Annotated in this window: 54 protein-coding genes (2 of these 54 running past the window's edge); 30 read left to right on the top strand and 24 right to left on the bottom strand. The window is 75.0% G+C overall.

Translation table 11 applies throughout. The features are described from left to right. Positions 1 to 743 carry the 5' portion of a CaiB/BaiF CoA transferase family protein gene (locus H6H00_RS21485; protein ID WP_185717528.1) on the bottom strand. 406 nt of this gene lie to the left of the window's left edge, so 743 of the gene's 1,149 nt are visible here — the first part of the coding sequence; its start codon is at positions 741 to 743; its stop codon lies off the left edge, out of view. Positions 744 to 863: 120 nt separating this feature from the next. On the opposite strand from H6H00_RS21485, the gene H6H00_RS21490 reads away from it, so the two are divergent. Further along, positions 864 to 1,691 (top strand): IclR family transcriptional regulator, encoded by an 828-nt coding sequence (locus tag H6H00_RS21490; RefSeq protein ID WP_185717529.1) that lies wholly within the window; start codon positions 864 to 866, stop codon positions 1,689 to 1,691. Between the two features lie 59 nt (positions 1,692 to 1,750). Continuing rightward, the gene (locus tag H6H00_RS21495; RefSeq protein ID WP_185717530.1) at positions 1,751 to 2,674 is read left to right on the top strand and encodes an alpha/beta hydrolase; all 924 of its coding nucleotides are present in this window, start codon (positions 1,751 to 1,753) and stop codon (positions 2,672 to 2,674) included. Between the two features lie 16 nt (positions 2,675 to 2,690). On the opposite strand, the gene H6H00_RS21500 is transcribed toward H6H00_RS21495, so the two are convergent. Beyond that, positions 2,691 to 3,173, bottom strand: coding sequence for a hypothetical protein (locus H6H00_RS21500; protein WP_185717531.1), 483 nt, complete (start codon positions 3,171 to 3,173; stop codon positions 2,691 to 2,693). Between the two features lie 210 nt (positions 3,174 to 3,383). On the opposite strand from H6H00_RS21500, the gene H6H00_RS21505 reads away from it, so the two are divergent. Next, positions 3,384 to 4,958 carry a flavin-containing monooxygenase gene (locus H6H00_RS21505; RefSeq protein ID WP_185717532.1) on the top strand — a complete coding sequence of 525 codons (1,575 nt, stop codon included), beginning with the start codon at positions 3,384 to 3,386 and terminating at the stop codon, positions 4,956 to 4,958. A 37-nt stretch (positions 4,959 to 4,995) separates the two neighbouring features. Here the strand turns inward: H6H00_RS21505 and H6H00_RS21510 are convergent, their stop codons facing one another. Then, the gene (locus tag H6H00_RS21510; protein ID WP_255425856.1) at positions 4,996 to 6,177 is read right to left on the bottom strand and encodes an LLM class flavin-dependent oxidoreductase; all 1,182 of its coding nucleotides are present in this window, start codon (positions 6,175 to 6,177) and stop codon (positions 4,996 to 4,998) included. Positions 6,178 to 6,325: 148 nt separating this feature from the next. On the opposite strand from H6H00_RS21510, the gene H6H00_RS21515 reads away from it, so the two are divergent. The 10 genes from H6H00_RS21515 (at position 6,326) to H6H00_RS21560 (ending at position 17,035) form a co-directional block, all read left to right on the top strand. After that, positions 6,326 to 7,090 carry a nuclear transport factor 2 family protein gene (locus H6H00_RS21515; protein ID WP_185717534.1) on the top strand — a complete coding sequence of 255 codons (765 nt, stop codon included), beginning with the start codon at positions 6,326 to 6,328 and terminating at the stop codon, positions 7,088 to 7,090. Next, on the top strand, positions 7,087 to 7,932 hold the full coding sequence (locus H6H00_RS21520) for a 3-hydroxyacyl-CoA dehydrogenase family protein (RefSeq protein ID WP_185717535.1): 846 nt from the start codon (positions 7,087 to 7,089) through the stop codon (positions 7,930 to 7,932). Before H6H00_RS21515 ends, H6H00_RS21520 begins: the two co-directional genes overlap by 4 nt. Further along, entirely contained in the window at positions 7,932 to 9,113 is a 1,182-nt protein-coding gene (locus H6H00_RS21525; RefSeq protein ID WP_185717536.1) for an acyl-CoA dehydrogenase family protein, read from the top strand. The genes H6H00_RS21520 and H6H00_RS21525 overlap by 1 nt, the downstream gene beginning before the upstream one ends. Before the next feature lies 1 nt (position 9,114). Further along, positions 9,115 to 10,584 (top strand): long-chain-fatty-acid--CoA ligase, encoded by a 1,470-nt coding sequence (locus tag H6H00_RS21530; protein WP_185717537.1) that lies wholly within the window; start codon positions 9,115 to 9,117, stop codon positions 10,582 to 10,584. A gap of 29 nt (positions 10,585 to 10,613) precedes the next feature. Next, complete coding sequence (locus tag H6H00_RS21535; RefSeq protein ID WP_185717538.1) at positions 10,614 to 11,261, top strand: TetR/AcrR family transcriptional regulator; 648 nt, start codon at positions 10,614 to 10,616, stop codon at positions 11,259 to 11,261. 10 nt (positions 11,262 to 11,271) lie between these two features. Further along, positions 11,272 to 11,982: a dienelactone hydrolase family protein gene (locus tag H6H00_RS21540; RefSeq protein WP_185717539.1), complete on the top strand. Its 711-nt coding sequence runs from the start codon at positions 11,272 to 11,274 to the stop codon at positions 11,980 to 11,982. A 59-nt stretch (positions 11,983 to 12,041) separates the two neighbouring features. Next, positions 12,042 to 13,331 (top strand): MFS transporter, encoded by a 1,290-nt coding sequence (locus tag H6H00_RS21545; RefSeq protein ID WP_185717540.1) that lies wholly within the window; start codon positions 12,042 to 12,044, stop codon positions 13,329 to 13,331. A gap of 288 nt (positions 13,332 to 13,619) precedes the next feature. After that, positions 13,620 to 14,951 (top strand): ferric reductase-like transmembrane domain-containing protein, encoded by a 1,332-nt coding sequence (locus H6H00_RS21550; RefSeq protein WP_185717541.1) that lies wholly within the window; start codon positions 13,620 to 13,622, stop codon positions 14,949 to 14,951. Between the two features lie 40 nt (positions 14,952 to 14,991). Continuing rightward, positions 14,992 to 15,966, top strand: coding sequence for a DUF4142 domain-containing protein (locus H6H00_RS21555; RefSeq protein WP_185717542.1), 975 nt, complete (start codon positions 14,992 to 14,994; stop codon positions 15,964 to 15,966). Positions 15,967 to 16,042: 76 nt separating this feature from the next. Next, positions 16,043 to 17,035 (top strand): Pecanex-like protein 1, encoded by a 993-nt coding sequence (locus H6H00_RS21560; protein ID WP_185717543.1) that lies wholly within the window; start codon positions 16,043 to 16,045, stop codon positions 17,033 to 17,035. A gap of 21 nt (positions 17,036 to 17,056) precedes the next feature. Here H6H00_RS21560 and H6H00_RS21565 read toward each other — a convergent pair whose 3' ends face one another. Beyond that, entirely contained in the window at positions 17,057 to 18,262 is a 1,206-nt protein-coding gene (locus tag H6H00_RS21565) for an ROK family protein (protein WP_185717544.1), read from the bottom strand. Between the two features lie 98 nt (positions 18,263 to 18,360). On the opposite strand from H6H00_RS21565, the gene H6H00_RS21570 reads away from it, so the two are divergent. The 8 genes from H6H00_RS21570 to H6H00_RS21605 are packed head-to-tail and all read left to right on the top strand — an operon-like array spanning position 18,361 to position 26,260. Continuing rightward, positions 18,361 to 19,845, top strand: coding sequence for a sugar ABC transporter ATP-binding protein (locus tag H6H00_RS21570; protein ID WP_185722620.1), 1,485 nt, complete (start codon positions 18,361 to 18,363; stop codon positions 19,843 to 19,845). Further along, positions 19,838 to 20,842 carry an ABC transporter permease gene (locus H6H00_RS21575; protein ID WP_255425301.1) on the top strand — a complete coding sequence of 335 codons (1,005 nt, stop codon included), beginning with the start codon at positions 19,838 to 19,840 and terminating at the stop codon, positions 20,840 to 20,842. The genes H6H00_RS21570 and H6H00_RS21575 overlap by 8 nt, the downstream gene beginning before the upstream one ends. Before the next feature lie 29 nt (positions 20,843 to 20,871). After that, the gene (locus H6H00_RS21580) at positions 20,872 to 21,930 is read left to right on the top strand and encodes a substrate-binding domain-containing protein (RefSeq protein ID WP_185717545.1); all 1,059 of its coding nucleotides are present in this window, start codon (positions 20,872 to 20,874) and stop codon (positions 21,928 to 21,930) included. Between the two features lie 29 nt (positions 21,931 to 21,959). Continuing rightward, a complete protein-coding gene (locus H6H00_RS21585) occupies positions 21,960 to 23,078 on the top strand; it encodes a Gfo/Idh/MocA family protein (protein WP_185722623.1) in 1,119 nt (372 codons plus the stop codon). Then, entirely contained in the window at positions 23,075 to 24,076 is a 1,002-nt protein-coding gene (locus tag H6H00_RS21590; protein ID WP_185717546.1) for a sugar phosphate isomerase/epimerase family protein, read from the top strand. The genes H6H00_RS21585 and H6H00_RS21590 overlap by 4 nt, the downstream gene beginning before the upstream one ends. Positions 24,077 to 24,107: 31 nt before the next feature. Continuing rightward, on the top strand, positions 24,108 to 25,052 hold the full coding sequence (locus H6H00_RS21595; protein ID WP_185717547.1) for a ring-cleaving dioxygenase: 945 nt from the start codon (positions 24,108 to 24,110) through the stop codon (positions 25,050 to 25,052). Continuing rightward, positions 25,049 to 25,630: an alpha/beta hydrolase gene (locus H6H00_RS21600; RefSeq protein ID WP_185717548.1), complete on the top strand. Its 582-nt coding sequence runs from the start codon at positions 25,049 to 25,051 to the stop codon at positions 25,628 to 25,630. Before H6H00_RS21595 ends, H6H00_RS21600 begins: the two co-directional genes overlap by 4 nt. 9 nt (positions 25,631 to 25,639) lie before the next feature. Then, entirely contained in the window at positions 25,640 to 26,260 is a 621-nt protein-coding gene (locus H6H00_RS21605; RefSeq protein ID WP_185717549.1) for an L-threonylcarbamoyladenylate synthase, read from the top strand. Positions 26,261 to 26,270: 10 nt separating this feature from the next. Here H6H00_RS21605 and H6H00_RS21610 read toward each other — a convergent pair whose 3' ends face one another. From H6H00_RS21610 to H6H00_RS21630, 5 genes are all read right to left on the bottom strand, one after another. Further along, a complete protein-coding gene (locus H6H00_RS21610; RefSeq protein WP_185717550.1) occupies positions 26,271 to 28,628 on the bottom strand; it encodes a putative bifunctional diguanylate cyclase/phosphodiesterase in 2,358 nt (785 codons plus the stop codon). A gap of 149 nt (positions 28,629 to 28,777) precedes the next feature. Then, entirely contained in the window at positions 28,778 to 29,368 is a 591-nt protein-coding gene (locus tag H6H00_RS21615; protein WP_185717551.1) for an LURP-one-related family protein, read from the bottom strand. Continuing rightward, entirely contained in the window at positions 29,365 to 30,291 is a 927-nt protein-coding gene (locus H6H00_RS21620) for an RluA family pseudouridine synthase (protein ID WP_185717552.1), read from the bottom strand. The genes H6H00_RS21615 and H6H00_RS21620 overlap by 4 nt, the downstream gene beginning before the upstream one ends. A gap of 16 nt (positions 30,292 to 30,307) precedes the next feature. Next, a complete protein-coding gene (locus H6H00_RS21625) occupies positions 30,308 to 30,910 on the bottom strand; it encodes a DUF5753 domain-containing protein (protein WP_185717553.1) in 603 nt (200 codons plus the stop codon). Positions 30,911 to 30,950: 40 nt separating this feature from the next. Continuing rightward, positions 30,951 to 31,190 (bottom strand): DUF397 domain-containing protein, encoded by a 240-nt coding sequence (locus H6H00_RS21630; RefSeq protein ID WP_221776000.1) that lies wholly within the window; start codon positions 31,188 to 31,190, stop codon positions 30,951 to 30,953. 188 nt (positions 31,191 to 31,378) lie between these two features. Between H6H00_RS21630 and H6H00_RS21635 the strand changes: the two genes are divergently transcribed. Next, entirely contained in the window at positions 31,379 to 31,618 is a 240-nt protein-coding gene (locus H6H00_RS21635) for a hypothetical protein (RefSeq protein WP_185717555.1), read from the top strand. Between the two features lie 69 nt (positions 31,619 to 31,687). Beyond that, entirely contained in the window at positions 31,688 to 33,055 is a 1,368-nt protein-coding gene (locus H6H00_RS21640; protein ID WP_185717556.1) for a GPP34 family phosphoprotein, read from the top strand. 9 nt (positions 33,056 to 33,064) lie between these two features. On the opposite strand, the gene H6H00_RS21645 is transcribed toward H6H00_RS21640, so the two are convergent. Next, entirely contained in the window at positions 33,065 to 34,201 is a 1,137-nt protein-coding gene (locus tag H6H00_RS21645; RefSeq protein WP_185717557.1) for an ROK family transcriptional regulator, read from the bottom strand. A gap of 77 nt (positions 34,202 to 34,278) precedes the next feature. On the opposite strand from H6H00_RS21645, the gene H6H00_RS21650 reads away from it, so the two are divergent. Together H6H00_RS21650 and H6H00_RS21655 are read left to right on the top strand one after the other, a co-directional pair. Then, entirely contained in the window at positions 34,279 to 35,922 is a 1,644-nt protein-coding gene (locus H6H00_RS21650) for a glycoside hydrolase family 13 protein (protein ID WP_185717558.1), read from the top strand. 96 nt (positions 35,923 to 36,018) lie between these two features. Further along, complete coding sequence (locus H6H00_RS21655) at positions 36,019 to 36,345, top strand: hypothetical protein (protein WP_221775618.1); 327 nt, start codon at positions 36,019 to 36,021, stop codon at positions 36,343 to 36,345. Position 36,346: 1 nt separating this feature from the next. On the opposite strand, the gene H6H00_RS21660 is transcribed toward H6H00_RS21655, so the two are convergent. Beyond that, on the bottom strand, positions 36,347 to 36,586 hold the full coding sequence (locus H6H00_RS21660; RefSeq protein ID WP_185717559.1) for a hypothetical protein: 240 nt from the start codon (positions 36,584 to 36,586) through the stop codon (positions 36,347 to 36,349). Positions 36,587 to 36,604: 18 nt separating this feature from the next. Here H6H00_RS21660 and H6H00_RS21665 point away from each other — a divergent pair, with 18 nt between their 5' ends. Beyond that, positions 36,605 to 36,808, top strand: a complete 204-nt coding sequence (locus tag H6H00_RS21665; RefSeq protein ID WP_185717560.1) for a hypothetical protein — start codon at positions 36,605 to 36,607, stop codon at positions 36,806 to 36,808. A gap of 8 nt (positions 36,809 to 36,816) precedes the next feature. On the opposite strand, the gene H6H00_RS21670 is transcribed toward H6H00_RS21665, so the two are convergent. Beyond that, positions 36,817 to 37,446, bottom strand: a complete 630-nt coding sequence (locus tag H6H00_RS21670) for a TVP38/TMEM64 family protein (protein ID WP_185717561.1) — start codon at positions 37,444 to 37,446, stop codon at positions 36,817 to 36,819. An 88-nt stretch (positions 37,447 to 37,534) separates the two neighbouring features. On the opposite strand from H6H00_RS21670, the gene H6H00_RS21675 reads away from it, so the two are divergent. After that, positions 37,535 to 38,287, top strand: coding sequence for a DUF3152 domain-containing protein (locus H6H00_RS21675; protein WP_221775619.1), 753 nt, complete (start codon positions 37,535 to 37,537; stop codon positions 38,285 to 38,287). Here H6H00_RS21675 and H6H00_RS21680 read toward each other — a convergent pair. From H6H00_RS21680 to H6H00_RS21725, 10 genes are all read right to left on the bottom strand, one after another. Beyond that, entirely contained in the window at positions 38,278 to 39,042 is a 765-nt protein-coding gene (locus H6H00_RS21680; RefSeq protein ID WP_185717563.1) for a 5-formyltetrahydrofolate cyclo-ligase, read from the bottom strand. The genes H6H00_RS21675 and H6H00_RS21680 overlap by 10 nt on opposite strands. After that, entirely contained in the window at positions 39,039 to 39,842 is an 804-nt protein-coding gene (locus tag H6H00_RS21685; protein WP_185717564.1) for an SDR family NAD(P)-dependent oxidoreductase, read from the bottom strand. The genes H6H00_RS21680 and H6H00_RS21685 overlap by 4 nt, the downstream gene beginning before the upstream one ends. 12 nt (positions 39,843 to 39,854) lie before the next feature. Further along, complete coding sequence (locus tag H6H00_RS21690; protein WP_185717565.1) at positions 39,855 to 41,525, bottom strand: alpha-amylase family protein; 1,671 nt, start codon at positions 41,523 to 41,525, stop codon at positions 39,855 to 39,857. Beyond that, a complete protein-coding gene (locus H6H00_RS21695) occupies positions 41,522 to 42,025 on the bottom strand; it encodes an LLM class oxidoreductase (protein WP_185717566.1) in 504 nt (167 codons plus the stop codon). The genes H6H00_RS21690 and H6H00_RS21695 overlap by 4 nt, the downstream gene beginning before the upstream one ends. Positions 42,026 to 42,077: 52 nt before the next feature. Continuing rightward, the gene (locus tag H6H00_RS21700) at positions 42,078 to 42,599 is read right to left on the bottom strand and encodes a MarR family winged helix-turn-helix transcriptional regulator (RefSeq protein WP_255425303.1); all 522 of its coding nucleotides are present in this window, start codon (positions 42,597 to 42,599) and stop codon (positions 42,078 to 42,080) included. Next, positions 42,596 to 43,819 (bottom strand): kynureninase, encoded by a 1,224-nt coding sequence (locus H6H00_RS21705; RefSeq protein ID WP_185717567.1) that lies wholly within the window; start codon positions 43,817 to 43,819, stop codon positions 42,596 to 42,598. The genes H6H00_RS21700 and H6H00_RS21705 overlap by 4 nt, the downstream gene beginning before the upstream one ends. Continuing rightward, on the bottom strand, positions 43,819 to 44,667 hold the full coding sequence (locus tag H6H00_RS21710) for a tryptophan 2,3-dioxygenase (protein ID WP_185717568.1): 849 nt from the start codon (positions 44,665 to 44,667) through the stop codon (positions 43,819 to 43,821). The genes H6H00_RS21705 and H6H00_RS21710 overlap by 1 nt, the downstream gene beginning before the upstream one ends. Before the next feature lie 17 nt (positions 44,668 to 44,684). Beyond that, a complete protein-coding gene (locus H6H00_RS21715; protein WP_185717569.1) occupies positions 44,685 to 45,950 on the bottom strand; it encodes a GNAT family N-acetyltransferase in 1,266 nt (421 codons plus the stop codon). Continuing rightward, positions 45,947 to 47,053 carry a glycosyltransferase gene (locus H6H00_RS21720; RefSeq protein ID WP_185717570.1) on the bottom strand — a complete coding sequence of 369 codons (1,107 nt, stop codon included), beginning with the start codon at positions 47,051 to 47,053 and terminating at the stop codon, positions 45,947 to 45,949. The genes H6H00_RS21715 and H6H00_RS21720 overlap by 4 nt, the downstream gene beginning before the upstream one ends. Before the next feature lie 233 nt (positions 47,054 to 47,286). Next, positions 47,287 to 48,999 carry a DUF222 domain-containing protein gene (locus H6H00_RS21725; RefSeq protein ID WP_185717571.1) on the bottom strand — a complete coding sequence of 571 codons (1,713 nt, stop codon included), beginning with the start codon at positions 48,997 to 48,999 and terminating at the stop codon, positions 47,287 to 47,289. 182 nt (positions 49,000 to 49,181) lie between these two features. On the opposite strand from H6H00_RS21725, the gene H6H00_RS21730 reads away from it, so the two are divergent. Both H6H00_RS21730 and H6H00_RS21735 read left to right on the top strand, forming a co-directional pair. Further along, complete coding sequence (locus H6H00_RS21730) at positions 49,182 to 51,458, top strand: glycerol-3-phosphate 1-O-acyltransferase (protein ID WP_185717572.1); 2,277 nt, start codon at positions 49,182 to 49,184, stop codon at positions 51,456 to 51,458. Then, positions 51,445 to 54,210, top strand: a complete 2,766-nt coding sequence (locus H6H00_RS21735) for an HAD-IB family hydrolase (protein ID WP_185717573.1) — start codon at positions 51,445 to 51,447, stop codon at positions 54,208 to 54,210. Before H6H00_RS21730 ends, H6H00_RS21735 begins: the two co-directional genes overlap by 14 nt. A 31-nt stretch (positions 54,211 to 54,241) precedes the next feature. Here the strand turns inward: H6H00_RS21735 and H6H00_RS21740 are convergent, their stop codons facing one another. After that, positions 54,242 to 55,033, bottom strand: a complete 792-nt coding sequence (locus tag H6H00_RS21740; protein ID WP_221775620.1) for a siderophore-interacting protein — start codon at positions 55,031 to 55,033, stop codon at positions 54,242 to 54,244. Positions 55,034 to 55,090: 57 nt separating this feature from the next. Then, positions 55,091 to 55,915, bottom strand: coding sequence for a hypothetical protein (locus tag H6H00_RS32420; protein WP_185717574.1), 825 nt, complete (start codon positions 55,913 to 55,915; stop codon positions 55,091 to 55,093). Positions 55,916 to 55,987: 72 nt separating this feature from the next. On the opposite strand from H6H00_RS32420, the gene H6H00_RS32425 reads away from it, so the two are divergent. Then, positions 55,988 to 56,871, top strand: partial view of a CaiB/BaiF CoA transferase family protein gene (locus tag H6H00_RS32425; RefSeq protein ID WP_185717575.1) — the 5' portion only. It continues 253 nt past the right edge of the window; 884 of the gene's 1,137 nt are visible here — the first part of the coding sequence; the start codon lies at positions 55,988 to 55,990; its stop codon lies off the right edge, out of view.

Raw genomic sequence — 56,871 nt, forward strand, 5'->3', positions numbered from 1 at the left:
GCGATCATGAGCTGCTCGCCGCCCGCGGCCGTGACCGCGCCGTAGGGCGCGATGGTCGGGTGGGCGGTGCCCATCGGCACGGGGGCGACGCCGGAGTGGGCGGTGAAGTACAGCGGGTAGGCCATCCACTCGGCCAGCGCCCCGAACAGCGACACCTCGACGGGCAGCGCCTCGCCGGTGCGGTCGCGGTGGCGCAGCGCGGCGAGGATCCCGCTGAACGCGTAGGACCCCGCGGCGATGTCGGCGATCGAGATGCCGACCTTGGCCGGCGCGCCCGCGGCCCCGGTCAGTGACATCAGCCCGCTCTCGGCCTGCACCAGCGCGTCGTAGGCCTTCTTCGCCCCCGACGGCCCGCCCGGGGCGTAGCCCGACACCGTGGCGACGACGAGCTGCGGGTGGCGCGGGGCGAGGGCCGCCGCGGTCAGGCCGAGCCGCTCCAGCGCCATGGGCGCGAGGTTGGCCACCAGCACGTCGGCGCGGTCGAGCAGCCGGTCGAGCGCGGCGCGGCCGTCCGGGTCCTTGACGTCGAGCTGCACCGACTCCTTGCCGCGGTTGAGCCAGACGAAGGCGCTGGACCCGCCCGCGACGACGCCGTCGTAGCCGCGCGCGAAGTCGCCGCCGTCCGGGCGCTCGATCTTGATCACCCGGGCGCCGAGGTCGGCCAGCTGACGGCTCGCGAACGGGGCCGCGACGGCCTGCTCCAGGGCGACGACGGTGATCCCGGCCAGCGGCAGCCCGGTCACGTCCACACCACCGTGTCTGCCTCCTCGGTTGTGCCGTGACACGGCACATGTGCCGTATCGTGGACCGATCGTCCCGCCACCATCGGTGACCGGGCTCACGACTGTCAAGGGAGGGCCGCCGTGTCCGTTCCCCCCGCGCCCCCGCCCGGCCCGCCGTCCGGTGACGCCGGGATGCGGGCCGTCCGGGCCACCCTCGCGGTGCTGGAGGCGGTGTCCGAGCTGCAGCCGGTCGGGGTCTCCGCGCTGGCCCGGGCCACCGGCATCCCGAAGAGCACCGTGCAGCGCAGCCTGGTGACCCTGCGCGAGGCCGGCTGGCTCACCCCGGCCCGGTCCGACCCGCGGCGCTGGGCGATGACCGGCCGGGCCCTCGCCGTCGGGCTGCGGGGCTCCACCGAGACGACGCTGCGCGAGGCGGCACTGGCCGGGATGCAGGAGCTGCGGGACCGGACGCGGGAGACGATCCACCTCAGCGGGTTCGGCCCCGAGCACGCCCCGGCCGGTGGGACGACCCCGGCGATGGTCGTCATCGACCGCCTCGACAGCACCGAGCCGGTGCGGACCTGGGTCCGGCTGGGCACCCGCGTGCCCCTGCACGCCAGCTGCAGCGGCCGCGCCGTGCTCTCCCGGCTGCCCGACGACGAGGCCGACCGCCTGCTGGCCGGCGAGCTGGAGCGGTTCTCCGCGGAGACCCTGGTGGACCCCGACGCGCTGCGGGCGGAGCTGCGGGAGGTGCGCCACCGGGGCTGGGCCACGGCCCTGGCCAGCTGGCGTCCGGGGGTCGGGGCGGTGGCCGCGGCCCTGCTCGGCCCGCACGGGCGCCCGGTCGGCGCACTGGCCGTGTCGGTGCCGATGCAGCGCTTCGACGACGCCCGCGCCCGCGAGCTCGGCCCGCAGGTGGCGGCGGCCGCGGCCCGGATCGGTGACCTCCTGGACGGGGCAGGCCGCTGACCCCAGCGCCGTCCACGTCGGTGTTGACGGTCGTGGTCGCCGACGATGAGACTGCGGCGGTGGCACTGCACCCCCAGGCACGGGCGCTGATCGACCGCTGGGCCGAGCTGGGGGCCCGGCCGCTGCACGAGCTGGGCGTCATCGGCGCCCGGGCGGCCGTCGACGGGGCGCGGGTGCTGGCCGGGGACCGCGAGCGGGTCGCGTCGGTGCGCGAGGTGCTGGTGCCGGGGCCGGCGGGGGTGCTGCCGGTGCGGGTCTACGACCCCGAGCCGGGGGCGGGCCGTCCGCTGGTCGTGTACCTGCACGGCGGCGGGTTCGTCGCGGGGTCGGTCGACGCGTCCGACCGGCCGTGCCGCACGCTGGCGGTCGCGACGCGCTGCGTCGTCGCGTCGGTGGAGTACCGCCGCAGCCCGGAGACCCCGTTCCCCGGCCCGCTGGAGGACGCCTACGCCGCCACCTGTGCGCTCGCCGGGATGCGCCCCGAGCTGGGCGTCGACCCGGACCGGCTCGTGGTGGCCGGTGACAGCGCGGGCGGTGGCCTCGCGGCCGGGGTCACGCTGCTGGCGCGCGACCGTTCCGGGCCCCGGATCACCGGCCAGGTGCTGGTCTACCCGGCGCTCGCGCCCGCGCCGGGCGGGGTGTCCGACGACCCGTCCGACACCGCCGGGGCGGGCGGCGGCCTCTCCCGCGGGGAGATGGACTTCTTCTGGCGCCACTACCTGCCCGATCCCGCCGACCCCGACCCGTACGCCGCACCGCTGCACGCCGCCGACCTGTCCGGGCTCCCGGCCGCGCTGGTGGTCACCGCCGAGCACGACGTGCTGCGCGCGGAGGGCCTCGCCTACGCCTCCCGGCTGCGCTCGGCCGGGGTGCCGGTCACCGCCGTCGACGCCGAGGGGATGATGCACGGCTTCGTCGGCCAGTTCGGCGCCGTGCCGGCCGGGCGCCGCATCCTCGACGACCTCGCCGAGTTCCTGCGCTGACCGCGCTCCTCCGACGTCAGGGGTGGAACGGAGCGGTCGGGAACCGCTGCCGCACGAGGGAGACGACGTCGACGGCCAGGCCGTACACCCCCCAGCAGACGAGTGCGCCCAGCAGCGTGGAACCGAGGACCGTCACCGCCCGCCCGTGCCACCAGCGGTGCAGCACCGGCACCGTCGAGATGGTCAGGGCCACGCCGTACCCTCCGGCGAACACCACCAGGACGACCGGCTGCACCGCCGCGGCGACGGTGGCCGGCGCGACCAGCCACCAGGGCCCGCGACGTACCCAGCCGCGCGGACCGGCCAGCGTCTCCACCAGGACGGGCACCGCCATCCCGAACAGCGACGGCAGGGCGACGAACAGGACGACGGCCAGCCACACCGGCTGCAGGACCGTGAAGTCGAACGAGCCGTGGCCGTGCACGAACAACGCGCCGCCGAGCGTGCCGGTGAGCAGCCCGAACCCGGCGACCCGACCGCGCAGCGTCGCGGGCAGCACGCGTCTGACCCCGAGGTGGAGCAGCCCGCCGATCGCGCCGTGTCACGGAGCTGATCGCGTCCGGTCGCCGGCTCGTCAGCCCTGCCGTCCGCGCGGTCGGAGGGCGGTCCGGACGTCGCCGTCCACGGGCCGGATCGGGCCGCTCCTGAGCCGGTCCGGCCGTCAACGTATGTGTTGAAACCCTGGTCCGAGCCCAGTACGGTCCCTCCTGTGACGCGTGACGTGGACGTTCTGGTCATCGGGGCGGGGTTCGCCGGGCTGCGGACCCTGCACACGATGCGGGGGATGGGCCGCACCGTCGCCGTGCTCGAGGCGGGCGACGGGATCGGCGGGGTCTGGTACTGGAACCGCTATCCCGGCGCCCGGTGCGACGTCGAGAGCTACGACTACTCCTACGCCTTCTCCGAGGAGCTGCAGCAGGAGTGGCGCTGGAGCGAGCGCTACGCCACGCAGCCGGAGATCCTGCGCTACGTCGAGCACGTCGCCGACCGCTTCGACCTGCGCCGCGACGTGCACCTGGGCCGGCGCATGACCCGCGCCGAGCACGACGGGTCGCGCTGGCGGGTCACCACCGAGACGGGCGAGGAGTGGTCGGGCCGCTGGCTGGTGATGGCCGTCGGCAACCTGTCGACGACGAAGGCCCCGGAGCTCCCGGGTCAGGAGTCCTTCGCCGGCGAGATCCTGCACACCGCGCGGTGGCCGCACGAGGGCCGCGACCTGTCCGGGCAGCGCGTCGGGATCATCGGCACCGGCTCGTCGGGCATGCAGATGACGCCCGTCGTGGCACGCGAGGCCGCGCACCTCACGGTCTTCCAGCGCACCCCGAACTTCTCCGTCCCGGCCGCCAACGCCCCGATCGACGACGCCACCGACGCCGAGGTCAAGGCGACCTACGCCCAGCGCCGCGAGGCCGCCCGCAACTCGCCCAGCGGGCTGGGGTTCGTCCCGAGCAGGCTCTCGGCGCTCGACGCCACCCCCGAGGAGCGCCGGGCCACCTACGAGGCGGCGTGGAAGCGGCTGGGCTTCGGCTTCGTGCTGGCCTACTACGACCTGATCCTCGACCAGGAGGCCAACGACACGGCAGCCGACTTCATCCGCGAGAAGATCGGTGCGCAGGTCGCGAACGCGGAGACCCGCGAGAAGCTCATGCCGCGCGGGTTCCCGTTCGGCACCAAGCGCCCGTCGGTCGACAGCGACTACTACCCGACCTTCAACCGCGACGACGTGACCCTCGTCGACGTCCGGACCGACCCGATCGAGCGCGTGACGCCGACCGGCATCGCGACGAAGAACGGCCACCACGACCTGGACGTGATCGTCCTCGCCACCGGCTTCGACGCCATGACCGGCTCCCTGCTCCGTCCGGAGATCGTCGGCAGGGACGGGCGGACGCTGCGCGAGCACTGGTCGGCCGGCCCGCGCACCTACCTGGGCCTGTTCGTCTCCGGCTTCCCGAACCTCGTGATCATCGCCGGTCCGGGCAGCCCGTCGCTGCTGAGCAACGTGCTGCTCTCGATCGAGCAGCACGTCGACTGGCTGGCCGAGCTGATGGAGCACGTCGGTGACGGCACGGTGGAGGCGACCCCGGAGGCCGAGGATCGCTGGGTGGCCCACGTCAACGAGCGGGCCGCCGCCACCCTCTACCCCAAGGCGCGCAGCTACTACATGGGCGACGAGATCGAGGGAAAGCCGCGGGTGTTCATGCCGTACTCCGGTGGGGTGCGCGGCTACCGGCGGATCCTGGAGCAGGTCGTGGCCGACGGGTACGACGGGCTGAAGCTGTAGTCCGGGTGCGCGGGGACCCGGGGGCCCCGCGCACCGGTCACGTCATCGACCCGGCGTTCCTGGCCTCCTGCTCCGCCTTGTGCTGCGCGGTGAACGCGTTGATCGCCTCCCACTGCTTGGCGGCGAGCGGGTCGCGGACGCTGCGGGTCCACGCCTCGTTGGCCAGCAGCCGCTTGGTCGTCCGCTTGAACACGGGCATCACCTCGTTGGCGAACAGGTGGTAGTGGTGCTGGGTCTCCTCCCACGGCGCCCAGTTGTGCGCGAACATCAGGTAGGCCCCGAACCCGCCCTGGCTCTGCTCCTCGAGCCGCTCGATCTGCTGGATCGCGTCGGCGGGGGTGCCGATGATGCCCATGCCCGACTCGATGACGAAGTCGATGCGCTCCCGGGTGTTCTCGCCCAGCACGCCGAGCTGGGGTGCGGCGGCGGTGTGCTGGAGGTAGTCGAACCAGGCGTCGATGCCGTGGGCGACGTCCCTGATCGCCTGGTCCTTGGTGTCGGCGATGTGCATCGGACCGACGAGCCGCCAGCCGTCGCGGCTGACGTCCTGGCCGAACTCCTTCGCCCGCTCCTCGACGACCGACCAGTGCATGCCGAGGGCGTCGAAGCCCTCCTGGCTCATGGTGGCACCGATGGAGATCATCCCGAGGCCGTGCTTGCCGACCAGGCGCGGCCCGGACGGCGAGACGATCGCGGCGGTGGCGATCTCCGGGTGCGGGTCGGAGTAGGCGTCCAACTGCAGCCGGGCCTCGACGAGCTTGTAGCGGCCGGTGTCGATGGAGATCGGCTCGTCGCTGCGCAGCAGGTGCATGAGGACGTCGACGTCGGTCTCCAGCGCCTTGCGGGCCTCCGCGGGGTCGAGGCCGAGCATGATCGCGTCGGTGGCCAGCGCGCCAGGGCCGACGCCCATCATGGCGCGGCCGCGGGTGAGGTGGTCGAGCAGGATCAGGCGGTCGGCCACCAGGAACGGGTTGTGGTACGGCAGCGACAGGACGCCCGCGCCGAGCTTGATGTGCTTCGTGACCTGGGCGACGTGCGCGATGAACATCAGCGGGTCGCCGATCGGCTCGACGCCGCAGGAGTGGTGCTCGCCGAACCAGGCCTCGTCGAAGCCCATGCGGTCGAGCAGTTGCACGAGCTCGACGTCGCGCTGCAGGGAATAGGTCGGGTTCTGGCCGACGGGGACGTGGTGCGGGGGCAGGAAGATGCCGAAGCGCATGCGGGCCACGAGGACTCCTCGAGTGGACTCGACGCCCGGCGGACAGCGGACGCCGCCTGTGATGGTCGCCACTGGCAGGGTCGGTGTCAACAGTGGGGTTGACGAGTCGGGCCTTGCGGGCGGCGAACGTCAACGTTAGCGTTGATTCGTGCATCCCCTGGTCGCACTGATGCGGCGGTTCGCGGTCGACTGGCTCGGCCGGGCCGACCCGTCGGCCTGCGCCGAGATCATGGATCCGGGCTACGCGATCCTCATCGGCGGTCACACCCTCGACGGCCGCGACGACGCCTACATCCCCGGCACCCTGGCCCAGCTGCGGCGCTTCCCCGGGCTGCTGCTCTCGGTGCAGGACCTGTGGACCGACGGGGAGCGCGTCGCGCTGCGCTTCACCGAGCACGGCCCGTCCGAGGCCGACGGCGGGCAGCCCGCGGCCTGGACCGGCATCGGGCTGTTCGACTGGAACGGCACCCGGCTCACGCGCAACGTCACCGAGGAGGACTACCACTCCCGGCGCCGCCAGCTCGCCGAGCGCGCGAGCGACCCGGTCGAGTCGCCGGCCCCCGCACCGTGGGCGGCGCAGCCGGAACCGGCCGACCCGGCGGCGGAGAGGTCGGTCCGCGAGTGGCTGGCCGCGGGCGACCTCGCCCCCGCCGTCCTCGACGACGGCTGGACCGGACGGCCGACCCCGCCGCTGCTCGACGTCACGCGGGTCGAGGTGGGGGAGCTGTTCTCGGCCGGCCCGCGCGTGGCGTTCCAGGCGGTGCAGCACGGCCGGTACCTCGGCGGGCTGCCCGGGACGCAGGGGCGCGAGGGCCGGGAGGCGAGCATGAGCGTCGTGGGCATGGTGGGTCCGGACGGCCGCGGTCGCGTGGTGCGCGACCGGGTCGGCCTGCGCCGGGCGGTGCGCGCGTGAGCGGGGCCGTGGGGGTCGTCGGGGGCGGCACCATGGGCATCGGGATCGCCTACGTGTTCGCCACCGCCGGGTTCGCCACCACCGTCGTCGAGCCCGACGCCGGGCGGCGGGCCGGGCTGCGCGGCGACCTGGTGGAGCGGGCGCGCCGCGGCGTCGAGCGGGGGAAGCTCACGGCCGACCGGGCCGGGGCGCTGGACGGGCTGCTGCACGTCGTCGACGGGGTGGGGGAGCTGGCGAGCGGGCTCGACGTCGTCGTCGAGACGGTGCCGGAGCAGGCCGCGCTCAAGGCCGAGGTGCTGGCGGCGGTCCAGGAGCGCGTGCCGCGGCTGCTCGCGACCAACACCAGCGCCCTGTCCGTCGACGGGCTGGCGGCCGGCCTCGCCCGCCCCGAGGCGTTCCTCGGCATGCACTTCTTCAACCCCGTGTGGTCGCTGCCGCTCGTGGAGATCGTGCGGGGCGCGGCCACGTCCGACGCGGCGGTCGCCACCGCCCGGGAACTGTCGGGCGCGATCGGCAAGGAGTCGATCGTGGTCCGCGACGTGCCCGGCTTCGCGACGAGCCGGCTCGACAACATCGCCGCGTTCGAGGCCATGCGGATGCTCGAGGAGGGCGTCGCCGGCGCGGAGGACATCGACCGCGCCGCCGTGCTGGCCTACGGCCACCCGATCGGACCGCTGCGGCTGTCCGACGTGGTGGGCCTCGACGTCCGCCTGGACATCGCCCGTCACCTCAGCACCACCTACGGCGAGCGCTACGCCCCGCCCGCGATCCTGGAGACACTGGTGGCGCGGGGCGACCTGGGCCGCAAGACCGGGCGCGGGTTCTTCGACTGGGAGGTCTGATGGCTGTGTCGTCAACCGGTGACGGGATCGTGCGCGACGCGCTGCTCACCGAGACCGAGGAACGCCGAGCGCTGCGCGAGGCCGTCGGCAAGCTCGTCGGGAGCTTCGGGCGCGAGTACTTCCAGGAGGTCACGCGCGCCGGTGAGAAGCCCGACGCGCTGTGGTCGGAGATGGGGAGGGCCGGGTTCCTCGGCGTCGCCATCCCCGAGGAGCACGGCGGCGGCGGGGGCGGGCTGGAGGACCTCGCGCTCGTCATCGAGGAGACGGCGGCGCAGGGCTGCCCGATGTTCATGCTGGTGATCTCGCCGGCCATCGCGGGCTCGCTGCTGGTGGCCCACGGGTCCCCGGCGCAGCAGGCGCAGTGGCTGCCCGGCATCGCCGACGGCACGAAGAAGGTCTGCTTCGCGATCACCGAGCCCGACGCGGGCACGAACACCCACAACATCACCACCACCGCGCACCGCGCCGACGACGGTGGCTGGCGGCTGCGGGGCCAGAAGTACTGGACGTCCGGGATCGACGAGGCCGACGCCGTGCTCGTCGTCGCCCGGGACGCCGACAGCGGCAGGCCGTCGCTGTTCCTGATCCCGACCGACGCCCCCGGCCTGACCTGGCAGAAGATCGACTCCGCGCTGCAGATCCCGGAGAACCAGTACACGACGTTCTACGACGACGTGCCCGTCCCCGCCGACGGCATCGTCGGCGCGGAGGGGGCGGGACTCAAGGCGATGTTCGCCGGGCTCAACCCCGAGCGCGTCACGGCGGCGGCGCAGGCCAACGGCATCGCCCGCTACGCGCTCAAGCGCGGGGCGCGCTACGCCAGCGAGCGCACCGTCTGGTCGACGCCGATCGGCGCGCACCAGGGCATCTCCCACCCGCTGGCCAAGGCCTACATCGAGGTGCAGCTCTCCCGCCTGATGACCCAGCACGCCGCGCAGCTCGCCGACGCGGGCGCCGAGGCGGGGGAGGCGGCCAACATCGCCAAGTACTCCGCGGGCGAGGCGGCCGTCGCCGCGCTCGACCACGCCATCCAGATCCACGGCGGCAACGGCCTGTCCCACGAGTACGGGCTGTCCGACCTGTGGTTCACCGCGCGGATGTTCCGCACCGCGCCGGTGAGCAAGGAGATGGTGCTCAACCACGTCGCCCAGCACAGCCTGGGCCTGCCGAAGAGCTACTGACATGACGCTCGGCGCCCTCCTCTCCTCACTGGCCTCGGACCGGCCGGCGATCACCTGCAACGGCCGGACGATCACCTTCGCCGAGCTCGACGCCCGTGCCTCGCAGGTCGCGCACGCCCTGGTCCGCGACGGCGTGCGGCCCGGTGACCGCGTCGCGGTGCTGACCCGCAACCGCACCGAGTGGTTCGAGCTGCTGTTCGGGGCGGCGCGGGCCGGGGCGGTGCTGGTCGGGCTGAACTGGCGGCTGGCCCCGCCCGAGATCGCGGCGATCGCCGCCGACGCGGCGCCCGCGCTGGTGCTGGCGGGTTCCGCGGAACGCGCCCTGCTGCCGTCCGGGTTCCGGGTGGTCGACCTCGACTCCGACCACGAGGCCTGGATCGCCGGGCTGCCCACCACCCCGCCCGCCGTGCCGGTCGCCGCCGACGACGTCGTGCTGCAGCTCTACAGCTCCGGCACCACCGGCCTGCCCAAGGGCGCCCGGCTCACCCACGCCAACCTGCTGTTCACCCCGCGGATGGGGGCGACGGCGTACGGGATGTCGGCGGCGAGCGTGAACCTGCTGGCCTCGCCGCTGTTCCACATCGGCGGCACCGGCTACGGGCTCACCACGCTGGGGCTCGGCGGCCACACGATCCTGATGTCGGAGGTCGTGCCGTCCGCGATCGCCGCCGCGATCGAGGAGCACGGCGTCACGCACGCGTTCTTCGTGCCCGCGGTGGTGCAGATGCTGCTCGATGCGCCTCCCGGGCCCGACCTGTCGTCGCTGCAGGTCATCGCCTACGGCGGCGCGCCGATGACCGAGGCCCTGCTGAAACGGGCGATCGGGGTGCTCGGGTGCGCGTTCCTCGGCGTCTACGGGATGACGGAGACGGCGGGCAGCGTCACCGCGCTGGCGCCCGCCGACCACGACCGCCCCGAGCTGCTGCGGTCCGTCGGCCGGGCCCTGCCGTGGCACGAGGTGGCGGTGTTCGACCCGGTCACCGGGGACCCGTCGCCCGTGGGGGAGGTGGGGGAGATCCGGGTGCGGTCGGGGCAGAACACCGTCGGCTACTGGAACCGCCCGGCCGAGACCGCCGCCACCCTGACCGCCGACGGCTGGCTGTGCACCGGCGACGCCGCCTACGCCGACGCCGACGGCTACCTGTTCCTGCACGACCGGATCAAGGACATGATCATCTCGGGCGGGGAGAACATCTACCCCGCCGAGGTGGAGAACGCGGTCGCCGGCGCGCCCGGCGTGGCCGACGTCGCCGTGATCGGGGTGCCGAGCGAGCGGTGGGGGGAGACGGTGAAGGCGGTGGTCGTCCCCGCCGACGGCGCCACCCCGACGGCGGAGGACGTCATCGCCTACGCCCGCACCCGGCTGGCCCGCTACAAGTGCCCCACCAGCGTCGACTTCGTCGACGCCCTGCCCCGCAACGCCAGCGGCAAGATCCTCAAGAGGACCCTGCGCGCCCCCTACTGGCCCTGAACACCGGCTCCGCACGCCATACTGCGCGGATGACCAGCGGCATCGGCAGGCGGCGCGCGGCGGCCCGGGACGAGGGCGGCGCCGCCTACCGGGAGCGCCGGACGGAGATCGTCGCGGCGGCGGCGGCGATGTTCAAGCGCAACGGGTACCGCGGCACCAAGCTCGCCGACGTGGCCGAGGCGATGGGGCTGGACCGGGCCTCCCTCTACTACTACGTCGGCAGCAAGGAGGAGCTCTTCCAGGACGTCGTGGGCGGCGCGGTGGAGGCCAACGCCGACGCCGCGGAACGCATCCTCGCCGGTCCGGGGACGGCGCCGGAGAAGCTGCGGGCCCTGATCGTCGGCCTGATGGTCAGCTACGCGGAGGCCTATCCCTTCCTCTACGTCTACATCCAGGAGAACCTCGGGCCCGGCACCCGCGACCGGTCGGCGTGGGCGCGGGAGATGGCGCGGCACAACAAGCGCTACGAGAACGCCGTGGTCGCGATGGTGCAGGCGGGCGTCGACGAGGGGAGCCTCGCCGTCGGCACGCAGCCGTGGGTGGTGGCGTTCGGGGTGATCGGGATGGTCGCCTGGTCCAACCGCTGGTTCGACCCCAACGAGAGCACCGTGTCCGCCGCCGAGATCGGCTCCGCCTACGCCGACACGCTGCTCAACGGCCTGATCACGCGCGGGTAGGGTGCCGCTCGTGCCCGCCACGACGATCCCCGGTGCCACCACGGTCAGCTCCCTGGAGGCCCACCTCGCCGTCCCGGCGGGCGAGGGCCCGTGGCCCGGCGTGGTCGTGGTCCACGAGGCGTTCGGCCTCAACGACGACACCCGCCGCCAGGCCGACCGGCTCGCCGCGGCCGGCTACCTCGCCGTGGCGCCGAACCTGTTCGGGGCGGGCGGGGTGCGCTGCCTGCGCGCCACCTTCTCGGCGATGCTCGCGGGCGAGGGCCCGGCGTTCGGCGACATCGAGGCCACCCGCACCTGGCTGGCCGGGCACGTCGACTGCACGGGCCGCGTCGGGATCATCGGGTTCTGCCTCGGCGGCGGGTTCGCGCTGGGCGCGGCCTCGCGCGGGTTCGACGCCGCCGCCCCCAACTACGGGCGCCTGCCCCGCAACGCCCGGGAGATCCTGGTCGGCGCGTGCCCGATCGTCGCCAGCTACGGCGGGTCCGACCCCACGCTCCGCGGGGCGGCCGGGAAGCTGGAGTCGCTGCTCACCGAGCTCGACGTCGTCCACGACGTGCGGGAGTACCCCGGCGCGGGGCACTCGTTCCTCAGCACGGTCGAGGGTCCGGCCGCGTCGCTGATGAAGGTGGTCGGCCTGGGGCCGCACCAGCCGTCGGCCGACGAGGCCTGGGCCCGGATCCTCGCCTGGTTCGACACGCACCTGCGGCGACCCGCGTCCTGATCCGGCGGACGGGCCGTCGAGCACCTACCCTCCCGGGGACGTCGACCTCGGGGGTAGCCGTGTCCGATCGTTCCGCCGCGCCCGTCGAGGCGCCGCACCGCCTTCCCGTCCGGACGCTCGTCGCGGCGTCGGTCGGCAACGCCATCGAGTGGTACGACTGGACGATCTACGCGACGTTCAGCATCTACTTCGCGACGCAGATCTTCGACCCGGCGGACCCGGCGCTGGCCCTGATCGGGGCGCTGGCGACCTACGCTCTGGCGTTCTTCTTCCGCCCGCTCGGCGGCCTGCTGCTGGGTCGCTTCGCCGACCTGCGCGGCCGGCGCACCGCGATGCTCGTGACGATCCTGCTGATGGCGGGCGGCTCGTTCGTCATCGGCGTCCTGCCGACCTACGACGCCGTGGGCTGGCTCGCGCCGATCCTGCTGCTGCTCGCCCGGATCGCGCAGGGCATGTCGCTGGGCGGGGAGGTGTCGAACGCGTCGGCCTACCTCGCCGAGATCGCCCCGCCGGAGCGCCGCGGCCGGTACTCCTCGTTCTTCTACATCTCCACGGGCACCGCGGTGCTGCTCGCGTCGCTGCTCGGGGCCCTGCTGACGTCGGTGCTCACCGAGGACCAGCTCGCCGCCTACGGCTGGCGGATCCCGTTCATCATCGGGGGCGTGCTCGGCCTGATCGGGCTGTGGCTGCGCCGGGCGATGCCCGAGACCGACCAGTTCGAGGAGAACAAGGAGAAGGCGCAGGCGCTGCGCCACCCGCTGCGAACGACGCTGCGCGAGCACCCCCGGGCCGTCGCGCAGCTCGTCGGCTTCACCCTGCTGTCCACGCTCTGCTACTACACCTTCTTCTCCGCGCTCACCCCGTACGCGGTGCAGGAGGGCGCCGACGCCGGCGACGTGTTCGTGGCCCTGTCGATCGCGACGGCGCTGTTCGTGGCGCTGCAGTACCCGATGGGCGTGCTGGCCGACCGGGTCGGGCGCCGCCCGCAGCTGCTGGTCTGGTCGGCGGCCACGGCGCTGCTGATCGTCCCGCTCTCGACGCTGATCGGGCCGGGGCTGGGCAACCTGCTCGTCGTGTTCTGCGTCGGACTCGCCCTCTACACCGCGATGACCTCGATCGCGCCCGCCGTGATGAGCGAGCTGTTCCCCACGGAGCTGCGCGGCCTGGGCATCGGGGCCTGGTACAACCTGACGGTCGCGGTCTTCGGCGGCACCGCGCCGCTGATCATCACCTCGCTGCGGCAGGCCGGGTACGCGGACCTGTTCTTCGTCTACGTCGCCGTGGGCGCGGTGATCTCGTTCGTCACCGTGCTGCGGATGCGGGAGACGCGCGGGGAGGTTCTGCGGTAGGACGGCGCCCGTCGCCGAGCGTGACGGGTCGGTGCCGCCGGTCGCACGCCGGGCAGTCGCCCCGGGCGGCCGGGCGGGCGTGCTGCCGCGGGGGAGCGGCGAGCGGTCGACGGCCGCCGCGGGCGGCGGGAACCGTCAGCGTCCCTGAGGGTGTGACGCGGCAGTCGGCGCAACTCGTGGTCCGAACGGCCCTATCCGTCCCCGCTCGTCGCACCCGGGACGACGCCCGGCCCGGGGGGTTCTCAGGGTCGCAACCCCGACGGGGTACCCCCTTCTAACGTCCGCCCCATGACAGACGGCCCCTATCCCGCGAGCACCGTGCGGGCCGCGTGGATCGCGGCCCTGGGCACGGTTCTCGTGGCCCCGGTGGTGATCCGCCTGCTCACGGCCCCGCCCGCTCCACTGTGGACCCAGCTCTCGACGACGACGGGCCTGCTCGCGCTCTCGGCGATCGTGTGCGCGGCGGTGCTGCCCTCACGCGTCCGCTCGCTCACCCGGGCGTTCGGGATCGAGGGGATCCTCGAGGTCCACCGCACCCTGGGCGGCCTGGCCGCGGGGCTGGTCCTGCTGCACCTGGCCTGCGTCGTCGCCGCCGACCCGGTCAACGTCACCCTGCTGACGCCCACCCGCGCCACGTCGGCGTCGGTCGCCGCGACCGTCGCCACGGTCGCGCTCGCCCTCGTCGTGGTGCTGGCCGTCACGCGCGACCGCACCCGGCACCTGCCCTACGAGCTGTGGCGCTGGACGCACCTCGGGCTCGCCGGGGTCGCGGTCCTCGGCTCGGCGCTGCACGTCTGGTACCTCCAGCAGCTCGTCACCGACGCCGCGATGAGCGCCGTGCTGGCGCTGCTGTGCGTCGCGCTGCTGGCGGTCCTGCTGCACCGCTGGCTGCTGCGTGCGGTGTTCGACCCGTCGTCGGAGTTCGTGGTGCGCGAGGTCCGGCCCGAGGCGCCGACGATCAGCACGCTCGTGCTCGACCGCCGCCGCGCCCGCCACGGCGCGGGGGACGACGCCGACTGGACCTTCGCCCCCGGCCAGTTCGCCTGGCTGCGCCTGGCCCGCTCCCCGCGCGCCGAGGAGCACCCGTTCACCATCGCGTCCTCGGCGCACGACCCCGACTCCGTCGAGTTCACGATCCGGCACGCCGGCTCGTTCACCGCGGCCGTCGCGGACCTGCGGCCCGGCCAGCAGGTCTGGGTCGACGGCCCGCACGGCGCGTTCACCGTCGACGACTCCCGCTCGGCCACCGGCGTCGTCATGATCGCGGGCGGCGTGGGCGTGACGCCGATGATGAGCATGCTGCGCACCGCGGCCGACCGGGGCGACGCCCGGCGGTTCCACCTCGTGCTGGTCGTGGCCAGCCGCGACGACGTGCTGTTCCGCGACGAGCTGGCGCTGCTCGCCGACCACCTCTACCTCGAGGTCAGCGAGGTGCTGCGCGGTCCCCACCGCAACGCCACCGCCCCGCTGACCACCGCTCTCGCGGGCATCCCCGACCCGCGCTCGCTCGACTGGTTCGTCTGCGGCTCGCCGACCCTGGTGGCGACCGCGTTCCACGCACTCGGGCTCCTCGGTGTTCCCCCGGACCACGTCCGCACCGAGCAGTTCGACATGGCCTGACACCCGCACCACACACCGCAGTCGAAAGGCTCCCCCCACCATGCTCCGCCGTGTTCCCCGCGCCCTGCGCACGGCCGTGATCGTCGCGGTGCTGCTCGCGATCAGCGCCTCGATCGCCCAGTCCTGGGCGTCCGGCACCCCCGGCACCGCCGGCTACACCCAGACCGAGTGGGGCCCGCTCGGTCCCGCCGACCGCGACCTGCTCGTCAAGGTCCGCCTCGCCGGTCTCTGGGAGGCCCCCACCGGCCAGCAGGCCGAGCAGCAGGCCAGCCGCGCCGAGGTGCAGACCGTCGGCACGAACATCCACCACGAGCACGTCGAGCTCGACCAGCTCGTGATGAAGACCGCCGACCAGCTCGGCGTGCTCGTGCCGAGCCGGCCCACGGCCGAGCAGCTGAGCTGGATGAACGAGATGTCCGCGCTCACCGGCACCGACTACGACCGGGTGTTCGTGCAGCGCCTGCGCGCCGCGCACGGCACCGTGCTGCCGGTCATCGCCGCGGTCCGGGTCAGCACCCGCAACGAGCTGGTCCGCCAGTTCGCCGCGCAGGCCGACGAGTACGTGACGCGGCACATCGGCTACCTGGAGAGCACCGGGCTCGTCGACTACTCGGCGCTGCCCGAGGCGCCGTCGCCCGGCCTGCTCGGCTCCGGCCGCGGACCGGCCGACCTGATCGTGCCCGCGCTCGTCGTCCTGGCCGCGGTGCTCGCCGCGATCGCGCTGTTCACCGCGATGCGGCGCAGGCCGGGCCCGGTCGGCGTCCCGGTCCGGGGTCCCGCCCCGGACGCGACGGCCCGCGCCATCGCGGCCATCGCCGCGCCCGCCCCGCCACCGCACTCGCGCTACCCCGAGTCCCACATCACCGGGTCCTACCCCCGGATCCCCGGTCCCCGCGTGTCGCAGACCGGCCCGCACCCCCGGGTGTCCGACACCGGCCCGCACCCGCAGGTGTCCGACACCGGATCGCACTCCCGTGCCGCACCGACCGGTCCGCGCCACTCCGTGAAGCGCTGACGCACGACCCCGTACCGCCGCGCCGACGCTCCCCGCTCCCCGGCGCTCCGCTCCCCGTCCCCAGAGAGGCACCCCGATGCGCGAGACAGCGCTGCCCGATCCGACCCTGCCCGAGAACAGCCGCGCCGCCCGCGGCCGGCGCGCCGCGCTGACGATCCTCGCGGCCGCCGCCGTCGTCCTCGTGCCGACGGCCTGCGACTTCGCCGTCGCGACCCCCGCCACCGACGGCGGCGCCTACGGCCAGGGGGCCGGGCCGGTCACCGGCGGGCACGCCGGGCACACCCCGACGACGATCCAGACGGTCCCGGCGGGCAACACCCAGGACCTCGACCCGACGGACGAGGAGACCGCCGCCGAGGAGACCGCCGCGGAGGAGACGACGGCCGCGGAGGAGACGACGGCCGCGGAGGAGACGACGGCCGCGGAGGAGGAGGGCGCCGCCGAGGAGACCACCACCGGGGAGACCACCCCGACGCAGACCTCCACGGCCGCGACCACCACCGCGCCCCCCGCCGCCGGTGGCGGGCTGGAGATCCTCGGCGACGACTGCTCCACCAGCGACCTCGACCCGCACACCGGCTTCCAGGACGCCCCGCGCTGCGTCGCGATCGCGTTCGGCGAGGTGGCCGCGGCCGCCCAGAGCCCGTCGCTGCTGATCACCGACGCCCCGGAGACCGTCGCGGTGGGGGAGAAGTTCACGCTGCAGGTCAGCACCCGCAACCTGATCCGCGACCGGTTCCTCGGCGCCGCGGCCGGCGGCTACTACCGCGAGAGCTCGTTCCTCAGCGAGGACGGCATCCAGCGCGGCCACTTCCACACCGCCTGCCGCATGCTCGAGTCGACCTCCGTCGCCCCCGACGCCGAGCCCGCCCCCGAGTTCTTCCTCGCCACCCAGGACAACGGCGGCGGGGCCGAGCCCGACGTCGTCACCGTTCCGGTGAACGCGATGCCGGCCCCGGGCGTCGCGCAGTGCGCGGTGTGGGCGGGCGACGGGTCGCACCGCGTCCCGATGATGCAGCGCGCCAACCAGACGCCCGCGTTCGACATCGTGCGGATCACCGTCCAGTAGGCGATCGGCGACCGGCCGCCCTCAGCGACCCAGCAGGCCGATGTGCTCGGCGGAGAGCACCCGCTCGATGCCGAGCACCGACGCCCCGCCGAGCCCGGCGTGCTCTCCGAGCACGCTGGTGGCGAGCACCAGGTTGCGGGTGGCCAGCGGCAGGGCGCGCTGGTAGACGACGCTGCGGACCCCGGCCAGCAGCTCGTCGCTGGCCGAGGTCACCGACCCGCCGAGGGTGACCCGCGCCGGGTTGTAGAAGTGCACCAGCATCGCGACGACCTCCCCGATCAGCGCGGCGGCCTCGCGGACCAGCGCCATCGTCTCCGGATCGGCCCGGGCGACCCGCTCGCGGACGTCGGTCACGTCGGCGTCCCCGAGCCGCCGCGCGATCGCGGTGATCGAGGCGACCGCCTCGATGCACCCGATGTTGCCGCAGACGCACACGGTGTCGGGGGCGCCGCGGACCCGCACGTGCCCGATGTCGCCCGCGGCGCCGTCGGCGCCGTGGTGCAGCACGCCCTCGCGGGTCACCAGGCCGCCGCCGATCCCGGTGCCGACCTTGACGAACAGCAGCGGCGCCTGGTCGGCGGGCAGCGCCCTGGCCTCGCCGAGGGCACGCAGGTTGACGTCGTTCTCCAGCACCACCGGGCAGGAGAACGTCTCCTGCAGCCGCGCGGCGACCGGGTAGGCGTGCCAGCCCGGCATGATCGGCGGGCGGACCGGGATGCCGAGGTGGCCGTCGACCGGGCCGGGCAGGCCGATGACGACCGCGCGCACCGGCAGCCCGGCGCGGGCGCGCAGCTCCTCCAGCTCCGACTCGACGACCCCCAGCACCGCCGCGGGCCCCTCCCGCACGTCGACCTCGGCGTGCACGTGGCCGAGCACCCGCTGGCGCAGGTCGACGACGGCCAGGTGCGCGCCCCGGGCCCCGACGTCGGCGAGCAGCACCGAGCCGCACTGCGGGGACAGGGCGAGCCGGTCGGCCGGGCGCCCGCGACCGCTCGTCGGGCGGATCCCGTCGGGCTGCAGGACGCCGCGCGCGAGCAGCTCGTCGACGGCCGCGCTGACGGTCGTGCGCGCCAGCCCGGCGGCGACGACGAGGTCGGCCTTGCTCACGGCGGTGCCGGACGCGACCAGCCGCGTCACGGTGCTGAGCGTGACGCCCGCGTCGACCCGCCCGGAGAGCAGCGGGGCCTCCAGGCGGAGTGCGGGGAGCGTCCACGTCGGTGAGGACATCACGACCTGATTTCGTCGGAAAAATGACCTAAACACACATTATTCGGCCGTTGTACGTCACTGGTCAACCCTCCTAGGTTTCCCCCGTGTTGCTGCAGATGCGGGGCATCGTCAAGGACTTCCCGGGGGTCCGCGCGCTCGACGGCGTCGACCTCGACGTCGCCGCGGGCGAGGTCCACTGCCTGCTGGGCCAGAACGGCGCGGGCAAGTCGACGCTGATCAAGGTGCTCGCCGGTGCCCACCGGCCCGACGCGGGCGAGGTGCGCTGGGCGGGGGAGCCCGTCTCCTTCGGCTCCCCGCAGGCCGCCGACGCCGCCGGGATCGCCACCATCCACCAGGAGCTCGACCTCGTGCCGGGGCTCAGCGTCGCGGAGAACATCGTGCTCGGCCACGAGCCGGCGCGGCTGGGCTTCACCCGCCCCCGCGACGCCGAGGACGCCGCCCGCGCGCTGCTGCGCCGCCTCGGGCACCCGGAGATCCCGCCGCGCCGCGAGCTGGGCCGGCTGCCCGCCGCGGGCCAGCAGGTCGTCAGCATGGCCCGCGCGCTCGCCCGCGACGCCCGGCTGATTGTCATGGACGAGCCGTCGGCCGTGCTCGACCCGCACGAGGTCGAGAACCTGTTCCGGGTCATCCGCGAGCTGACCGCCGACGGCGTCGCCGTCGTCTACATCTCCCACCGCCTCGCCGAGATCCGCGAGATCGGCGACCGCGTGACCGTCCTCAAGGACGGGCGCACCGTCGCCCGCGACCTCCCGGCCCGCACCACCCCGACCGCCGAGGTCATCCGCCTGATGACCGGCCGCTCCAGCGAGCACGTGTTCCCGCCGCGCACGGGGGAGGCCCCCGGGGACACCGTCCTGGAGGTCGACGGGCTGGCCCGCGGCGGGGAGTTCGCGGGGGTCTCGTTCACCGTCCGCGCGGGCGAGGTGCTGGGGCTGGCCGGGCTGGTCGGGTCGGGGCGCTCGGAGATCCTCGAGACCGTCTACGGCGCCCGCCGCGCCGACGCAGGCACCGTGCGCGTCCACGGCCGGACGCTGCGCCGCGGCTCGGTGCCCGGCGCCGTGCGGGCCGGGGTCGGGCTGTGCCCCGAGGAGCGCAAGAGCCAGGGACTGCTGCTCGGCGAGCCGGTGTACCGCAACGTGACGCTGCCCGCGATGGGCCGCTTCGCCCGCGGCGGGTTCGTGCGCGAGCAGGCCGAGCTGACCGCGGCCACGGAGGTCACCGAGCAGCTCGACGTGCGCCCCGCCGACGCGCGGCGGGTCGTCCGCACGCTGTCGGGCGGCAACCAGCAGAAGGTCGTGCTCGCCCGCTGGCTGCTGCGCGGCTGCACGGTGCTGCTGCTCGACGAGCCCACCCGCGGCGTCGACGTCGGGGCGCGCAGCGAGATCTACGCACTGGTCCGGCAGCTCGCCGCGAGCGGGGTGGCCGTGGTGCTGGTGTCCAGCGAGGTGCCGGAGGTGCTCGGTCTCGCCGACCGGGTGCTGGTCGTCCGGGAGGGCGCGGTCGTCCACGAGGCGCCCGCCGACGAGCTCGACGAGGGCCGGGTCCTGGACCTGGTGATGGAGGGGACGGCACATGCCTGACCAGAAGATGGCCGCGCCACCCGTCGAGCGGGTGGCGGGGGGCCCGTCGGCGGTGGCCCGGGTGCTCGACAGCGGGGCCGGTCGCAACCTCGGCCTGGTGGCGGTGCTCGTGCTGCTGTGCGTGGTCGGGGTGTCCACCGCCGACACGTTCGCCACCACCTCGAACCTGCTGACGATCCTCACCTCGGCGTCGATCATCGGCGTGATCACCGTCGGGGTCACGTTCGTGATCATCGGCGGAGGCATCGACCTGTCCGTCGGCAAGGTGATGGCCCTGGCCTCGGTGTGGGCCACCACCGTCGCGACCCAGTCCTTCGGCCCGTGGGTCATGGTCTTCTGCGCGCTCGCGGTCGGGGCGGGCGCGGGGCTGGTCAACGGGCTGCTCATCGCCTACGGGCGCATCGTCCCGTTCATCGTCACGCTGGCGATGCTCATCACGGCCCAGGGCCTCGCGGAACGGATCTCCGCGCGGCGCAGCCAGATCGTGGTCGATCCGGTCATCGCCGGGATCGCCACCACCCGCGTGCTCGGCATCCCGCTGCTGGTCTACATCTTCGCCGCGGTGGTGGCGGTGGGCTGGGTGCTGCTCAACCGCACGACGTTCGGCCGCCGCACGTTCGCCATCGGCGGCAACCCCGAGGCGGCCCGCCTCGCCGGCCTCGACGTGAAGCGCCACACCATCGCGCTCTACGTCCTGTCCGGGCTCTGCTGCGGTATCGCCGCGATCATGATCGCCTCGCTGACGACGACCGGGTCGAGCACCCACGGCACCCTCTACGAGCTCGACGCCATCGCCGCGGTGATCATCGGCGGCACGCTCCTCACGGGCGGCCGCGGCACCCTGATCGGCTCGATCCTCGGCGTGCTGGTGTTCACGACGATCACCAACCTGTTCGTCCTGAACAACCTGGCGACCGAGGTCCAGAACATCGCCAAGGGCGTGATCATCGTCGTCGCCGTCCTGATCCAGACCCGCGCGCAGCGCTCGTCCCCCTGAATCCCTTCCCGCACACAGGAGTGCCCACCATGTCTGACTCGTCCGGTCTCGCGCGCCGCGGTTTCCTCGTCGGCGCCCTCGGGGTGGGGGCGGCCCTCACCGCCGCCTGCACCAGCAACGCCGCCCCGGCCGCCGCGGGCGGGGGCGCCAACGTCGCCGCCGCGGCGGGCGACAACGCCGAACCCGGCACGCCCGTCACCATCGGCTTCTCCGCCCCGGCCGCCGACCACGGCTGGATCGCCGCCATCGCCGCGAACGCGCAGGCCCAGGCCGGCCAGTACAGCGACGTCACGCTGGAGGCGGTCAACCCGACCAACGACATCACCCAGCAGATCGCCGCCGTCGAGACGCTGATCAACCAGGGCGTCGACGCGCTGGTCATCCTGCCCAACGACGGCAGCCAGCTCACCTCGCTGGGCCGCCGCGCGATGGACGCGGGCATCCCCGTGATCAACCTGGACCGCATCTTCGACTCGCCGCTGGCCTACCGCACCTGGATCGGCGGCGACAACTACGGCATGGGCGTCTCGGCGGGCACCTACATCGGCACCCGCCTGCGCGACGCGGGCGTCGCGAACCCGGTGATCGGCGAGATCGCCGGCATCGACAACCTGCCGCTGACCCAGGCCCGCAGCCAGGGCTTCTCCGACGCGCTGGCGTCGTTCGGGTTCGCCGTCGGCCCGCGCCAGGCGGCCGACTTCACCGCGCAGGGCGGGCAGCGCGTCGCGGCCAACCTGCTCCAGGCCGCCCCGCAGCTCGACGCCGTGTGGAACCACGACGACGACCAGGGCATCGGCGTCCTCGCCGCGATCACCCAGGCCGGGCGCAGCGAGTTCTTCATGGTGGGCGGCGCGGGCTCGGCCAACGCCATGCGCGAGATCCAGGCCGACACCTCGGTGCTCAAGGCCACGGTCACCTACAGCCCCACGATGGCGTCCTCGGCGATGGCGCTGGCGCGGCTCGTCGCGCAGAACCGGGGGATGGGCGACCTCGTGGAGAAGGAGGTCCCGACGTCGATCACGCTGGCCTCGGCCACGATCACCAAGGAGAACGTCGACACCTACCTGCCACTGGGCTTCGAATCGTGACGCCCGGTGTCGGGGCACTGGGAGTCGGGATGGTCGGCCACGCCTTCATGGGGGCCGCCCACTCCCAGGCGTGGCGCACGGCCGGCCGCTTCTTCGACCTCCCGCTGGCCCCGGACATGGCGGTCCTGTGCGGCCGCGACGCCGCGACGACCCGGGCCGCGGCCGACCGGCTGGGCTGGCGCGACGTCGAGACCGACTGGAAGCAGCTGCTGACCCGCGACGACGTGCAGCTCGTCGACGTCTGCGCGCCCGGTGACGTGCACGCGGAGATCGCGGTCGCGGCGCTCGAGGCGGGCAAGCACGTGCTGTGCGAGAAGCCGCTGGCCAACACCGTCGAGGAGGCGCGCGCGATGGTCGCCGCCGCCGAGCGGGCGCAGGCGTCCGGGGTGCGGTCGATGGTCGGCTTCAACTACCGCCGCGTGCCCGCGGTGACGCTGGCCAGGCGGCTGGTCGAGCAGGGCCGGATCGGGGAGGTCCGGCACGTCCGCGCGACCTACCTGCAGGACTGGATCGTCGACCCGCAGGCGCCGCTGGTGTGGCGCCTGCAGGCCGAGCGCGCCGGATCGGGGGCACTCGGCGACATCGGCGCGCACGTCGTCGACCTCGCGCAGTACGTCACCGGCGACCGCCTCACCGGCGTCTGCGGGCTCACCGAGACCTTCGTCCGGGAGCGCCCGCTGCCGTCGGGGCAGGGCCGAGGACCGGTCACCGTCGACGACGCGGCGCTGTTCCTGGGCCGCTTCGCCTCGGGGGCGGTGGCGAGCTTCGAGGCCACCCGCTTCGCGACCGGGCGCAAGAACCAGATCCGCCTCGAGGTCAACGGCAGCGCGGGCTCGGTCGCGTTCGACTTCGAGCAGATGAACGAGCTGCAGTTCCTCGACGGCGGCGACGACCCCGAGGTCGCCGGGTTCCGGCGGATCCTGGTCACCGAGCCCGTGCACCCGTACGCGGGGGCCTGGTGGCCGCCCGGCCACGGGCTGGGCTACGAGCACACGTTCACCCACGAGATCGTCGACCTGGTGCGCGACGTGGCGGCGGGGACCGACCCCGTCCCGTCGTTCGCCGACGGGCTGGGCGTCCAGCTCGTGCTCGACGCCGTCGCGCGCTCGGCCGAGGCCGGGAGCCAGTGGAAGGAGATCGACCGATGAGACCGGTCACGCTGTTCACGGGCCAGTGGGCGGACCTGCCGTTCGAGGAGGTCGCGCGCCTGGCCGGGGAGTGGGGCTACGACGGCCTGGAGATCGCCTGCTGGGGCGACCACTTCGACGTCTGGGCCGCCGTCGAGGACGAGGGCTACGTGCAGGGGCGCCGCGACATCCTGGACAAGCACGGGCTGCAGGTGTTCGCGATCTCCAACCACCTCACCGGCCAGGCCGTCTGCGACGACCCGATCGACGCCCGGCACGAGGCGATCCTGCCGCCGCGGGTGTGGGGCGACGGGGAGCCCGAGGGCGTGCGGCAGCGCGCGGCCGAGGCAATGCAGATGACCGCCCGCGCCGCGGCGAAGCTCGGCGTCGACACCGTCGTCGGGTTCACCGGGTCGAGCATCTGGAAGACCGTGGCGATGTTCCCGCCGGTGCCGCAGTCGATGGTCGACGCGGGCTACCGCGACTTCGCCGACCGCTGGAACCCGATCCTCGACGTGTTCGACGAGGTCGGGGTGCGGTTCGCCCACGAGGTGCACCCCAGCGAGATCGCCTACGACTACTGGACGACGGTCGCCGCGCTGGAGGCCGTCGACCGCCGTCCGGCGTTCGGGCTGAACTGGGACCCCAGCCACTTCGTCTGGCAGGACCTCGACCCGGTCGGGTTCCTGTGGGACTTCGCCGACCGGATCTACCACGTCGACTGCAAGGACGCGAAGCGCCAGGTCGGCAACGGGCGCAACGGCCGGATGGGCTCGCACCTGCCCTGGGCCGACCCGCGGCGCGGCTGGGACTTCGTCTCGACCGGGCACGGCGACGTGCCGTGGGAGGCGTGCTTCCGGATGCTCAACACGATCGGCTACTCCGGCCCGATCTCGGTCGAGTGGGAGGACGCGGGCATGGACCGCCTCGTCGGGGCCCCGGAGGCGCTGGCGTTCGTGCGGAGCCAGGCGTTCGACCCGCCGTCGGCGGCGTTCGACGCCGCGTTCTCCCAGAAGTAGCGGTGATTGCTCAGACAACTAGTGTGGGGGCATGACGGACCTCGCCCCGCACGGGCTGCACCACGTCACCGCGATCGCCTCCGACCCGCAGGCCAACGTCGACTTCTACACGGCCGTCCTCGGCCTGCGGCTGGTCAAGCAGACGGTCAACTTCGACGCCCCCGACGTCTACCACCTGTACTACGGCGACGAGACCGGTTCGCCGTCGTCGATCCTCACGTTCTTCCCCTGGCGCGGCGTGCCCGCCGGGCGGCAGGGCAGCGGGCTGACGACGGCGACCGCGTTCAGCGTGCCGCCGGAGTCGCTGGGCTGGTGGCAGAGCCGGGTCGCCGGGCTCGGGATCGCGCACGAGGGCCCGCGCACCCGTGACGGCGAGGAGGTGCTGACCTTCCGCGACCCGGACGGCCTCGTCATCGACGTCGTCGCCGCACCGGGCGACACCCGCTCGGGCTGGGACGGCGTCGCCGACGTGCCCGCCGAGCACGCGGTGCGCGGCCTGCACTCGGTCACGCTGTCCGAGCGGCTGCCCGACCCCACCGTCGAGCTGCTGACCGGGCTGCTCGGGATGAGCGCGGCGGGCGAGGACGGCGACCGCGCCCGGTTCGCGATGGCCGGGGGCGGGGCGGGCGCGGTGCTCGACGTCGCGGGCGACCGCGGGCCGGAGGGGCGCCAGGCCGGCGGCACCGTGCACCACGTCGCGTTCCGGGTCGCGGACCGGGCGACGCAGGCCGCCTGGCGCGCGGAGCTGGTCGAGGCCGGGATGCAGGTCACCGAGATCCTCGACCGGCAGTACTTCACCTCCATCTACTTCCGCGAGCCCGGCGGCGTGCTGTTCGAGATCGCCACCGACGAGCCCGGGTTCGCGATCGACGAGCCGCTGCTGGAGCTGGGCCGCGCGCTGAAGCTGCCGCCGTGGCTGGAGCCGACGCGCGAGCAGATCGCCGCGTCGCTGCCCACCCTGCGGGTGCCGTCGTGACCTTCGAGCACGTCCGGCTCCCGGGTGCCGGCACCCCGTTGCTCCTGCTGCACGGCACCGGCGGCGACGAGCACGACCTGCTCCCGCTGCGCGACCACCTCGCTCCGGGCGCTCCCGTCCTCTCCCCGCGCGGGCGGGTGTCGGAGAACGGGGCCAACCGGTTCTTCCGCCGCCTCGCCGAGGGCGTGCTCGACGAGGACGACCTGCGGGCCCGCGTCGACGAGCTGGCCGACTTCGTGCTCGGCGTCGACGCCGGGCCGTGGGTCGCGGCCGGGTTCTCCAACGGGGCCAACACCGCCTCGGCGCTGCTGTTCCGACGCCCCGAGGTGCTCTCGGCGGCGGTGCTGCTGGCGGCGATGGTGCCCTTCCGCGACGGACCCGGCTCCGTCGACCTCACCGGGAAGCGGGTCGCCGTGTCCAACGGCCGCCGCGACCCGCTGGTGTCCGCGGCCGAGACGGCCACCCTGGTGGCGCAGCTGCGCGGGTGCGGGGCCGAGGTCGAGGAGTTCCCGCACGACGGCGGGCACGGGATCGATGCGGCCGTCCTTCCCGAGCTGAAGGCCTTCCTGGACCGCTAACCTCGCGGGATGGCGCGCTACTTCGATGTGCATCCCGTCGACCCGCAGCGGCGGTCGATCACCCAGGTCGCCGACCTCGTCCGCGACGGCGGGCTGATCGCCTACCCGACCGACTCCTGCTTCGCGCTGGGCTGCCAGCTCGGCAACGGCAAGGGGCTCGACCGGATCCGCGAGATCCGGCACCTCGACGACCGGCACCACTTCACGCTGGTGTGCGCCGACTTCGCGCAGCTCGGCCAGTTCGTGCAGGTCAGCAACGCGGTGTTCCGGTCGGTGAAGGCGGCGACGCCGGGCCAGTACACGTTCATCCTGCCCGCCACCAAGGAGGTGCCGCGCCGGCTGCTGCACCCGAAGAAGAAGACCGTCGGGGTGCGGATCCCGGACCACGTCGTCACCCAGGCGCTGCTGGCCGAGCTCGGGGAGCCGCTGCTGTCCTCGACCCTGCTGCTCCCCGACCAGGACGAGCCGATGACGCAGGGCTGGGACATCAAGGAGCGCCTCGACCACGTCGTCGACGCCGTCATCGACTCGGGGGAGTGCGGCACCGAGCCGACCACCGTCGTCGACCTGTCCGGTGACGAGCCGGAGATCGTGCGCGTCGGCGCGGGGGACCCGTCCCGCTTCGCGTAGGGGGCGGGGATCAGCCGACGCGCCCGAGCAGCTCGGGGTCGATGACCGGCTGCTCGGCCAGCACCACCGGGGTGAGCTCCTCGGGGGTCGCCGGGCGGCCGATCAGGTGCCCCTGCACGAGGTCGCAGCCCAGCCGGCGCAGCTCGCGCAGCTGACCCGGCCGCTCGACGCCCTCGGCGACGGTCCGCAGCCCGAGGTGGCGGGTCAGCTCGAACAGCCCGACGAGGAACCGCTTCCGCTGCACGTCGTGGTCGATGTCGGCCACGAAGAACCGGTCGATCTTCACGGTGTCGACGGGGGTGCTGGACAGCCGGGCCAGTGTCGAGAAGCCGGTGCCGAAGTCGTCGAGGGCGAGCCGGACGCCGGAGGCCCGCAGCGCGTTCATCACGTCGACCGCGGTGTCCGGGCGGGTGGTCATCCCGCTCTCGGTGATCTCCAGCGCGAGCTGCCCCGCGGCCAGCCCGTGCCGGTCGAACAGCGCCGCGATCCGGTCGGGCAGGCCCACGTCGGTCAGCTCGGAGGGGTTGACGTTGACCGCGACCCGCAGCCTGCGGTGCCCGAGCGCGCGGTTCCACGCGCCCAGCTGGGTGCACGCCTGGTCGAGCATCAGCGCGGTGAGGTGCTCGGAGAGCCCGGCGCGCGCGGAGATCGGCACGAACGTCGCCGGCGGGATCTCGTCGCCGTCGTGGGTCCACCGCGCCAGCGCCTCGAAGGCCCCGATCCGGCCGGTCACCGGGTCGACGACCGGCTGGTAGACCGCCTGGACCCGGCCCTGCTCCAGCGCCGTGGCGAACGCGCGCTGCAGCGCGGGCTCGTCGCGGCCGCGCTCCAGGTCGAGCGACGGCGAGTGCACGAGGATCCCGCCGCCCCGCCCCGCCTCCTTCACCGCGTACATCGCGACGTCGGCGCGGTGCAGCAGGGTGGCCGCGTGCTCGGCGCCCGGCGGGTCGACGCCGGGCTCGACCGAGGCCACACCGATGCTCGCCGACACCGACACCGTGCGTCCGCGGATCTGGAACGGGGCCGCGAAGGAGTCGAGCAGGTGCTGCGCGACGGTCGCGGCGTCGTGCTCGAAGCGCGTCCCCTGCTCGACGAGCACCGCGAACTCGTCGCCGCCCAGGCGGGCCAGGGTGTCCGACGCCCGGAGGGTCGCGCGCAGGCGCTCGGCGACGCCGACCAGCAGGAGGTCGCCCATCGCGTGGCCGAGGCCGTCGTTGACCGCCTTGAACCCGTCGAGGTCGAGGAACACCACCGACACCGGTCGGCGGTCGCGGGTGGACAGGTCGAGGGCGTGGCCGAGGCGGTCCAGGAACAGCGCCCGGTTGGCCAGCCCGGTGAGCCCGTCGCGGAAGGCCAGCTCGTGCAGCTGGGCCTCCCGCTCCTGCACGGTGCGGGCGAGCGTCATGTTGTCGCGCACGGTGACGTACTGGCGGGACAGCACCAGCCCGACCAGCACGACGATAATCCCGACGGCGACCGGGTCCAGTCCCGTCCCGGTCGCCGACTCGACCGCCGCGACGAGCACGACGGCCGACAGCGGCAGGTAGGGCAGCAGGCTCGCCGGGGCGACGGTCCGGACCGCGGGGGGCCGCGGGCTGCTCGACCGCGGCCCCGTCACCAGCGATCCCGCGGTGGCGAGCAGCAGGAACGCGGCCCACCACCCCCAGTCGACGGCCGAGCCGGACAGGTAGGTGCCCGCCGCCGTCGCGTAGGAGAACAGGACGTCGGAGACCGCCATCGCGACCATCGAGAGCCCGAGCAGGGCCCACAGCAGCGGCTTCTCCCGGGTCTGGGCCAGCGACAGGACGGTGACGGTGAGCAGCACGACGTCGAGGACCGGGTAGGTCAGCGCCACCGACGCCTCGACGAGCGTCCGGCCCGCGGCGAGCGGGTCGATCACGGCGAACCAGGCGAGCAGCGCCAGCGCGCAGCCGACGGTGAGCGCGTCGAGCAGCCGGCGCGGGCCCGCCCAGCCCGCGCGCGGGGAGAGCAGCGCGAGGCCGACCAGCGCGCAGACCGGGAAGCCGAGGTAGCCGAGGTCGGCCACCGACGGGAACGGGGTCGTGATGCCGAGGGACTCCAGCGCCGTCCAGGCGACCTGCCCGCCGCCCCAGGAGCCGGCCGCGGCCGCCAGCGCGGCCCAGCCCCGGCGGGAGCGCCCGCGCGAGCGCCGCGCGGCCCGCACGCACCCCGCGACCGCCGCGGCCGCGAACGCGAGCACGCCGAGGTTCGCCGCCCACTGCTGCGCCGCGCCGTCCACGGCGGTCGTGATCCCCGCCAGGATCAGGAACGCGGTGACGGCGGCGACCCCCGTGCCGGGCACCAGTGCGCGCAGCGACGATGCGGTGGGGAGCGGGGAGACGGTCACGGCTGTGCCTCGGTCACGGCTGTGCCTTCGGTGGCCGAGGGCGTTCCGTTGAGGTCACCGGGCCCACGGTGCGACACGCGGCACCGATCCTGAGGTCGGCGGCACCGGGATCACCCGGGAGGGTGGTCCGGCCACCGGTCGCGCGCGGGTCAGCGGCTCTGCAGCGCGTCGAGGGCCACGGCCATCGACGCCGCCACGCGGAAGTCCAGCCGGGGGTCCAGGACGGTGACGTCGTAGCGGTCGCGGATAGAGCGCTGCCGCTCGCTGGTGAGCACGGGCGCGCCGGTGACGGAGTCGACGAAGTCGAAGTGGAAGACGAACGGCACCCAGATGTCTCCCAGGTACGGGATCGCGGTCCAGACCCGGCGCAGGATCGCGACGACGGGACGGCGCTCCTGTCCGCGGGCGTCGAGGCCCGGCCCTCCGAGCGTCCAGGTGGAGCGCAGCAGGCTGGCCCCGAACTCCTTGCGGAAGTACCCGATCGGCTGCCCGGACTCGTCGAACACGTCGTGCTCGGCGCGGACGTCGAGGCGCTGGCGGGCCCGGAAGGAGAACACCCGACGCTGCTTCGTCTCGTCGGTGAAGAAGGTGACCTCCTCCTTCAGCTTCATCCGCTTCTGCTCGGCGAACGCCATCAGCTGCCCCTCGGTGCCGTCCGGGTTCGCGGCGAACACGAGGTACCGGTTGACCATCAGCGTGACCTTCTGGCGGACGAAGAACCGGGGGACCTGCATCGTCATGCGGGGGAGTGTGGCAGGTCGCGCAGCCGCAGCCCGGAGCGGAACCGGCGGGCCGTGCCGGTGACCGGGTCGGTGAAGGCGAGCTCGGCGGCGAGCAGCTGCAGGGGGCGGGTGAAGTCGTCGAGCGGCTGCTCGCGGACCACGGGGTAGAAGTCGTCGTCGAGGATCGGGACGCCGAGGGAGGCCATGTGCAGCCGCAGCTGGTGGGTGCGCCCGGTCCGCGGGGTCAGCCGGTAGCGGGCCAGGCCACCGCGCTGCTCCACCAGCTCGACGAGCGTCTCGGCGTTGGGCGGGCCGTCGACCTCGCGGGCCTGGAGCACCCCGCGCTCCTTGACGATCCGGCTGCGGACGGTCCGCGGCAGCTCCAGGTCCGGGTCGTGCGGCGCGACGGCCTCGTAGACCTTGTGGACGCGGCGGTCCCGGAACAGCGTCTGGTACGCCCCGCGCCGCTCCCGGTGCACGACGAACATGACCAGCCCGGCCGTCCCGCGGTCGAGCCGGTGCGCGGGGCTGAGCTCGGGCAGGTCGAGGTCGCGGCGCAGGCGCACCAGTGCGGTCTCGGCGACGTGCTGCCCCCGCGGGATCGTGGCCAGGAAGTGCGGCTTGTCGACGACGAGCAGGTCGTCGTCGCGGTGCACGATCCCGATCGGGAACGGGACCGGCGTCTCCTCGGGCAGGTCGCGGTGGAACCACAGGTAGGTGCCGGGGCGGAAGGGCGCCGCGAGGTCGAGCGGGCCGTCGGCGTCGACGATCCGGCCCTGCTCCAGCATCTCCTCGACCCGCTCCGGGGCGACGCGGGGGAGCCGCTCGACGAGGTGGTCGCGCATCGTCGCCCACGGGGTGTCCCCGACGTCGGGCGTGCGGAGGCGGACCGGGTCGAGACCCAGCCGCAGGGGGAGGGGGGAGGCCGGCCGCTTCCTCATGGCTGCTTCCTCAGGGCTACAGCTCCGCCCGGATCGCGCGGAGGATCGCGGCGGTGCGGTCGAGCGGCTCGACCTGCGTGCACAGGCGGTCCATCACCCGCCGGTACTGCTCCACGTCGGAGGGTTTGTCCAGGTACAGCGCGCCGCTGAGCTGCTCGAGGACGACGACGTCGGGGGCGTCGCGGTCGGGGAAGCGCAGGATCGTGAACGGGCCGCCTGCCGCCGCGTGGCCGTCGAAGTGGAACGGGGCCACCTGGACCTTCACGTTCGGCCGCTCGGCGAGCGCGACGAGGTGGTCGAGCTGGGCCCGGCCGAGCTCGCGGCCGCCGATCATCCGGCGCAGCGCCGCCTCGTCGACGACCGCCCACAGCCGGGGCCCGCCGGGCGCGTCGAGCAGCGCCTGGCGCCGGATGCGCAGCCCGACCCGGCGCTCGACCTCGCCCGGGTCGTCGTGCACGACGCTCAGGACCGCCCGCGCGTAGTCGGGGGTCTGCAGGAGACCGGGGACGAACTGCACCTCGTAGGTGCGGATCAGGCTCGCGGCCCGCTCCAGCCGGATGTAGGACTCGGCCCAGTCGGGGCGCAGGTCGTGGTAGCGCCTGCGGTCCTCGTCCTGCACCGGACCCCCCGATCGACCCGCCGGGTCGGGCGGCTCGGCGTCAGTCGGCGAGGTCGTCGAACTCCCCGGCGCGGACGCCGTCGAGGAACGCCGCGATCTCGGCGCGAGTGTAGACGAGCGTGGGACCGGTCGGATGGCGGGAGTTGCGCATCGCCACCGCCCCGTCCGGCAGGGCCGCCACCTCCACGCAGTTGCCGCTGGGGTTGCTCGCGGAACTCTTGCGCCAGGCGAGCGTCGCTTGCAGATGCACGTGCAGATGTTCACGCACCAGCACTTGCAGATGCAAGCTCGTTCCGACACGATCGGGTTGCGGTCGACACGGCGGCGGTCGTGCGACACACAGCGATGGCGGGGGGCGTACGTGGACTCGGGGGGATGCTCGTGAACCGGTCGTGGGAGGCGGATCCGCCGTCTCGGCGGGGCGCGGACGAACCGGCGGGCCCGGCGCGGGTCACCCCGCTGCCCGGGATGGGCGATCCCGACGCCCCCGGGCTGACCAGCCCGCTGCACTTCCGCCTCGCCGACGAGCTGGCGCCGATGGTCGAGGTCTGGGAGCGGCTGCTGACGCTGCACCTGCCCGACCGCACCGGTCGCTGCCGCACCTGCACCCAGGGCGGCACGGGCCTCCCGGGCACCGCGTGGCCGTGCGCCCTGCACGGCATCGCCGAGCTCGCCCGGCGCCGCCACACCCGCGCGCAGGGCGCCTGAGCACCGGCGGCCGGCGCCTCCCCTCGGACGTCGGCCGCCGTGTACCACCGGCGTATCTTGCCGGGGCCCATGAAGCACACCCATCTCGTCCCGAGCGTGTTCACGGTGCTGCACGACCCCGTCACGGGGCGCGCCGCGACCGGGCCCCGCGCTGTCCGCGCCGCCCTGTTCGGCGCCCAGCTGGTGAGCCTGATGGTCGCCGGGCGGATCGCCGTCGAGGGTGACCGGGTGGTCGTCGTCGGCCGCCGCGGCCCCCGCCACGACGACCCCGTCGGGGACCTCGTCGTCGCCGCCGTCGCCGCCCCGGGCGAGCCGCGGGGGGTGCGGGAGTGGGCGGGGGACCTCGGCGGCGCCGTCCACGACCGGACCGCCGAGGACCTGGTCGACGCGGGTGTGCTGCGCTGGGAGGCGCCGCGGCGGCTGCGCACGGCCCCGCGCTGGCCCGCGGCGGACCCGGTGCGGGCCGTCCGCGCGCGGCTGGAGCTGGAGCAGCGGGTCGCCGACCCCGGGTCGTTCGACCTGCCGGGGGCGGTCGTGCTCGCGCTCGTGCTCGCCGCGGGGGCGGACGACGTCCTCGTGACCGGGTCCGGCTTCCTCGACGAGCTGGTCGCCGAGCTGCCCGCGGGTCCGGCCGCCGTCGTCACCGCGCTGGCGGAGGTCCCGGTGCGGGCCATGCCCGGTGGGGGCCGGTTCGCGGGTGCGCGGCTGCTCGTCGAGGGTGCGGTGATGCAGCGCCGGGCCGAGGCCCCGCACGCCCGGCCCGGGCGCTCCGGGCTGCGGGAGCGGCACGACGCCGGAGCGGCCCTCGTCGCCGCCGACCGCCCGCACGACGCCGTGCCGGTGCTGGAAGAGGTCGTCGCCGAGGCCGTCCACGACCTCGGCGCCACCGATCCGGACACGCTCGTCGCCGAGGGCAATCTGGCCGTCGCCTACCTCGCGGCCGGGCGGCCCGGGTCCGGCATCCCGCTGCTGGTCGACACGCTCGACGACCGGGAGCGCACGCTCGGGGCCGACCACCCGCTCGCCCTGACCGCGCGGGACGTGCTCGCCGCGGTGCACCGGACCGCGGACCGGCCCGCCGAAGCACTGGCGCACTACCTGCTGGTGGTGGCCCACCGCACCCGGGTGCTCGGCGCGGCCCATCCCGACACGCTCACCTCCCGGCTGGGGGCGGGCCTGAGCCACGCCGACGACGGCGACACCCGCGCGGCGCTGGTCGTGCTCGGATCGGCGCTGCGCGACGCGCAGGAGACCTGGGGTCCGGGGCACCGCACGACGGTCGCGATCCGCGCCGCGCTCGCGCACTGCCTCGACGCGGCCGGGCGCCCGGTCGAGGCCCGCACGGAGTACGACCGGGCCGCCCGCGACGCCGCGGACGGCCTGGGTCCGGCCCACCCCGACACCGCGGCCCTGCGGGAGATGCTGGCCCCGCGCTGACGCGTCGGCCTAGCGGGCCGGCCGCAGGTCCAGCAGCCGGGGGCGCACGTCGTCGAGGGCGACGCGGACGGCGCCGAGCAGCACCCCGCGGTCGGCGAGGGTGGACGCGGCGAGCCGGACCGGCCGGGCCGCCACGCGGGCGACCTCCCGCCGCAGCGGGGCCAGCAGCACCTCGCCCGCGGCGGCCACGGCGCCGCCCACCACGAGCAGCTCGGGATCGAGCAGGGTCGCGAGCACGGCCAGGGCCCGGGCGATCCGCCGCGCCACGGCGTCGAGGACCGCGCGCGCGGCCGGATCACCGGCCCCCGCCGCGGCGACGACCTGCTCGGCCCGCACCGTCCGGCCGAGCTCGGCCGAGCCCCAGCGGCGCACGAGGTTGCCGATCGCGGCGGTGCCGCCGACGCCGTCGACGAGGTCGAGGAAGCCCATCTCGCCGACGCCCCCGCGGTGCCCGCGCACGACCCGCCCGCCCAGGCAGACCCCGGCGCCGAGGCGCTCCCCGGCGAGCACCAGCACCACGTCGTCGACGCCGTGGGCGACGCCGCGCCAGCGCTCCGCGGCCACGGCGAGGTTGGCGTCGTTCTCGACCACCGCCTCCGGGACGACGGGGGCGAGCGCGGTGCGCAGGTCGAGCGCGGCGAGCCCGGGGAGGTAGTCCTCGTCGGCGGACGCGCGCCCGCAGGCGTCGACCGGGGCCGGGACCCCGAGCACCGCGCCGAGCAGCTGCTCCGGGGCGGCGCCCGCGGCGTCGAGGGCGCGCCGGCAGGTCCCGCGGGTCAGGGCGAGCCGGTCGGCGGCCGGGACGTGCTCGTGGGCGAACACCGCGGCGGCCTCGCCAGCGACGGCGCCGCCGAGGTCGGCGACCGCCGCCCGCACCGACGTCGCGCCCATGTCGACGGCGAGCACGAAGCCCGCGCCGGGGCGGGGCGCGTAGATCCGGGCGGGGCGGCCGGGGCGGGCGGTACCGGGCCGCGGGGGTTCCACGAGCCAGCCGCGCTCGATCAGGTCGTCGCAGACGGCGTGCACGGTCGGGCGGGACAGGCCGGTGCGGGCCATGAGATCGGCGCCGCTGCTGCGACCGGCGTCCAGCACGACGTCCAGCACGGCCTGCGTGTTGAGCCGCCGCACCACATCGGTTCCGGACACCGGATCACCTTGACGGACCCGGGGGTAGTAACGCAAGGTGGTGAATCAATCCCACCGCTACGTCTTCGAGGAGCGCGATGAGCTCGGCAACGGCCACTTCCCCCACCACGGCGGCGCGGACGTGGTGGCGCGACGCCGTGGTCTACCAGCTCTACATCCGCAGCTTCGCCGACGGCAACGGCGACGGCCTCGGCGACGTCGCCGGGATCCGGGCGAAGCTCGGCTACCTGCGCGACCTCGGCGTCGACGCGCTGTGGATCAACCCGTGGTACCCGTCGCCGATGGCCGACGCCGGCTACGACGTGGCCGACTACCGCGCCGTCGAGCCCGCGTTCGGCACCGCCGACGAGGCCGCGGCGCTCGTCGAGGAGGCCCACGCGGCCGGGCTGCGGGTGATCCTCGACATCGTCCCCAACCACACCTCCGACGAGCACGAGTGGTTCCGCGCGGCGCTCGCGGCGGGGCCGGGGTCGCCGGAGCGGTCGCGCTACGTGTTCCGGCCGGGCCGTGGCGACGGCCCGCCCAACGACTGGCGCAGCGTCTTCGGCGGCCCGGCCTGGCAGCAGGTCCCCGACGGCGAGTGGTACCTGCACCTGTTCGACGTCAAGCAGCCCGACCTGAACTGGGAGCACCCGGAGGTCCGCGCGGAGTTCGAGTCGATCCTGCGGTTCTGGTTCGACCGCGGCGTCGACGGGTTCCGGATCGACGTCGCGCACTCGCTGGTCAAGGACCAGGCGCTGCCGGACGTCGGCCCCGACCGGCAGATGGACACCGTCGGCGACGGCGGGCACCCGTTCTGGGACCTCGACGGCGTGCACGAGGTCTACCGCGGCTGGCGGCGGGTGGCCGACTCCTACGCGGACCCGAAGATCTTCGTCGCGGAGGCCTGGGTGGCCTCGCACGACCGCCTGGCCCGCTACCTGCGCCCCGACGAGCTGCACACCGCGTTCAACTTCGACTACCTCGGCGCCCGCTGGGAGGCGGGCGACCTGCGGAAGGTGATCGACTCCTCGCTCGCCACGATGGGCGGGGTCGGCGCGCCCGCGACCTGGGTGCTGTCCAACCACGACGTCGTCCGGCACGTCTCGCGGCTGGGCCGGCCCCCGGCGACGGGGCACGCGCTGAGCGACCTCGCCCCCGTCGAGGAGCTCGACATCGAGCTGGGCCGCCGCCGCGCCCGCGCCGCCGCGCTGCTGATGCTGGCGCTGCCCGGCGGCGCGTACGTCTACCAGGGCGACGAGCTGGGCCTGTGGGAGGTCGAGGACCTTCCCGACGCGGTGCTCCAGGACCCGACCTGGGAGCGCTCCGGGCACACCGAGCGCGGCCGCGACGGCTGCCGGGTGCCGATCCCGTGGTCGGGCACGGCGTCGCCGTTCGGCTTCAGCCCCGACGGCTCACCCGCCCCGTGGCTGCCGCAGCCCGCCGGCTTCGCCGAGGTCAGCGTGCAGGCGCAGGACGGGGACCCGGCGTCGATGCTGACGCTCTACCGCGCCGCGCTGGCCCTGCGCAGGTCGCACCCGGCGCTGGGCGACGGGACGCTGGAGTGGCTGCCGTCCGAGGACGGGGTGCTGGCGTTCTCGCGGGGGGACGGGTTCACCTGCGTGGTGAACCTGTCGTCGGCGCCGGTTCCCCTGCCCTCCGGTGGTCGCGTCCTGCTGGCGACGGAGGCGGTGCTGGACGTGCTGCCCGTCGACGCGGCGGTGTGGCTGACGACGACCTGAGCGGGCCCGGCGCCGCCGCGCCGGGACCCCCGGGGCCGGTCCTCGGCTACGCCGCCCAGCCGCGGCGCGCCGACGCCCGCCCCTTACCCTCCGTGCGTGTCCCGAATGCGCCGTACCGCCCTCGCTGCCCTGATCGTGCTGTTCACCGTCGCCGGATGCGGTGCCGGCGGGTCGAACACCGACTGCGGCCTCGACGGCTGCACCGTCACCTTCCCCCGCTCCGGCGACGCGTCCGTGTCGGTCCTGGGCATCTCCGCGCAGCTCGTCGGCGTCGACGCCGGTGCCGCGACGATCCAGGTGGCCGGGCAGACCGTCACCGTCCCGGTCGGCGGGGAGACGCAGGTCGAGGGCTTCGCCGTCGGCGTCGAGTCCGTCACCGACACCGAGGTGGTCGTGCGCGTGCGGCCCGGCGCGGGCGGCTGAGCTACGCGAGCGGGTCGTCGACGTCGGGTTCGTAGACCCAGGTCCCCGCGTCCGACGGGTGCGGCCCGCGGCGCCGGTACGCGCGCTCGGGGATCCGGACGGGCATGTGCCCGGTGTCCTCGGTGTAGATCGTGGTGTCCCGGAACCGGGGGATCAGCCGAGGTGGGAGCCCCTCGCCGTCGAGCGCCACCTCCTCGGTGTGCCCGTCCCACGGACCGCCCACCAGCACTGCCGTCGCCATTGGTGCATTCTGCACCGCATGAGCGACGAGGAGTGGTACTACAGCCTGAAGGACGGCCGGGTCGTGACGGCCGACGAGGGCGTGCGGGCGGCCGACCGGCTCGGCCCCTACCCGGACCGGGAGACGGCCGCACGGGCGCTGGAGATCGCGCGGGAGCGCACCGAGGCCAACGACCGGGCCGACCGGGAGTGGAGGGGGAACGACGACCCCGACGACGACTGAGCGGGGGGTCAGGCGAGGCGGCGCCGTCGGGCGAGCACGGCGCCGCCCACCAGCAGCAGGGCCAGCCCGCCCGCGGAGACCAGGAACGGCAGCGAGCCCGGCTCGGTGCCGTACGCGCCGATGCCGACGAACGCGGTGACGGCCGGGAGCATCCCGAGCCCGCTGCCGACCAGGTAGTCGCGCGTGCGCAGCGCCGACAGCCCGCACGCCATGTTGATCACCGCGAACGGCAGGATCGGGACCATCCGGACGGCCAGGACGGCGACCAGCCCGCGGCGGCGCAGGAACGCGTCGAGGCGGGCCAGGCGTTCCCCGCCGACGCCGTCGAGCGCGGTGCGGCCCAGGTGGCGGGCGAGCAGGAACCCGATGGCCGCGCCGGTGAACGCCCCCGCCATCACGACCGGCACCCCGACGGCCCACCCGAACAGCACCCCGGCGGCGATGCTGAGGACGGTCGCGGGCACGGGCGTCAACGACAGGCCCGCGTAGAGCGCGGCGAACAGCACCGGGCCGGCCCATCCGGCGTCGGCGACGGCCGCGCGGACCTCGGGGAGCGGGGGCACCCCGACCGTCAGCGCCACCACGACGGCGGCCACGACGAAGGCGCCGAGCAGGGTGGGCTTCCACCATCGACGCACCGGACACCTCCTGGGCCTGGCGCCACGGTAGGGCCCGGGTCGGGTGTACGTCCTGCCGAACCGCCGTGGCGCGTGCGACCCTGATCGGGTGCTGCGCCGTGCCCGGCTGGTCGCGCTGGCCGTCGCCCTCGGCGCGGGCCTGCTCGCCGTGCCCGGGGTCCTGCCGGACGCGCCCCCCGAACCGACCCCGCCGCCGGTGCCCGCGTCGCCGGTGCCCGCCTCCCCGGTGCCCGCCTCCCCGGTGACGGCCGCCCCGACGGGGTCACCGTCCCCGGCGGTGCCGCCGGCCGACGCCGCCGCCGGGATCCTGGAGGACGTCGTGCCGCAGGTCGGGACGGGGACGACGGCCGTCGTCGCGGGGTCCGCGCCCGCACCGGGTTTCGGTCCGGTCCGGACGGTGCGCGTCGAGGTCGAGGGCGGCCTGCCCGTCGACGGGGCGGTGTTCGCCGGGTTCGTCCTCGCCACCCTGAACGACCCGCGCGGCTGGGGCCGTGACGGGGCGATGACGTTCGCCCGCACCGACGGCGACGCCGAGATCGTCGTGGTGCTCGCGAGCCCGGACACCTCGGCCGCCCTGTGCCGCCCGCTCGTCACGTACGGGAAGCTGTCCTGCCGCAGCGGCCCGCGCGCGGTGCTCACCTTCCACCGCTGGGTCCTGGCCCACCCCGACTACGGCGACGACCGCACCGGCTACCGGCACTACGTCGTCAACCACGAGGTCGGGCACGTGCTGGGGCACGGGCACGAGTCCTGCCCGGCGCCGGGTGCGCCCGCGCCGGTGATGCAGCAGCAGACCAAGGGCGTGCGGCCGTGCGCGCCGAACCCCTGGCCCTACCCCTGACGCAGGCGCCCAAGCAGCGGGATCGCCGCGATCTTGGCCTCGGTCAGCTCCGACCAGCGGATGCCGCCGGTCGGACGCCCGGTGCGGGCACCCCGGCAGTCGACGATCCGGTCGGGTGTGACGACGAGGTCGACCGGTGCGTCGTGGCCCGCGGTCGGGATCGTCCCCGCCGGGCGGACCTGCAGCTCGTGCACCGTCGTGACGACGAGCGTGTGCGGACCGATCAGACCGGCGGCGGTGGCGAGGGCGAACTCGAGGTCGGCGAAGCCCCCGCCCTTGCCGAGCCGGGCCCCGTCCTCGCCGACGGCCACGCAGCCGGTGACGACGAGGTCCACCGGTTCGAGATCGGCCACCGCGACCCGGCGCGCCGAGCGGGTGGCCCCGGCGATGGACGCGGCCCTGCGCGGTGTGTCGGCGAGGTGGTCGGGGTCGAGCAGGAAGAACGGGTCGGGCTCGGCCAGGCGCGGCACCGCCATGTAGACGGTGCGCCCGTCCTCCAGCGCGCGCTGCCGCACGGGGAGCTGCGCGGAGTCGGGGTTGGCCTTGACCGTCCGCGCCGCGGCCCACGCGTCGGTCCCGCGCAGGCGCTCGGCCGCGGCCTCGGAGCCGGTGAAGTTGGAGATCCGGTTGCGGGCTCCGGGGAAGCGGGACACGCCGCCGTCGACCAGCGCGGTCCACACCTCCTCGCGCAGCGCGGCCTTGGCCGCGAGCAGGTCGGCGTCGCCGCCCGCGTCGTGATCGTGGCGGGTGCTCACGACCCCGCGACGCGTCGCCGCTCGCCCTGCGCCCGCATCCGCGCCAGCACGGGCAGCGCGATGCTGGGCAGCACGGACCCGGAGCGGGCCATCACCGCGCGGCGCAGCGGGAGCGAGAGCACCAGGCGCTTGCCGTCGAGCAGGCCCATCGCGGCGTCGGCGACGGCCCCGGGGGTGAGGAGGGTCTTCTGCGAGTGCAGGATCGCGGTGTCGCGGTGGCCCTGCTCGGCGCGGACGAGCGCGGTGTCGGCGGCGTCGGGGCACAGGGCGTGGGCCCGGATTGGGATGCCGTCGAGATCGAGGTCGCCCTGCAGGCTGGTGGTGAAGTTCAGCACCGCCGACTTCGACGCGGCGTAGACCGCGAGCCCCGGGACCGGGCCGTGCGCCGACATCGACGCGATGTTGAGCAGGTGTCCGCCGCGCTCGCGCATCACGCCGATCGCGGCGCGGGACCCGTGGATGACGCCGTGGACGTTGGCGTCGATCATCAGCGCGATGTCGTCGTCGGACTGCTCCCAGACCTTGCCCGCCTTGAGCACGCCCGCGTTGTTGACCCACACGCCGACGGTCCCGAGCTCGACCGCGGCGGCGGCCACGCGGGCGTGGTCGGCGGCGATCCGCGCGTCCGCGGCGATCCCGGTCGCCCCCAGCTCGTCGGCCGTGGCGGTGACCGCGGCCTCGTCCAGGTCGGTGATCACCACCCGGTGCCCGCGCGCCACCAGCCGCCGCGCGATCTCCCGCCCGAATCCGCGGGCCGCGCCCGTCACCACCGCCACCGGAGCCGTTCCTGGGTTACCCACGGGTACACCCTCTCATCCGGTGCGCAGCCACCGACAGCCGTACGGGCCGAGCGCCACCGCCGCCGAGCCGTCCTTGCCGACCCGGACGGGTTCGGCGGTGGGATCGAGGACGTCGGTCAGCACGGTCCCGGCCAGCTCGGGCAGCACCGGCACCGCCTCGACGTCGTCGTCGGCCAGGTTGTGCAGGGCGACGACGGTGGCGCCGTCCGCGTCGCAGCGGTGGGCGAGGACGGGTCGGGCGTCCGGGCCGGGGTCCAGGACCGTGTAGGTGCCCCAGGCCAGCTCCGGGCAGGCCCGGTAGCAGTCGACGAGCAGGCGGAACCAGGCCAGCAGGGAACCGGGGTCGCGCACCTGGTCGCGGACGTTGACGTGCGCGGGGCCGTACTCGCCCTCGACGACCGGGCCCGGGAACGTCGACGGGTCGGCGGTGGAGAACCCGCCGTGCGGCTCGGGGGTCCACTGCATCGGGGTGCGGACGGCGAACCGGCCCTCCAGCGCGAGGTTCTCGGCCATGCCGATCTCCTCGCCGTAGTACATGACCGGCGTCCCGGGCAGCGAGAACAGCAGGCTGTAGACCATCCGGACCCGCCGCTCGTCGCCGCCGAGCATCGTCGGCAGCCGCCTGCGCAGGCCGCGACCGTAGACCTGCATGTCCTCGTCGGGCCCGAACGCGGCGAACACCTCGGCGCGCTGGGAGTCGGTGAGCTTGTCCAGCGTCAGCTCGTCGTGATTGCGCACGAAGGTCGCCCAGTGCCCGTCCTCGGGCGGGTCGGGGCGCTGCCGCAGCGCGTCGGCGAGCGGTTCGGCGTCGGCGCGGGCGAGCGAGAGGTACATCTGCTGCATTCCGATGAAGTCGAAGCACATCGTCAGCTCGTCGCATGCGCCGCCGCCGTCGCGGGCGCCGAAGAACGGCATGGTGTCGGGGTAGGGGAGGTTGACCTCGCCGAGCAGCACGGCCTCCCCGTTGCGGCGGCGCAGGAACGCCGAGAGGTCGGCGAGGTAGTCGTGCGGGTCGGGGAGGGCGACGGTGTCCTGCCGGCGGTCGGTCTGCAGCAGGAACGGCACGGCGTCGACGCGGAAGCCGGACAGGCCCAGCTCCATCCAGTAGCCCATGATCCGCGCGATCTCGTCGCGGACCTCGGGGTTCGCGACGTTGAGGTCGGGCTGGTGGGAGTAGAACTGGTGCAGGTAGTACTGCTTGGTCCTCCGGTCGTACTCCCAGCGGCTCGTCTCCTGGTCGGGGAACACGACGCCCTCGGCGGCGTCGGCGGGCCGCTCGTCGGCCCAGACGTACCAGTCGCGCTTGGGGGAGTCGCGGCTGCTGCGGGCGTCGACGAACCAGGGGTGCTCGGCCGAGGTGTGGTTGACCACGAGGTCGGCGATGACCCGCATGCCGCGGTCGCGGGCCGTGCGCACGAGCTCGACGACGTCGCCCGGCGTGCCCAGCCGCGGGTCGACGCCGTAGAAGTCGGTGATGTCGTAGCCGTCGTCGCGGTCGGGGCTCGGGTAGAACGGCATCAGCCACAGGCAGGTGACGCCCAGGCGGTCGAGGTGGTCGATGTGCTGGATCAGGCCCCGGAAGTCGCCGCAGCCGTCGCCGTTGCCGTCGGCGAACGTCTCGACGTCCAGGCAGTAGACCACCGCGTTCTTCCACCACAGGTCTGCGGTGCGGGACAGGTTCATGCGGCGTCCTCCAGCTGCGGCAGGACGTGGGCGCCGAAGGCGTCGATCCAGGCGTCCTGTTCCCGGCCGACGTGGTGCAGGGCGATCTCGTCGAAGCCCAGCGCGGCGTACTCGGCGAGCTGTGCGGTGTGCCGACCGAGATCGGAGGAGACGTTCACGACGCCGCGCACGACGTCGATGTCCACGTGCTCGGACACGATGTCGAACGTGTCGACGTGGTCGATGTCCCAGCAGACCGGCGGCGGGAACACGTTGCTGCGCCACTGCTCGTGCGCGATCCCCTCCGCCTCCGCCTCGTCGGGGGCCCAGCTGACGTGCACCTGCAGGTGCAGCTTCCCGCGCCCGCCGGCGCCGCGGTAGGCGTCGACCATCTCCCGCAGGTGCGGGAGCGGCGCGTTCGTGGTGATCAGGCCGTCGGCCCACTCGGCGCACCACCGGGCCGTCGCCACGCTGCACGCCGCTCCCACGAGCAGCGGGGCGTGGAAGCCGAAGACTGTCATCGCGTCCACTACCCGTTCGGGGAGCACCGGAAGCGCGACCCGGGGACCGGGCTCACCGCCGCCGGTTCGCCGCCGCGGCCACGTCGCCGGCCATCAGCTTCTGCAGCAGCCCGGTGAGGGTGGCGGCCTCGTCGGCGGTGAGCGCGGAGGCCCAGGTCCGCTCGCGCTCGTGGTGCGCGGTGAAGGCCTCGGCGAGGGCCTGCTCCCCGTCCGGGGTGAGGGTCAGCTCGACGGCCCGACGGTCGTGCTCGGCCGTGCGCCGCGACACCAGCCCGTCGCGGACGAGGGTGTTGACCAGCGCCGACACCGCCGCCCGGCTCATCCCCGACAGCTGCGCCACCCGGGAGGCCTCCAGCGGCTCCCCGGTCGTCCACAGCACGAACAGCACCCGGAACCCCGGCCACGACCAGCCGCGCGGCCGGTGCACGGTCGACTCCAGGTCGTAGACCAGCGCGTTGGACGCCCGGTACAGGCTCAGCACGAGCCGCATCGCGCCCGCGTCGAGGCCGGGCAGGCGCTCCGCGGCGCGGTCGACGGCGACGTCGACGAAGGACCAGAAGTCGGGCTCGGTCACGACGGCCCCCCGGGGACGAGCTCCCGCAGGACCGCGAGCCCGTCGTGCACCTCGGTGAAGCTCGTCGACAGGGGGGCGAGGCCGAGCCGGATGCCGTCGGGCTCGCGGTAGTCGGGGATCACGCCGCGCTCCCACAGCGCGCCGAGGACGTCGCGGAACCCGGACCCGCGGATCGTCAGGTGCCCGCCGCGGCGGTCCGGGTCGCGCGGCGACACCAGCTCGACGCCGGGCAGCCAGGCGTCGACGAGGTCGAGCGCGTACGCGGTCAGCGCCCGGGACTTGGCCCGCACCGCCGTGATCCCGGCCTCCTCCAGCAGCTCCAGCCCGGCGAGCAGCGGCACGGCGGCGAGGATCGGCGGGGTGCCGGACACGAGGCTGCGCACCCCGGCGGCCGGGGTGTAGCCGGGACCCATCGCGAACGGGTCGTGGCCGCCCATCCACCCCTGGATCGGCTGGCGCAGCCGGTCGTGCAGGCCGTGCCGGACGTAGCCGAAGGCGGGGGAGCCCGGGCCCCCGTTGAGGTACTTGTAGGTGCACCCGACCGCGAGGTCGACGCCCCACGCGTCCAGCGCCAGCTCGACCGACCCGACGGAGTGGCTGAGGTCCCACAGGACCAGCGCGCCGGCGTCGTGGGCGATCGCGGTGATCGCGGCGGCGTCGGCGATCCAGCCCGACCGGTAGGCGACGTGGCTGAGCAGGACGAGCGCGGTGTCCGGGCCGACGGCGGCGGCGACCTGGTCGGCGGTGATCCCGGCGGCGGGATCGGTCTCGATCCAGCGCAGCCGCGCGCCGCGCTCGGCGGCGATGCCCTCGGCGACGTAGCGGTCGGTGGGGAAGTTGTCGGTGTCGAGGACGATCTCGCGGCGGCCGGGGTCGTGGTCGACGGCCGCCCTGACCAGCTTGTAGAGCAGCACGGTCGTGGAGTCGGCGAGGACGGTCTGCCCGGGTGCGGCTCCGAGTGCGGCGGCCGCGATGCGGTCGCCCACCTCCTCCGGCCAGCGCATCCAGCCCCCGCTCCCCGCCGGCTCCGTCCAGCCGCGGATCAGCCGGCCCGCCCACTCCTCGCGGACGAACGCGTCGAGCCGGTCGGCGACGCCGGCGACCGGGCGGCCGAGCGAGTTGCCGTCCAGGTAGGCGACGACGCCGGGAGCAGGCAGGAAGCGGTCGCGGAACGCGGCGAGCGGATCGGCGGCGTCGAGCTCCCGGGCCCGGTCCCGCATCAGCCGATCTCCGTCCGCACCGCGTACAGCTCGGGGAAGAACGTCAGGTCCAGGGCCCGGCGCAGGAACCCGACCCCGCTCGACCCGCCCGTCCCGCGCTTGAACCCGATCACCCGCTCGACGGTCTTGAGGTGCCGGAACCGCCACAGCTGCACGTTCTCCTCCAGGTCGACGAGCTCCTCGCACGCCTCGTAGGCCTCCCAGAACCGGGTCGAGTCCTCGTAGATCGTCCGGAACACCGGAACCAGGTCCGGGGTGAACACGTGCGCCCTCGTGACGTCGCGCTCCAGCAGCGCCGCCGGCACGTCGTGGCCGGCGCGGGCGAGCAGGCGCAGGAACTCGTCGTAGAGGCTGGGGCGGGCGAGCTGGTCGGCGAGCAGCGCGCGGGCGGCCGGGTCGTCGTCGAAGAAGCCGAGCATGGCGGCGTCCTTGTTGCCCAGCGCGAACTCCACGGCCCGGTACTGGAAGGACTGGAACCCCGACGAGGTGCCGAGGAAGCTGCGGAACTCGGAGTACTCCGACGGCGTCAGCGTGGCCAGCACCGACCACTGCTCGGTGAGCTGGCGCTGGATGTGCTTGACGCGGGCGAGCCCCTTCAGCGCGGGCCGCAGCGCGTCGGCGGCGAGCTGGTCGCACACGGTGCGCAGCTCGTGCAGGACGAGCTTGAGCCACAGCTCGGAGGTCTGGTGCTGCACGATGAACAGCAGTTCGTCGTGGTGCTCGGGGCGGCTCACCGGGTGCTGCGCCGACAGCAGCTCGGTCAGGTGCAGGTAGGCGCCGTAGGACAGGTTGCGGGTGAAGTCGCTGACCAGGCCGTCCTCGAGCGGTCGCGTGCCGGTCTCGTCCATCCGACCACTCTCGCAGGTCAGAAGTGGGTCCCGGCGTACGGCTCGCGCTCGGCGGTGCAGGCGGCGTCGAGCCGGCGCGCCACCGCGGGGTCGGCGGCGGAGACCCGGCCGGCGCGGGCGAGCGTGTGCACCCGCGTTCCGCCGAACGCGATCGCGCCGAGCGCGGGCACGTCCAGCGCGAGGTCGGCGGCGTCGTCGGTCGGGAGGCACTCGGCGCCGTCCGGGCCGCCGCGCAGCCGGAACCGGCCGGCCGCGTACCCGTCGGGGTCGCGCACCTCGAGCACCGCGTCGACGTCGACGGCGTAGCGGCGGGCGGCGAGCACGGCCGGGGTGTCCAGGACGCGCGCCCACACGTCGTCGCCGACCCGGGTGGTGCGCACCGCGCGGGCGTCGGTGAGCAGCCAGCGCAGCGGGTCGTCGTCGGCCACGGCCCCGGTGGCGACGGTGGTGACCAGGTCCATCGCGAGCAGCACCCGCCACAGCGCGATGCGGGCCTCGTCGGTGACGGCGAAGAAGTCCACGACCCGGCACACCCCGGAGTCGAGGCGGTAGCCCACGTAGCCGTCGGCGTGGAGCAGGTGGAACCGCGAGGTGCCGCCGCGGCGCTGGTGGGGGCGGTCGAGCAGGGCGAAGTCCCACCACGGCGACGGGCGCGACAGCGCGCCCGGCTGTCCCGCGCACCATCGGCGGTGGATGTCGGGGACCCGCTCGCGCACCTCCGCGGTCGAGGCGAAGCGCACGCCGCCGGGATCGGGGGCGTCGGCCCGGAGCACGGCGCGGGACCGGTCGATCTCCACGTTCCGGCCGGTGGTGGCCACGCCGTAGCCGAAGCGGCCGTAGATCCCGCCCTCGCTCGCGGTGAGCACCGCCAGCGGCGTGCCCGCGGCGGCGTAGCCGGCGTGCAGGTCGCCGAGCATCGCGCGCAGGATCCCGCGTCGGCGGTGGGTGGCCGCGACGGAGACCCAGGTGACGCCCTCCGCGGCGATCGGCGCCCCGCCGGGCGGGGTGATCGCGAAGGGGAAGGAACCGGCGACCCCGACGATCTCCCCCTCCGCGGCGTGGTCGCCACCGCCGCGGGTCGCGCCGCCGCGGGTCGCGCCGCCGCCGGTCGTGCCGCCGCCGGTCGTGCCACTGTCGCGGGCCAGCACGAACCGGTCCGGGTCCAGGATCAGACGCAGGTCGGTGAGGTCCTGGTCGGAGTAGTCGATCCCGAACGCGCGCCCGTCGACGGTGGCCATCGCGGGCAGGTCGTCGGCGGTGGCGCGGTGCAGGGACACGGTCACGCGAGCACCCCGTCGTAGAGGGTGCGCAGCCGCTGTGCCCAGCCGACGGCCTCGAACTCGGCCAGGTAGCGCCGGCGGGCGGCGGTGCCCAGGCGTTCCCGGCGGGCCGGGTCGGCCGCGAGCGCGACGATCGCGTCGGCGATGGGGCCCGGCTGCAGCGGCACCAGCACGCCGGTGTCGGCCGAGACGATCTCCGGGACGCCGCCGACGCGCGTCGCGACAGCCGGGACCCCGGCCGCCATCGCGCGCAGCAGGGCGGTGGGCAGCGCGCCCGACGCGCTGGTGTGCAGGACGAGGTCGGCGGAGCCGAGCAGGGTGGCGGCGTCCTGCCCGCGGTGGACGAACCGGACGCGGTCGCGCAGCGCGTCCGAGGCCGCCACCCGCGACTCCAGCCACGGCCGCAGCGGCCCGTCGCCGGCCAGCGCGACCGTCAGCGCGGTGGCGGCCGGGATCAGTTCGACGGCGTCGAGCAGCAGTTCGTGCCCGGCGTCGCGGCGCATCGGGGCGCTGGACAGGGCCAGCGTGCCGCGCTCGCCGACGTCGAGGATCGTGCGCACCCGGTCGCGCTCGGCGGCGTCGACGGGCCCGGGATCGACGACGCCGTCGGGGAGCACGACGATGTCGCCCGCCGGCCCGCCCAGCCCGCGGTACCACTCGCGCTGGGTGCGGGAGATCGCGACGGTGCGCGACATGAAGCGCTGCCGGGCGAGGATCCGGGCGGTGCGTCGCAGGCGGTCGACACGGTCGGCTGGCTCGTTCTCGATGTGGTGCAGCGTCGAGACGACCGGCACCCGCATCCGCAGCGCGGCCGCGGCACCGACGACCTCCGCCGGGGGCAGGTGGGTGTGGATCAGCTCCGCACCGCGCTCGCGCAGCGCCCGCACCATCCGGCCCGCCGCCCGCGGGTCGTAGGGGGCCAGCCCGAGCTCCGCGACCGGGACCCCGAGCCGCCGCAGCGCGCTCACCTGCGTGGTGTCCGACGTCGTCGACAGCGCGACGACCATCAGCTCCAGCCCGGCCTTCGGCGCCGCGGCTGCGAGGTCGACGAGGCCGGTCTCCGGCCCTCCGGGGTGCAGGGTGGGGACCAGGTGCGCGACCTTCACGGGCTCTCCGACTTCTCCGGCGGCGCCCCCGCGGGGGCGATGACGGCCGCCGACCCTACCGCCCGGATCACCCGTTCGTGCGACCCGTTTCCCGCGTCCGGGCCGGGCCGCTGCGGTGCGATCCGGACCGTGACGCCGTCCGGTGCGTTCCGCGGGACACCGGGTGGACCGGACCGGCGATCGCGGCACGCCGCCCGCGTGGATCGGCCCGCGGTGGATCGGCCCGTGGTGGGTCAGGCCGCGACGCTGCTGCGCTCGGCGTCGTCGATGCCGTCGTCGCCGGCCGGGGGGAGCAGGTGCGCGAGGATCGCGTGGCGGTCCAGCCGCTCGCCTCCCCAGGTGGGCGTCAGCCCGTCGGGCTCGATCCGCAGTTCCGCGCGGGTCTGCATCTCGATCAGGCGCTCGACGTCGCCCACGAGAGGCGCGCCGACGGCCGGGACCGGGGTGCCGTCGGGTCGCACGGACTCCCACCCCGTCGCCGACCGTCGGATGCCGTAGCCGCGTTCGTGGACCAGCGTGTGGTGGAAGCCGCAGAGGAGGACCAGGTTGTCGAGGTCGGTGCGGCCGGCCCGCAGCCAGTGCACGACGTGGTGGGCCTGCAGGTGCCGCTCCCGGGTGCATCCGGCGAACCGGCACCGCCCGGAGTCGCGCACGGTGAGCGCGGCGATCTGCGCGGGCGAGGCCAGGCGCCGGCGCCGGCCGAGGTAGAGCCGGTTGCGGCCGTCCTCCAGCAGCACCTGGGCGCGGGCGTCGCAGGCCAGGCGCTCGGCCGTGGCCGGGGCGATCTCGGGCCCGCCGACGATCGAGGCCGTGCCGTCGGCGACGTCGATGTGCACGACCACGTCGGCCCGGCCGCGCTGCACGGCCGTCCGCACGGCCGCCCGCCGGCCGTGCTGCTCGGCGGCCGGCCCCGGGCCGGTGTCGGCGCCCGAGTCGGCCGTCTCCGGACGCGTGCCGGAACCCGGATCCGTGGCCGCATCCAGGTCACCGGTCGTGGTCACCATCGCCACGAGGACATCGGCCCGGCGGGCGGCGAGCCGGTCGGTGGCCGAGCCGGGGTACTCCGCCTCCGAGCGCTTCCGCCAGTCCGGCGGGGCGGCGACGGGACGGCGGCTCGGGGCCGGGGCGGGGGCCGTGGCCGCGTCGATCGCCGAGATCAGCGCGGCCCCGTCGGCCGGGGTGAGGCGGGCGGCGACGACCAGTGACCCGTCGTCGGCCCACCTCCAGGTCAACGACCGCCGTGCGGACAGGCGGCCGGGGTCGGCCTGCAAGCGGCGGGTGGCGCGGACGACCGTCTCGACGTGGCTGGCCGTCCCGGCGAGAGCGAGATCGAGCAGGGTCCGCTCGGCGTCGACCGGGGCGTCATGGAGCCGCGGCGCCGGCGCGGGCCGGTCGGCGACCCCGCCGGCCGAGGTCGCGCCCGAGACGGCGGACCTCCCCTCGGCGGCCGCGTCCGCGACGGCCGCATCCCCGACGGCGGTGTCCGCAGTTTCCGTGTCACCGGTGGCCGTGTCTCCGGCGGCCGCGGCGCCGGACGGCCCGGTCGCGGAGTCGGAGGCCGGCGAGCCGGATGCGGGGTCGTCGGCCTCCACCGCGGCGAGATCCGCGGAGACGGTGGCGGGGGGCACGGTGACGCGGGTGATCGCCCGCACCTTGGAGTAGGAGATCCGGCCCTGGGCGAACGCCGCGGCGATCAGCGGCAACCGCCGCAGCGCGTGCGCCACCCGGACGTGCTCGTGCGCGGTGCGCAGGCTCATCCCGATCCGCCAGGTCAGCCAGTGCGCGCACGACCTGAGCCCGGGACCGGCCCAGCCGGCCCGGTCGTCGAACTCCGCGAGGAGCGTCAGGAAGCGGCTCTGGGCGGCGGCCAGGTGCCCCGCGAGGCCGAGCAGCTCGTCCTCGAGCTGCGGGAGGGTCAGGGGCGGGGTGGGGGCGGGCTGCGTCATGACGTCCTCCGGATCGGGTCTCGAACACCTGTTCGCGACCGTGGCACGGAGGTCCGACACCCTCGTCGCCCGAGGAGGTGCACCGCCGCAGTTGTCCACAGGCGATCACCGGCGGGTGACCCCGATCACCGGATGAGACAGGATGGGTCCGATCGGGGATCGGCCGGACGGAAGGGGCGCGCATGGGACTCGCGACGGAGGCCGGTCCGGTGCAACCGTCGGCCGGCGCGACCGAGGGATCCGGCGCGCCGACGATCCTGCTGGTGCAGGCGTCCACCGACGTCGAGCGCGGCCTGATCTCGAGGTGGGCGCAGGACAGCGGGCTCGACCCGGTGCAGGTCCTGCCCCTGCACGGTCCCGCGCTCAGCCGTCCGCTCGCCGAGGCCGACGGGGCCGCGGTGGTGACGGCGGCGCGCGTCGCCTGGCTGCCCCGCGAGCACAACGGGGTCCGGCGCGTCCGCTGGGCCGACCTCGTCTCGCTCACCGATCCCCGCCGCCCGCCCGCGCGGCAGCAGGCCCGGATCGCCCGGCGCGAACCCGACCGCGCGCCGGTCGTCGTCGCCGAGCCCGCCACCGTCGCGGAGCTGCGCGCCCGGCACCGCGACGGCGGCGACCTGGGCCGCTTCGTCGCGGGCCAGGCCACGCTCGCGCTGGAGCGGGCCGAGCGTGCGCTGGTGGGCGACCGCTACAAGGTGCCGAAGCAGATCGTCGAGATGATCGAGGACGACCCGTCGTTCCGCCGCGAGGTCACCGCGCTGGCCGAGAAGCTGGAGCTGCCCGAGGCCGAGGTGGCGGCGAAGGCGCGCACCGACCTGCAGGGCCTCGTCGCGTCGATGAGCCCGATGGCCGTCGACCTGCTGTCCGGCGCCCTGCGCCCGCTGCACGCCCGCGCCTGGGACGTCCAGGTCGACACCGCGGGCCTGGAGCGGCTGCGCGAGCTCAACCGCCGCGACGCGCTCGTGTTCCTGCCCAGCCACCGCTCCTACGCCGACCCGCTGCTGCTCGCCGACGTCCTCGCCGAGCACGACTTCCCGCGCAACCACGTGCTGGGCGGGGAGAACCTGCGGTTCTGGCCGGTCGGTCCGGTCGCGAAACGCGCCGGGGTCGTGTTCATCCGGCGCAGCTTCGGCGACGACGAGGTCTACAAGCTCGCCGTGCGCGAGTACTTCGGCTTCCTGCTCTCCAAGCGCTTCAACCTGGAGTGGTACATGGAGGGCGGCCGCTCGCGCACCGGCAAGCTGCGCCCGCCGAAGTTCGGGCTGCTGGCCAACGTCGCCGAGGCCGTCGAGCGCGACCGGGTCTCCGACGTCCACCTGGTGCCCGTCTCGATCACCTACGACCAGCTCCGCGAGGTGGCCGCGATGGCCGCGGAGCAGGCCGGGGCGGCGAAGAAGGGCGAGGGGGTCGCGTGGCTCGCCCGCTACGCCCGCGCGCAGCTGAGCCAGATCGGCACCGCCCAGGTCCGGTTCGCCGAACCGATCTCGCTGCGCGCCGCGCTGGACGCGACGCCGGACCGGCGCCTCGCGCTGCAGAAGGCCGCGTTCGAGGTGGCCGTCGGGATCAACCGCGTCACGCCCGTCATGGCGACGGCGCTGGTCACGCTCGCGCTGCTCGGCGTCCGCGACCGTGCGCTCACCCTCGGCCAGGTGCGCAGGGTGCTCGCCCCGGTCCGCGAGTACGTGCTCGACCGCGACCTGCCCCATAGCGGTGACGGCCACGGCGGCGACGCGCTCGACACCGACGCCGGGGTCCGCGGGGTCCTCGCCGCCCTGGCCGCGTCCCGGGTGGTCACGACGTACGCGGGCGGGGAGGAGCCGGTGTACGCGATCGAGCGCGGCCAGCACCTCGTCGCCGCGTTCTACCGCAACAGCGCGATCCACCACTTCGTCGACCGCGCGCTGGCCGAGCTGGTGCTGCTCAGCCCGCCCGACGAGCGGTGGGAGTCCGCGTTCGCGCTGCGCGACCAGCTGAAGTTCGAGTTCTTCTTCCCCGACCGCGACACCTACCGGGCCCGGCTCACCGCGGAGCTCGAGCGGCTCGACCCGGGATGGGAGACCGCGCAGGACGGGCGCGCGATCCTGGGCCGGGCGCCGTTCCTCATGGCGCACCGCGTGCTGCGGTCCTTCGTCGACGCCCAGCTCGTCGTGGCCGAGCGGCTCGCCGCGCGCGCTCCGCGGAACGCGATCGCGGAGAAGGAGTTCCTCGACGAGTGCACCGGCGTCGGGCAGCAGATGCTGCTGCAGGGCCGGCTGCACGGCCCGGAGTCGCTCTCTCGCGAGCTGTTCGCGAGCGCGCTGCGCCTGGCCGGCAACCTGGACCTGGTCGACCCGGGGCGTGAGGAGCTGGGTCTGCGCCGGGCCGACCTGGCGAGCAGACTGCGGGCCGTGCTGGGACAGGTGATCACGATCGACGAGCTGGACGCGGCGTCGCGACGGGAGGTCGTCGGTGTCGCACCCTGACGCGCGCTGGTCCGAGGCCGACCTGATCGCCGACGTCGAGTCGGGGCCGCAGGGCCCCGGGATCGGCGCCTTCTTCGACTTCGACGGCACCCTCATCGACGGGTTCTCCCTCGGCGCCTTCGCCCGCCACCACGTGCGGTCCGGCCACGTCGAGCCCGTCGACCTGGGTCGGATGCTGCTCATCGGCATGCGCGGGTTGACCACCGAGGACGACTTCGAGCGCTTCTTCGTCCTCGGGATGCGCGCCTGGGCCGGGCGCAGCGAGGACGAGCTGACCGAGCTGGGGGAGCGGCTGTGGCGCCAGGGCGTCGCCGGGTCGCTCTACCCGGAGGCGTGGCGGCTCGTCGCCGCGCACCGCCGCGCCGGGCACACCGTGGTGCTGGCCTCCTCGGCCACCCGCTTCCAGGTGGAGCCGGCGGCGCGGGCGATGGGCGTCGAGCACGTGCTGGTCACGCCCGTGGAGTTCGCCGACGGGCTGTGCACCGGGCACCCCGGCGGGCCGCCGCTGTGGCGGGCCGGTAAGGCCGCGGCCGTGCGGGAGTTCGCGCCCGCGCACGGTGTCGACCTGGAGCGCAGCTACGCCTACTCCAACGGCGACGAGGACGTGCCGTTCCTGGGCACCGTCGGCCGCCCGCGCGCGCTCAACCCCGGCGACGGGCTCGCCCGCGAGGCCGCCGAGCAGGGCTGGCCGGTCGCCCGGTTCCGGTCGCGCGGCCGCGGCGGGGCGCGGGAGATCGCGCGGGCGCTCGGGGCCGTCGGCGGCACGCTCGGCGGGTTCGGCGCGGGCCTCGCGCTGGGCGCGGTCAACCAGCTGCTCGGCCAGGGCAGCCGGCGCGACGCGGTCGACCTCGGGCTGAGCCTGGCCGGGGACCTGGGGACCGCGCTCGCCGGGGTCACCCTCGACGTGCGGGGGGCCGAGCACCTGGTGTCCCACCGGCCCGCGGTGTTCCTGTTCAACCACCAGAGCCAGCTCGACGTCATCGTGCTCGCCAAGCTGCTGCGCGGCGGGTTCACCGGGGTCGCGAAGAAGGAGGCCGCGAGCATCCCCGGGTTCGGCGCGGCGTTCCGGCTGGCCGACGTCGCGTTCGTCGACCGGAGCGACACCACCGCCGCGAAGGCCGCTCTCGCCCCCGCGGTCCAGCGGCTGCGCGAGGGCATCTCGCTGGTCATCGCCCCCGAGGGCACCCGCAGCGTCACCCCGGCGCTCGGACCGTTCAAGAAGGGCGCGTTCCACGTCGCGATGCAGGCCGGGGTGCCGGTCGTGCCCGTGGTGATCCACAACGCCGGGGAGCTCATGTGGCGCGGGGCGTCGACGATCCGGGAGGGCACGGTGCAGGTCACCGTGCTGCCGCCGGTCGACACCTCCGACTGGCGCGCCGACGAGCTCGACGCGCGGGTCGCCGAGGTGCGCGCCGGCTACCTCGACGTGCTCGACCAGCGCGAGGTCGGGGCGCCGCGGGGGACGGTCGAGGTGACCACCGGGCCGCGCGGGCCGGTGGCCGAGCCGCTGGCCTGGGAGACCGCCGCGGAGATGGACGCCGACGCCGCCGCCGTGTGGCGCAGCGGGTCGGCCCGCTCCACGCTGACCCTGCTGGAGCTGCTCGATCCCGCCCCCGACCCGGACCGGCTCGCGGCCGCGCACGAGTGGGCGTCGCGGATGGTGCCGCGGATGCGCCAGGTCGTCGCCGAGCCCGCACTGGGGGCCGGGCCGCCGGTCTGGGCCGGCGTCGAGGAGATCGACCTCGACCACCACGTCACCCGGATCGCGCTGCCCGCCCCCGGGACGCACCGCCAGCTCCTCGACGCCGTGGCCGAGTTCGCCGCGGCCCCGCTGGACCGGACCCGCCCGCTGTGGGCGGCCCTGCTCGTCGAGGGGCTGGAGGGCGGAGCGGCCGGGTACGCGGTGAAGATCCACCACAGCGTCACCGACGGCGTCGGGGCCGTCCGGCTGATGGGGATGCTGCACAGCCGTTCCGCGGAACACGATCCGCACCGCCCCGAGCCGCCGGTGCCGCCCGTCCGCACCGCGCCGTCGGCGGCCGGGGCACTGGCCCGGTTGGGGGCCGACGTGCTGACCCACCCCGTCGACACCGTCGGCGGGCTCGTCCGCTCCGCCGCCCGCGTGCTCGCCCCGCCCGCCGACGCCCCCGAGCGCCGCGCCCCCCTGCTGGCCGGGCGGGGCGGGGTGCGCCGGGCCGAGGTGCTGGAGGTGCCGCTCGCGGACCTGCGGGCCGGGGCGGCAGCGGCCGGCGGGTCACCGACCGACGGGTTCCTCGCCGCCGTCCTCGGCGCGCTGCGCGGCTACCACCGGCACTTCGGGGTCGACGTCGACGACACCACCGTCGCCCTCGGGCTGCCCGTCGGGCTCGGCGCGCAGGACGGGGCGGGCGGCCGGCTCGCCGGGGCGGTGGTGCGCGCGCCGCTGACCGTCGCCGACGCGGGCGACCGCGTCCGCACGGTGCGGGAGCTGCTGCTGTCGACCGGACCGTCCGACACGTCCGGCTCCGGGGCCGACGTGCAGGTGGCGTCGGTGCCCGGGATCGGGCACCCGGTGTGGTTCGCCGGGTCGCGGGTCAGCCGGCTCTACCCGCTCGGTCCGCTGGCCGGGTGCGCCGCGACCGTCACGATGGTGGCCCACGACGGCACCGCGTGCGTCGGGATCGTGCTCGACGACGCGGCCGTCACGGAGCCGGACCTGTTCCTCGACGGCGTCCGGGCCGGGCTGGCCGAGGTGGTCGCGCTGGGCCGGTGACCGCGCCGGTCCGGTGGGCGTGCCGGTCCGGTCAGACGTCCTGCTCGACGGCCCTGTTCCACTCCGCCTTGCTCGACTGCCAGCCGTCCTCGGTGAACGTGCGCCGCCAGTAGCCCGAGATCGACAGGGCGTCGCGCGGCACGCCGCGCTCGGCGAGGAGGTGCTTGCGCAGCGCGCGGGTGGCGACGGCCTCGCCGTGCACGAACCCGCACACCCGCCCGGGCGGGAACTCCAGCTTCTCGACGGCCCGCAGCAGCAGGTCGGGGGCGGTGGGGTCGGCCTCCCGGTGGAGCCAGGTGACGTGCAGGTCGCCGGGGGAGGACAGCGGGAGCTCGTCGGCCGGGCCGTCGGCCTCGAGGAAGACGTGCACCGGCCTGTTCCGCGGAACGCGGGCGAGCGAGGCGGCGATCGCGGGCAGCGCGCTCTCGTCGCCGGCCATCAGGTACCAGTCGGCGTCGGGGTCGGGCGCGAAGGCGCCGCCCGGACCGCGCAGGGCGACCAGGTCACCGGGCTGCGCCGACCGCGCCCACGGCCCCGCGACGCCCGTGTCGCCGTGCACGACGAAGTCGATCGTCAGTCGCCCGTCGGCCCAGGAGCGCACGGTGTAGGTGCGCTGGACCGGCCACTGGTCGCGCGGCAGCGTCGCGCGCACCTCGGCGGCGTCGAACGGCACCGCGTAGGGCGCGCCCGGCGGGGGGAAGGCGAGCTTGACGTAGTGGTCGGTGAACTCGCCCGCGGAGAACCCCGTGAGCCCGTCACCCCCGAGCACGACGCGCACCAGGTGCGGGGTCAGCTGCTCGACCTGCTCCACTCGTCCGTACACGCGGATCTCCTACTCGCCGGAAGTAAGGACAACCTTACTCGTATGCGCGAGGGGACGTCAGTCGATCTCCGCGTAGCGCTGGACGCGCTCGGCGTCGTCGACGCGCGGGCAGGTCGAGCAGGGCCGGCCGTCCTCGGAGACCTTGAAGTAGTAGCAGCAGCCGACGCGGCGCCGGGCGACGTGCGCGCGGTCGCGGGCGTCGACGAGGCGGTGGAGCGACGAGGCGTCCGCGAACTGCGCCGTCGCTCCCGGGAGCACGACCGCGCCCTCGCCGACGACGCCCGGATCGTCGGGGTCGCCGCCGTACCAGACGCCGGTGTCGAGGGCGTCGTAGAACGAGCCGAGCAGCCCGCGCCGGGGGAGGCGGGCGCCGCCGCGGTAGCCCGCGAGGAAGTCGTCGGCGTGCGCGCGGACCTGCCGGCGCAGCTCCGCGGCCAGCGCCGCCTCGTCGTCGACGACGGTGGCGGCCGGGTGGTCGGCGTCGGGGTCGTCGGGCAGGCACCAGAAGCGGGGGTCGAGCAGGGCGATGCCGTCGGGGTGGTGCTCCGCGGGGTGGCGGGAGAACGCGAGCGAGGAGCGGTCGAGGCGGGGCACGCGCCGGGCCAGGCGGAACGCCGCACCGCCGACGCCGCCGGGGATCGCGGCGTAGCCGTCGAGGCAGAACCCGCTGGTCGTCATGGGGTGCGTGCGGCCGTAGGTGCGGGCGATGGCGCCCGACATCCGCGATTCCCAGTCGGCGAGGTAGGACGCGTCGACGTCGGCGCAGAGCGTCCAGGTCGACGCGTCCGCCGGCAGCCCGACGCGCAGGCTCAGCCACCCGATCGCCGTGTCGAGCCGGGCGACGGTCGCCCGCAGGGGATCCGTGGTGAGCGTCCGCGTCATGTTGGTGAGGCTATCCTCGGCACCCGCCGGTGTCGATGGGACCGCCCTGACGGCGGGAGGGATGATGGGCCCGTGCTGCCCCTCGATGGAATCCTGGTCGTCTCCTGCGAGCAGGCGGTCGCCGCGCCGTTCGCCACCCGCCAGCTCGCCGAGCTGGGCGCCCGCGTCATCAAGATCGAACGGCCGGGGGAGGGCGACTTCGCCCGCGCCTACGACACCGCGGTGCACGGCCAGTCAAGCCACTTCGTGTGGCTGAACCGGTCGAAGGAGTCGATGGCGGTCGACCTCAAGGCCGACGCCGCGACCGTGCACCGGCTGCTGGAGCGCGCCGACGTGTTCGTGCAGAACTTCGCCCCCGGCGCCGCCGAGCGGCTCGGGCTGGGTGCCGCGGACCTGCGCGCCCGGTACCCGCGGCTGATCACCTGCTCGATCTCCGGGTACGGCCCCGACGGCCCCTACCGCGACGCGAAGGCCTACGACCTGCTGATCCAATCCGAGGCCGGGCTCGTCTCGGTCACCGGCAGCGCGGAGGAGCCGGCGAAGGCGGGCATCCCGGCCGCCGACATCGGGGCGGGCATGTACGCGTTCTCCGGCGTCCTTGCCGCGCTCTACGACCGCGAGCGCACGGGCGCGGGCACGCACGTGGAGATCAGCCTGTTCGACGCGCTCGTGGAGTGGATGGGGTTCCCGCTGCAGTACACCGCGGGCACCGGGGCGCCGCCGCCGCGCACCGGCACCAGCCACGCCGCGATCGCCCCGTACGGCACGTTCCGGGCCGGGGACGGCGTCGAGGTCGTCCTCGGGATCCAGAACGAGCGCGAGTGGACGGCGTTCTGCTCGGGCGTGCTGGGGCGCCCCGACCTCGCGGTCGACCCGCGCTTCGACACCGGGGCGGGCCGCGTCGAGCACCGCCCCGCCCTGCACGCCGAGATCGACGCGGTGCTCGACGGGCTGAC

This window comes from Pseudonocardia petroleophila (genome assembly GCF_014235185.1).
GTDB lineage: Bacteria > Actinomycetota > Actinomycetes > Mycobacteriales > Pseudonocardiaceae > Pseudonocardia > Pseudonocardia petroleophila.

Coding starts and splice junctions, on each gene's coding strand:
- H6H00_RS21650 (WP_185717558.1), top strand. CDS start 34,279: ATGAGCTCGGCAACGGCCACTTCCCCCACCACGGCGGCGCGGACGTGG.
- H6H00_RS21635 (WP_185717555.1), top strand. CDS start 31,379: ATGGGCGATCCCGACGCCCCCGGGCTGACCAGCCCGCTGCACTTCCGC.
- H6H00_RS21550 (WP_185717541.1), top strand. CDS start 13,620: ATGACAGACGGCCCCTATCCCGCGAGCACCGTGCGGGCCGCGTGGATC.
- H6H00_RS21590 (WP_185717546.1), top strand. CDS start 23,075: ATGAGACCGGTCACGCTGTTCACGGGCCAGTGGGCGGACCTGCCGTTC.
- H6H00_RS21510 (WP_255425856.1), bottom strand. CDS start 6,177: ATGCGCTTCGGCATCTTCCTGCCCCCGCACCACGTCCCCGTCGGCCAG.
- H6H00_RS21580 (WP_185717545.1), top strand. CDS start 20,872: ATGTCTGACTCGTCCGGTCTCGCGCGCCGCGGTTTCCTCGTCGGCGCC.
- H6H00_RS21570 (WP_185722620.1), top strand. CDS start 18,361: ATGCGGGGCATCGTCAAGGACTTCCCGGGGGTCCGCGCGCTCGACGGC.
- H6H00_RS21595 (WP_185717547.1), top strand. CDS start 24,108: ATGACGGACCTCGCCCCGCACGGGCTGCACCACGTCACCGCGATCGCC.
- H6H00_RS21705 (WP_185717567.1), bottom strand. CDS start 43,819: ATGCGGGACCGGGCCCGGGAGCTCGACGCCGCCGATCCGCTCGCCGCG.
- H6H00_RS21665 (WP_185717560.1), top strand. CDS start 36,605: ATGAGCGACGAGGAGTGGTACTACAGCCTGAAGGACGGCCGGGTCGTG.
- H6H00_RS21525 (WP_185717536.1), top strand. CDS start 7,932: ATGGCTGTGTCGTCAACCGGTGACGGGATCGTGCGCGACGCGCTGCTC.
- H6H00_RS21730 (WP_185717572.1), top strand. CDS start 49,182: ATGGGACTCGCGACGGAGGCCGGTCCGGTGCAACCGTCGGCCGGCGCG.
- H6H00_RS21710 (WP_185717568.1), bottom strand. CDS start 44,667: ATGGACGAGACCGGCACGCGACCGCTCGAGGACGGCCTGGTCAGCGAC.
- H6H00_RS21620 (WP_185717552.1), bottom strand. CDS start 30,291: ATGAGGAAGCGGCCGGCCTCCCCCCTCCCCCTGCGGCTGGGTCTCGAC.
- H6H00_RS21640 (WP_185717556.1), top strand. CDS start 31,688: ATGAAGCACACCCATCTCGTCCCGAGCGTGTTCACGGTGCTGCACGAC.
- H6H00_RS21605 (WP_185717549.1), top strand. CDS start 25,640: ATGGCGCGCTACTTCGATGTGCATCCCGTCGACCCGCAGCGGCGGTCG.
- H6H00_RS21535 (WP_185717538.1), top strand. CDS start 10,614: ATGACCAGCGGCATCGGCAGGCGGCGCGCGGCGGCCCGGGACGAGGGC.
- H6H00_RS32420 (WP_185717574.1), bottom strand. CDS start 55,915: ATGACGCGGACGCTCACCACGGATCCCCTGCGGGCGACCGTCGCCCGG.
- H6H00_RS21690 (WP_185717565.1), bottom strand. CDS start 41,525: ATGAACCTGTCCCGCACCGCAGACCTGTGGTGGAAGAACGCGGTGGTC.
- H6H00_RS21530 (WP_185717537.1), top strand. CDS start 9,115: ATGACGCTCGGCGCCCTCCTCTCCTCACTGGCCTCGGACCGGCCGGCG.
- H6H00_RS21565 (WP_185717544.1), bottom strand. CDS start 18,262: ATGTCCTCACCGACGTGGACGCTCCCCGCACTCCGCCTGGAGGCCCCG.
- H6H00_RS21575 (WP_255425301.1), top strand. CDS start 19,838: ATGCCTGACCAGAAGATGGCCGCGCCACCCGTCGAGCGGGTGGCGGGG.
- H6H00_RS21725 (WP_185717571.1), bottom strand. CDS start 48,999: ATGACGCAGCCCGCCCCCACCCCGCCCCTGACCCTCCCGCAGCTCGAG.
- H6H00_RS21585 (WP_185722623.1), top strand. CDS start 21,960: ATGGTCGGCCACGCCTTCATGGGGGCCGCCCACTCCCAGGCGTGGCGC.
- H6H00_RS21660 (WP_185717559.1), bottom strand. CDS start 36,586: ATGGCGACGGCAGTGCTGGTGGGCGGTCCGTGGGACGGGCACACCGAG.
- H6H00_RS21695 (WP_185717566.1), bottom strand. CDS start 42,025: ATGACAGTCTTCGGCTTCCACGCCCCGCTGCTCGTGGGAGCGGCGTGC.
- H6H00_RS21560 (WP_185717543.1), top strand. CDS start 16,043: ATGCGCGAGACAGCGCTGCCCGATCCGACCCTGCCCGAGAACAGCCGC.
- H6H00_RS21615 (WP_185717551.1), bottom strand. CDS start 29,368: ATGACGATGCAGGTCCCCCGGTTCTTCGTCCGCCAGAAGGTCACGCTG.
- H6H00_RS21555 (WP_185717542.1), top strand. CDS start 14,992: ATGCTCCGCCGTGTTCCCCGCGCCCTGCGCACGGCCGTGATCGTCGCG.